A 57671-nucleotide genomic window follows, 5' to 3' on the forward strand; every position below is an offset into this window, starting at 1 on the left:
TATTGTAGTCCTTAGGAACCCTGTCGACAAAAACCAACGGAATATTATTGTTTGAAAATTGCTGAAAATGCGAAGTGTCTCTGGTTTCCATAGCAAGCGAACAAATAACACCACTTACACGGTTGCTATACAAGGATTTCGCCATATTAACTTCATCATGATAAGAGTCATGCGATTGCATAATAATTACCGAATAATCCGATTTTTGAGCCGTAATTTCGATACCACTAATTAATGATGACAAAAAGGGCTGAGTAACTGTTGGTATTAATACACCAATTGTTTTTGTCTTGTTTCCACGCAACCCTGCGGCAAGAGTATTAGGTACAAATCCCATTTCTTTTGCAGCCTTTTTAACTTTCTTGATCGTTTTATCACTTATAGAGTGATGATCCTTTAAAGCCCTTGAAATTGTTGAGGTTGCTAAATTTAACTTCTCAGCAATATCATAGATTGTTACGTGTTTATTTTCTTCCATAAAATAGATAATAAGAGATGTAAATATAAGTTATTTTACAACATTAATCTTCCTAAATTCACCTTCCATTTAACGATTATCCAATATCAAAATCCAACATTCAGCATTCCAACATTCCAACATTCTAATTATCTAATTGACTAATTATCTAATTGGCTAATTGTCATTCCTCATACATTTCCATCCACAGACGAGTTTCTTCCAAATCCAGTTCTTTTTCTATTTTCCGAAAAATTTCTTCATTCACAGATCCTTGTTTGTGCATCACTTCCAGTTTTGCGCGCTCGATATTCAATAAATCAATCTGAAGTTTAGTAAACTCATTAAAAATCTGTCCGCCCATTACATTTCCTTTTCCAAAAAAATTAGCCGGAAGTTCAGTTTTCTGCAAGCGATTAAACTTCACTTCATATTTACTTTTTATGTTGTGAAGTAAATCGTCGTTAAGCAATGAAAAGTTGTCTTCGATATGGGCAATTGTTTCAGAAACAATAACATTCCTGATCTCGTATTCTTCGGCTATAATAGAATAAGGCTGAATTTTTAATTTTTTGATAAGCCACGGAAGTGTTAATCCCTGAATGACCAATGTTGAAAGGATGACACAAAAAACCAGATAAATAATAAGATTACGTAAAGGAAAAGCCTCCTTTTCATTCATCATCAAGGGTAAGGCCATAGCTGCTGCCATGGAAACAACGCCGCGCATTCCAGACCAGCCAAAAATAATCATGTTACGGTAATCAAACTCTTCTTTCTGTTTATTTTTACTGCTTAAGTATTTCTGCAATAATGTTGACGGAATTACCCATAGAAAACGGACTAATATAACAACGGCACTAATACTCGCACCCCACAAAAATAAAGAACTGCCAGAATAATTACTGATTCCGATGATAATAAGACGAAGCTGTAAACCAATTAATATAAAGATAAGACCGTTTAAAATATTAGTCAGAATACTCCAGATTGTGACTGCCATAATACGGCTCTCATGGGTAAAAATTCTCCCTGATCGAGCGGAAAGATAAAGTCCGGTTGTTACAACAGCAAGTACACCGGAACATTCAAAATGCTCTGCAATTAAATAGGAAGCAAAAGGCGTCAGGAGGGTTAATGTAGCTTCGATTATATCATCGCACACAAACTTTTTATGTACAATACTCATTACAAAACCTACGACTAAACCAATCGCGATACCAAGCGTCGACATGATAAAGAAATTCAAACCAGCCTCCCAAAGCACAAAATTTCCAGCCAAAATTGCTGCTAACGCATATTTATAAGCTACAAGTCCGCTGGCATCATTGAGCAGACTTTCCCCTTCAAGGATTGCAATTAGACGCGGATGAAGACCAAGACCTTTTGTTATTGAAGTGGCTGAAACGGCATCTGGTGGCGAAATAATAGCACCCAGTAAAAAAGCCAAAGGCCAGGACATATCTTCTATAAGCCAATGTGCTGCAAGAGCAACTGCTATCGTCGTAAATAAAACTAAACCAACAGCTGCAAGCGTAATGGGCCGAATCGTTTTTTTAAATTCAAACCAACTTGTATACCAGGCCGCATGATACAAAAGAGGCGGCAAGAAAATAATAAAAACAACTTCAGGATTCAGCGCAATAACAGGCAGTCCGGGGATAACACTAATCACAACGCCACAAAGTACCAAAACAATTGGTATTGGAAAATTGTATCTTTTACTAATCAGGCTAAGAAAAGCAACGCCAAATAGTAGCATAATAATTACTGTGATATTTTCCATTTATTGCTGTTTATTGGTTTTTGGATTATAGTAAAATTAGGAGACTAATATACTGTTTTATTTAAAAAACAGTAAATAATCGACACAGAAATGAAAGTCTTTTTAAGTGTTTTGTATTAGAATTATTCGATATTTTCTGCTAAAGTGTCTTAAAAACAATTAAATTTGGAAACCCTAAATTCATTACTTGCATTATGTCTCAAAAAAGAAATTCTCTTTGTTTATTAGCCCTAGTTCTTGCATTATTTTATGCGCCACTCTCCTATTCGCAAGCCGACACTGTTAAAAAGGAAAAACGTTCCAAATTATTTGAAGAAGCCACCACAGACAGTGAGTATCTTATGGCTATTGAAAGAGCCAATGAAATGATGGAATCAGCTTACAATGATGCCGATTTTGATAGTGCTTCTCATCATTTATTTGGAGAAATTAAAAGAACACAAAGCAAACTTGACCTGATTCTGGTAAGTTTGAAAGGTGCTAATCCGAATGTGCGTAACCAGCAAATGTATCAAACTGTGCTGGAAGAAATTCAGCAGCAGCTGGAGGAACAAAATAAGGCAATCAATTTGCGTAATGAAAATCTGGAAAAGATAAAAGGCCGATTTATCGAACTGCGCAAAGACAAAGATCTAATGGCGCTTTTAAAAGATACCATCCGTCGCAAGCATTTCAAAAAAGAATTTGCCAACCTAAGGAAAAAATACCGAAGTACAGATAGCCTGATGACGAAAAATCAGGGAATTCTAAACAAGAAAAAAAGAATTACTGTACAACGAAAAATAGCCGTGTCAAACGCATTACTGGTTGTCGAAAGTAAGCTTGAAAAGTCCGGAATTAGCATGCTGCATAAAGAATATCCTTTTTTATGGAGTATTAACGACTCTATCCCCAAAAAAACAGTGGCACAAAACATTGGTGTCAAAATAGTGATTGAGGAAAAAGTTGCCGCTTATTATCTGAGTTACCGTACAGGCGGACTCATTACACTGCTCTTTTTTATGGGACTTCTGGCCTGGTATATTTCACGTAATTTAAAATATCTCAGAACAAATGGACATTCAGAAAACCTTTCCTTATTTAATTTCAAATATTTAAACAGAGGGTTTCTTATTCCGGTTGCTGTAATAGGGCTTAATATTGCTGTTGTAAGCAATTTGTTTGCTCCGGCTTTGTTTATAGAATTACTTCAAATGCTTTTACTCGGAATTTTGACTATTCTTTTCAAAAATCAATGGTCAAAAGTAGCGATGAAAAACTGGCTGTTTCTCTTAGGTTTATTCTTCACGCTTTGTTTCCTTGATCTTTTTATTGAAGTTGGCTTCCTGCAACGCTGCGCTTTCATTGCTATAAATGTTTTAGGAATACGCTATGGTCTGGTGCAAATCAAAACCCTTAAAGAGCAATTGTATATTCAGGGATTTTTCAAATGGGCCAGTATAATTTTCATCGGTTTTAATGGTTTATCGATACTTTATAACCTTTTCGGAAGAGTTTCACTTTCGAATATGCTGAGTCTGACTGCTTTTATTTCGCTTACACAGATAGTGGCACTTAGTGTACTATTAAAAATAATCTTAGAAATCATTCTTCTGCAGATATATACCACCAGAGTTAAACGTGGCATTGAAAAGATTTTTGATCACGAGAGTTTATCCAATACACTCAAAAAGCCTTTTGTTTTAGTAATTGGCTATATGTGGGTTGTGGTAATTGCTTCGAATTTAAACATTTGGCAATCGCTTCGAACTTCTTTAGGAGAATTATTAAGTCGTCCAAACAATATTGGAAGCATTACCTTCACTTTAGGAAATATTGTCTTGTTTTTTATTATTATCTGGATCGCCCATTTATTACAAAAATATGTTGCTTATTTCTTTGGAGAAATTGACGATGAAAACGAAGAAAATGTCAACAAAAGGCAACATTCTAAATTGCTCATTACAAGACTGACTGTTTTGATTGGCGGTTATCTTTTAGCGGTTGCTGCTTCCGGAATGCCTTTGGATAAACTGAGTATTCTTTTAGGAGCCTTAGGTGTCGGTGTTGGACTTGGACTTCAGAATGTGGTTAATAATTTCGTTTCGGGTATTATTTTAATTTTTGACAAACCAATTCAAATTGGGGATGTTATTGAAATTAGTTCTGAATCTGGAAGAGTGAAGTCAATGGGATTGCGTACCACTAAAATCAATGCGCCAAACGGTGCAGAAATCATTATCCCGAATGGAAATTTACTATCGCAAAACATCACCAACTGGACGTATACAGATAATTTTAAATTAGTTGAAGTTTCAATAGACATTAGTGGTGATACCACTCCGGACGATATCAATGCAACGATCATGGAAGCATTGGAAAGCTTGTCTTTAGTAAACACAACCAAAACACCACAAATTTTCTACAATGCTATTTCAGAAGGAAAATATAAAGTATTAGTGAAATTCTGGTGCAGTATTTACCGTACAGAAGAAACTGTTAGTTCTGCCCGTCAGGTTCTTTTTAGTAGTTTTAAAGCTAAAGGATTGACTTTTTCGAGTTAAGAATTGATATTGTAAAGTATAGAAAACGCCTTCAAACATACTATTTGAAGGCGTTTTTATTCCATAATGAATTTAATAATTTAACTCTGTTTTGTGTTTTTCAATAAAGGCATTCCATCTTGTTGGTTCTTTTCCAGTAATGCTTTTAAAATTATCAAAAGTTTCATCGGCTCCAGGAATTGTACCTGCCGCATATCTTTTCCAATGGTCATAAACACAGCCCATATAAGCCATATCTGCTCCAGCGGCTATCATATTTTGCAGAAATACATCGGGAGAAAGCGCTTCATAACGAAAAGGTTTCCCAATAATGGAAGTCATTTTTAAAGCCAGTTCATCAAATGAACAGGCATCATATCCTAATCTGTATGTTTTCCCTGCATGTGCTTCCGGATACTGCAACGCGATTGCTGCCACCTGCGCTACATCGGCAACATCAACCCAACTCAAACGAGCTCCTTCAACATAGGCGTTTATAACGCCGTTTGTAATGGCTTTTTTACCGCCATAGCTGAGTAAATTTTGCATAAAAGTTTCAGGACGCAAATGCGTAAACGTAAAACCATACCATTCAATATAACGTTCTACCAACTGATGCCAGGCCCAATGTCCGATCGTGGTGTTATCAGGTCCGCACGCACCCAAATGCACAATGTGCTTTACTCCTGCTTTCTTTGCATTGTCTAATAAAACCTTACTTTGGCGAAGCATATCAACCGTATAACCTGTAACCATCAAAAGTCGGTCAATACCTTCTAATGCTGCTAAATGTGTGTTTTCGTCATCAAAATCAAGCAAAACCGTTTTAATGCCTAATGCTGCAAAAGGTTTTGCTTTTTCTGGTGTTCGCACTGCAGCAATAATTTCAATTTCAGGATTAGATAAAAGAAAATCAATTGTTTTACTACCTACCTGACCTGTAGCGCCGGTGATTAATATTTTCGGGATTATTTGTGACATTTCTTTTTTGTGTTTAAATTATTTAAAAACACAAAATTAAGCTGCCAAAAATGACTGCCCGTTGATCTGGATCAAGTAATACATTAAATTCAAAAGAATCAATTATTTCCCCAGAGCAATATTTTTTTTGATACGGCTCAGTGTTTCTGGTGCCAAACCCAGATAAGAGGCAATTAAATTTTGAGGAACACGCTGTATCATCTGCGGATTGCTTTCTGCTAATTGAATGTATTTTTCTTTTGCGGTATAAGAATTAGAACTTACCAATCTTCGTTCTTTTGTGGCCAGGCTATTTTGGAAAAGGATCCGGAAATAACGGTCCATCTTAGGAATCTGCAAAGTCATTTCTTCTAAATTTTCTCTGGTAATCAGCAACAATTCAGAATCTTCTAAAGCATCAATATTAAACTGGCCAATTTCATTAAAACTAAAACTGTAAATATCAGAAGACCACCAGCCTTCCCAAGCAAACAAATTCATATGCTCATCGCCTTTTTCATCAATGTGATACGAACGCAGCAAGCCTTTCGAAACAAAGGAAAGAGAGTGGCAGATTTCTCCTTCGCGAAGCAAAAATTCTTTCTTTCGGAGACTTTTAGCAACAAAAAAACTTTTTAAAAGGCTTTTTTCTTCCTCCGTCAGAGAAACTTTTTCGAGAATATGAGAAAAAAGGACATCAAACATTGTATTGATCTTGAAAAGTTAATGCAGCTTAAGAACATAACAAATATAAGTCTTTTTAAAGGCATATCACTGAATACAAAATCAACTCAAAAGAAAACGCCTCAAATAATTGAGACGTTTTTGATTCATTCTATTTTAATTAATGATGATCATCGTGCTTATGATCTTTATTGGAATTCCCTTTAGAATTTTTAGGGTTTTCATGTTTCTCTTTGTGATCAGGTTTGTTTTTCTCTGGTTTACTGCCTCTGCTTTTCTGAGGTTTTCCATGATATCCTTTTGGATAACTTTCTCTGTGTTTCTTGTGATACGAATAAGGAGTATTTCCTTTATAATCGTTTAACACCACTTTATAACCTCCATACAAATCATAATTTCTGTAACGTGAAGGAAGTCTTTTATCACGGGTCCATCTTCCGTTATTGTCATAAATATATTGCCTTTGAGCAACATCATAATAAGTATCAATATCAGGTAAATAATAATATCTGCTGTCGTCGTTTCCTTCCGGTCCCCAGCTTGGAGGAGTTCCAATATTTACATTAATTGAAACTTGTGCCTGAGCAAAAAATACACTCATAAAAAGCACTAAGGCGAATACTAATTTTTTCATCGTTTTTGTTTTAAATTTTAATTTCATTTAATAGTAATCGAAAGTAATGCCAATAATTTCGTTTATCGCATCCATTATACAGAACCAACAAACCAATCGACGGAGAGCACTTTTTAACCGACATAGAGGTATAAAAAAACGCCTCAAAATTTGAGGCGTTTTCATTAGTCATGTTTTAATAAGAGAGATCATGGTGTGGAACTTCAGATCTTTTTCTTTGACTTGTATTTATTATTTTTCAAAAATAACAACAAACTTCAACTTCAGAAGTATTCTTTATACCGATCAGCCAATTTTATCGACCAATAATGCTTTTCGGCATAAAGAATCTATTTCCAGCCTCCGCCTAAAGCGCGGTACAAATCAACCACCGCTTGTAATTTTTGTAAATTATCGTTAACTCCGCTCAATTGTGCAGCTAAAAGATTTTGTTGTGATGTCAATACATCTGTATAGTTTGTAGCCGAACTATATTCTAAAAGCTGTTGTGTGTAATCAACTGCTTTTTCTAAGGCTTCAATTTGTTTTTCTCTTGAATCTTCTTTTTCAGCCGCCATTTGATAAGCGTATAACGCATTCGAAACTTCTTGTCCGGCAACCAAAAGACTTTGTTGGAAATTATTATAAGCCTGCACTTGTTGTGATTGTGCTGTTGTCAACCTCATTTTGTTAATTCCCTGATTAAACAAAGGCTGTGTCAATCCGCCAATTAAAGAATAGAAAACCGAATTGGTAAAAAAGTCAGTCAATTGCAGATTTGAAAATCCACCACTTGCCGTCAATGTCAAACTTGGATAAAAATAAGTTTTGGCCATATTGGTCATTTCGAAAGCCGTTCTCAAATTAAATTCCGCCTGACGAACATCCGGGCGATTTTCTAATAATTGAGAAGGCAAACCAGTTGCCAGATTCTCCGGTATATTTTGAGTTCCTAAAACACCTCTGTCAATTGGCCCCGGAGCTTCTCCTAATAAAATATGAATTGCATTTTCTACTTCACGAATATTACGTTTTAAGTCCGGAATCAATACTTCTGCTGCGTGTTGGTTGGCTTCACTTTGTACAACTGCTGCACCTGTAACGATCGCACCTTCTTTTAAGTCTTTTATGGTTTGCACATTTTTGATTCGGCTTTCTAAGGTTTCCTCTGTGATTTCCAATTGTTTATCATAGGCTAATAATAAAAAATAATTATTAGCAATATCAGCTATAAGTTGGGTTTGAATCGCTTGTCTTGCAGCATCTGTACCTAAATAAGTTGCCAAAGCTGCTCTTTTAGAACTACTCAATTTTCCCCAGATATCCGCTTCCCAAGACGTACTCAAACCTAATTTATAAGTTGTAGTCAACGTGTTGATATTGATTCCGGCGGGAAAATTCAATCCTGCTTGTGACTGTTTATTACGAGTTACATTAGCATCTACATTCAGCGTTGGATAATAAGCTAATTTACTTTGAACTAAAGAAGCATTAGCCTGTACAATATTTTCAATCGCATTTTTCAGATTTAAATTCTGATCTAATCCTTTTTGAATTAGCGCATTCAGTTTTTCATCTTTAAAAACAGTTTGCCATGGCATATTCGCAATAGTCGTCGAATCGGCGGAAGCCTGATCACGATACAGTTTATCTGTCGAAATCGTTTCCGGACGTTCGTACTTTTTGGTGACTGAGCACGCACTTATAAGTGCGGCTGTCAGTACCAGTAGTATATATTTATTTGAACTATGAGTCATTTCTTTTGAATTAAATTATTTACTCTTTATGAGCTTCGATCAATTGTACTTCTTCATCGTCATCTTCATCATCATAACCATCTCTAGCAGGACCGCTTACTTTTTCCTGTAACGTCTGGAAAATGATAAACAATACCGGAATAACAAATACTCCCAAAATAGTCCCGATTAACATACCTCCAACCGCTCCGGTTCCGATCGATTTATTTCCGACAGCTCCCGCTCCGGTAGCAAACATTAAAGGAACAAGACCAAGAATAAAGGCAAACGAAGTCATCAAAATTGGTCGTAAACGCGCCACGGCTCCTTCAATTGCGGCCTGTACAATTGGCAATCCTTTTCGTCTTCGGTCTAATGCGAATTCGACAATCAAAATACCATTCTTCGCCAGTAATCCAATCAACATGATTAAGGAAATCTGCAGGTAAATATTACTGTTCAATTTGAAAATAATCGAGAATAAATAAGCTCCCGCCAATCCAAACGGAATCGAAAATAATACCGCAAATGGCAAAATATAACTTTCATACTGCGCACTCAATAAGAAGTAAACAAACACCAAACAAAGAATAAAGATGAAAATAGTTTCACTTCCTGAAGCCAATTCTTCACGTGTTAGACCTGAGAATTCATAACCATAACCTGCTGGTAAATTTTCAGCAGCCACTTCCTGAATTGCCTTAATAGCATCTCCTGAACTAAAGCCCGGGTTGGGTGCTCCTGTAATCGAAATAGAAGTAAACAAGTTAAATCTTGAAATCGATTCCGGTCCAAAAACTCTGGTCATTTTTACAAACTCTGTAATTGGTGCCATTGTTCCCGCACTGTTACGAACAAATATTTTATTTAAACCTTCTGTATTCGTACGGAATTCCGGAGAAGCCTGTATCATCACACGGTATTGTTTTCCGAATTTATTGAAATTCGAAGCATACAAACCTCCATAATACCCTTGCATCGTCGACAAAATCGAGTTTACCGGTACACCTGCATCTTTGGCTTTAGCCAAATTAATTTCCATCATATATTGTGGAAAACCAGGGTTAAATGGTGTTGTCGCATATTGTATTTCCGGACGTTTGGAAAGTTTTTCTAAAAAGTCAGTATTCACTTTATAGAATTCTGCTGTCGAATGACCTCCTTTATCCTGCAATTGAAATTCGAATCCACCACTTTGTCCAAATCCCTGAATCGTTGGTGGCGAAATAAAGAAAATATTAGCTTCACGAATACCGCTTGTTTTGGCGAAAAGCTGACCAATTACATCATTAACACTTAACTCACGTTCATCCCACGGTACTAATTTTACGATAACCATACTGTACGCACTTCCGGCTCCGGCTGTAAAGTTTTGCCCCACAATACGAAGCGTGTTTTTAACTCCCGGAATTGTTTTGGCAATACTATCTACTTGCTTGGCGATTACATCAGAACGTTCCATAGAGGCCGATGGCGGTAAACTAATATTCGCGAAAACAGTTCCCTGATCTTCCGAAGGAACGAAAGCAGATGGTGTCGTTTTCATCATATAAAACAATCCTGCACTGGCAATAAGAATAGCGGCCAATACAATCCATTTTTTAACAGAAAGGAAACTTACCGAACGTTTGTATCTGTTGGTTACATTATCAAATGCAACGTTAAACGAAGTGTAAAATCTTTGAAGATAACTTTTATGTTTATGGTCGTCAGCATGCGGTTTTAAAAGCAAAGCACACAATGCCGGGCTCAAAGTCAAGGCGTTAACTGCCGAAAGAATAATCGCAACCGCTAATGTAATACCAAATTGTTTGTAAAAAACCCCTGTAGATCCGTTAATGAACGTTACCGGAATAAATACCGCGGCCATTACCAAAGTAATCGAAATAATCGCTCCGGAGATTTCATCCATCGCATCGATTGTCGCTTTTTTAGACGATTTATAACCATGATCCAGTTTGGCGTGTACGGCCTCGACGACGACAATCGCATCATCGACCACAATACCAATGGCCAAAACCATCGCAAATAATGTCAATAAGTTAATCGTAAATCCGAATAAACTTAGGAAGAAAAATGTTCCTACAATGGCAACCGGAACCGCAATCGCCGGAATTAATGTCGATCTAAAATCCTGAAGAAAGATAAATACAACAATAAAAACCAATATAAAAGCTTCAATTAAAGTATGAATTACCTTTTCGATAGAAGCATCCAAGTTTTCATTAACATCAACAAGAATGGTATACTTTACTCCTTTTGGGAAGTTTTTAGCCGCATCTTCTATCAGTTTTTTAGAATTGTTGATTACGTCACGCGCATTTGATCCCGGAGTCTGGCTAATCGCCATTGCCGCAGATTCTACACCGTTTGTTTTAATCGTAGATGCATAACTTAAAGATCCCAATTCTACTTTGGCAACGTCTTTTAATCGTAGCATTTGTCCGTTACCAACAGATTTGATGATGATTTCACCAAATTCCTTTTGGGTTGTTAAACGCCCTTTGTATTTAATTACATATTGAAACGCCTGATCGCCATTCTCACCAAACTTACCTGGTGCCGCTTCGATATTTTGTTCGGCCAAAGCAGCCGAAATATCACTCGGAATCAGTTTATATTGCTGCATGATATCCGGTCTTAACCAGATTCTCATAGAATAATCTTTTGCACCAAAAACCGTTACATCTCCTACTCCAACTACACGCTGAATTTGAGGCACAAGGTTAATCTTAGCATAGTTTTGAAGGAAAGTCTGATCGTACGCTTTATCCTCACTATACAAAGAGAAAATCAATAAGTTACTACTCTGACTCTTTGTTACCGTTACACCAGCCTGAGTTACCTCTACCGGCAATAAACTCGTAGCTCTCGAAACCCTGTTCTGAACGTTTACCGCCGCTAAATCTGGATTTGTTCCTACTTTAAAGAAAATTTTGATTGAGGCATTTCCGTCATTTGTTGCTGAAGAGGTCATGTAGGTCATGTTCTCTACACCATTAATTTGCTCTTCTAACGGAATTACGATACTTTTTAATACCACATCCGCATTGGCGCCCGTATAACTGGCAGAAACGTTTACGGTTGGCGGAGCAATATCCGGATATTGAGAAATAGGCAGCTCAACAAGACCTAAAACACCCAGAATTACGATAATGACCGATATTACTGTAGAAAGTACTGGTCGTTGTATGAATATTTTAAACATTTTTATTTTATTTTAAGTCGGCGTATACCGTTTCTGGATTCTGATTTTGAGGTTTAATTTCGCTTCCGTCTTTTAATGAAGCTACTCCTTCTAATACAATTTGATCTCCTGTTTTTAAACCACTTGTAACAACATAATAATTACCTGCTGTATTTTCTAAAACTGTAATATTGACATTTTTAGTTTTTCCATCTTTTCCAACGATAACCGCGAAAATCTTATCCTGAAGTTCGAAGGTTGCACTTTGCGGAATTATTATTTTTTCTACAACTTCATTTGGAATTCTAACTGTAGTGCTGCTTCCGCTTCTGATAATACTTTTTGGATTTGCGAAACGTGCTCTAAAAGTTACCGAACCCGTTTCTGTATTGATTAATCCGTTTACCGTTTCCACTCTTCCTTTCTCAGGATACGTTGTACCATCTGAAAGAAGTAATGAAACCTCAGGCATATTTTTTATTTTTTGAGCCAGCGTAGTTCCTGGAGATGCTGTACTTTGAGTAAAATCCAAAAGCTTTTTTTCATTTAAAGCAAAATACGCGTAAACGTTACCAATGCTTGAAACTGTTGTTAGCGGATCGGCTGTGTTTGAACTTACCAAACTTCCTAAACGAAACGGAATAGAACCTACAACGCCATTAACCGGACTTGTTACTGTTGTATACCCTAAATTGGTTTTAGCATTTACCAAAGCGGCATTTGCCTGCGCTAAAGTAGCCATAGCCGATTCATAATTATATTGTGCCGATTCTAAATCATATTTGCTAATAATTCCTTTTTCAACCAAAGGTTTTACTTTGTTAACTGCCAACTTTGCAGCACTTACAGAAGCCTGGGCACTTTTAATACTTGCAGAAGCAGTTCTAACTTCCTGCTCATATTCGGGAGCACTGATTTTGAATAAAGGCTGTCCTGTTTTTACAACCGCACCTTCATCAACAAAAATTTTATCGATATAACCTTCAACCCTTGGTCGAATTTCTATATTTTGTTGTCCTTGTATAGTTGCCGGGAAATCAGCATATAATGTCGCTGTTTTAGGCTCTAAAGTTAACGTTTTATATTCCTTAATTTCTGGCGCACCGCCAGCCTGAGCTGATTTATCATTTTTATTTCCGCAAGAAGCGATGATAACTGAAGCAGCAAGAATGCTTAAAAAAGATTGCTTATTCATTTTGATGAAATATGAGATTGTCTATTTACTAAGATACAAAAGAACTAAAACTATTCACACAAAATTTTCCCAATAGACGAAGCGCCAGATACAATCGATAAATATAGAGTGAGAACCGATAAAAGTTGTTTGAGTAAAAAACCGTAATTTTGATAAAGGCTCGTCGGCTGTAAAATGGTTTTTATGGATTGTAATTCCATTTTGAGCGATTGGTTTTCTGTTATATTGCAATAAAAAGTAATATTGTCCTTAAAATCAGAAAGTATAATGACATTTAATTTTTTCAAACCTTATATGTTCCCCGTAATACATATCCTGACCTGGATATTGTTAGGATACATTCAGCTGTTTTACATACCGCTTACCTGGAATATTAATCTTCCTGGCATTTTTTGGTTTTGGCAATCTCTTGTCTTATTTCTCCTGATCGTTATCTTCTATTATAATGCCTTGATTATAGTTCCAAAAACAATCATAAAAGATAACGTAACACCGTTTTTACTGTGGGCGCTCTGGATCGTTTTTGCCCTGCAGCTTGTCTCTTATCTATATAATTACAATACCGATCTGCGTGATCAACTGGCAGCTCTTTTAGGCTTTAAAAAATATAGAAATGATTATTTTGATAATTATGTTTTCAGTTTAACCTTATTGGTTTTAGGAATCAGTACCAGTTTTGCCATGTTGCAGCATTGGCAAAAAGCCGCACAGCACAAACAAAAATTAGAACAGGATAAAACCATGGCCGAACTGGCAATGCTGAAAGCCCAGATTAATCCACACTTTTTTTTCAATTCGCTTAACAGTATTTATTCGCTTACCTACACAGACATTGAAGATTCCAGAAATGCTCTGCACACTTTAAGCCGAATGATGCGCTACTTGCTTTACAGTACAGAAGAAAGAACCACATTACTAAAAGAAGCCGATTTTATGAAGGATTTTATTGCCCTGATGAAACTTCGTGCCAATAGCAAACTAACGATTACCACAAACATTCCTGAAAAAATACACGACTATCCAATTGTTCCCATGTTGTTGTTACCTTTGGTAGAAAATGCTTTTAAACATGGTGTTCACGCCACAGATAAAAGCGAAATACATATTTCACTTGTGCAAAATGGAAGTGATCTTACTTTTGAAGTAGAAAACACTTATTTCGAGAAATCTTCTACAACAAATGAAGGCGGTATCGGGCTAACCAATACAAAACGAAGACTTCATTTAATTTATCCAAACAAACATTCCCTGAAAGCTGGAATTGCCGAAAACGGAATGTATAACGTAAAACTGCAAATAACTTTAGACTAATGACAACATTAAAATGTATAGCAGTTGATGATGAGCCTCTGGCGTTAAAATTGGTCGAAACTTTTATCGAGCAGACGCCTTTTCTGGAATTAATTTCCAGTTGTGACAATGCCGTTGAAGCCATGGGTGTAATCAGGGAAAAACAGCCGGATTTAGTCTTCTTAGATATTAATATGCCCAATTTAACCGGAATGGAATTGGCACGCCTTTTACAGGAACAGCCGGGATCATTGCCAAAAATTGTTTTTACGACGGCTTACAATCATTATGCTATCGAAGGTTATAGAGTGAATGCTGTTGATTATCTTTTAAAACCTTTCAGTTACGAAGAGTTTTTGCGTGCTGCCAATAAAGTTTTGCAATTGGCCGAAGAAACTTCAAATGAAAATCCGCAAGCCAGTGCTGAAGATGATTTCATCTTTTTAAAAGTAGAATACCAATGGGTTAAAGTGAATTTGAAAGACATTTTATACATCGAAAGTTTGAAAGATTACGTAAAAGTACATCTCGAAAATTCAGATAAAGCCTTGATGTCGCTGATTTCATTAAAAGCATTAGAAGAAAAATTACCCTCTTCAAAATTCATGCGAATGAACCGTTCGTTTATTGTTTCTCTTGAAAAAATAAGCGCGATCAGTAAGAATTCAATCTTCATTAATAAAACAGAAATTACGGTTGGCGAACAATATAAAGAGACATTTAAGGTAATCGTGGAAAAATGGATAAAATAATTAAGTTTCTACCGTAAGTCCCAGCGGGACGTCATATTTATAGCATTTTATACGGTGTGAGAATAGAGCCCCAGCGGGGTGAAATATCCCGCAATGCATATCGCTCCACTGGAGCTTTGAATCCGATCACATTTTATTAGCTATAAACATAACGCTCCTATGGAGCTTTGAATCGGAATACATTTATTACATATAAACATAACATTAAAGTAATCGTCGAAAAATGGATAAAATAATTTAGTTTCTACCGTAAGTCCCGGCGGGACGTCATATTTATAGAATTTTACACGGTGTGAGAATAGAGCCCCAGCGGGGCGAAATACCCCGCAATGCATATCGCTCCGCTGGAGCTTTGAATCCGATCACATTTTATTAGCTATAAACATAACGCTCCTATGGAGCTTTGAATCGGAATACATTTATTACCTATAAACATAACGTTAAAGTAATCGTCGAAAAATGGATAAAATAATGTAGTTTCTACCGTAAGTCCCAGCGGAACGTCATAGTTATAGCATTTTATACGGTGTGAGAATAGAGCCACAGCGGGTGAAATATCCCGCAATGCATATCGCTCCGCTGGAGCTTTGAATCCGATCACATTTTATTAGCTATAAACATAACGCTTCTATGGAGCTTTGAATCGGAATACATTTATTACCTATAAACATAACGTTAAAGTAATCGTCGAAAAATGGATAAAATAATGTAGTTTCTACCGTAAGTCCCAGCGGGACGTAATATTTATAGCATTTTATACGGTGTGAGAATAGAGCCCCAGCGGGGCGAAATACCCCGCAATACATATCGCTCCTCTGGAGCTTTAAATCGGAATACATTTATTGCCTATAAACATAACGCTAAAGTAATCGTCGAAAAATGGATAAAATAATTTAGTTACTACCTTAAGTCCCAGCGGGACGTCATATTTATAACATTTTATAAGGTGTGAGAAGAGAGCCCCAGCGGGGTGAAATATCCCGCAACACATATCGCTCCGCTGGAGCTTTGAATCCGATCACATTTTATTAGCTATAAACATAACGCTCCTATGGAGCTTTGAATCGGAATACATTTATTGCCTATAAACATAACGCTAAAGTAATCGTCGGAAAATGGATAAAATAATTTAGTTTCTACCGTAAGTCCCAGCGGGACGTCATATTTATAGCATTTTATACGGTTTGAGAAGAGAGCCCCAGCGGGGTGAAATATCCCGTAATACATATCGCTCCCGCTGGAGCTTTGAATCCGATCACATTTTATTAGCTATAAACATAACGCTCCGATGGAGCACATTTTACAATATTTTACAAACCTACATTTGAAGATAAATACCCCAATCTATTTTTAACTACATAATACATTTTAAATCTCATGGAAAAAAGATCAAACAAATATTACTTAACACTAAGCTTAAAAGAATACGCAAACGGTGAAACAAAACCAGCAAAAGAACTCGGAATAGAATTTGGTAATCACGATGAAATATTTGATATCATCGAAAAAATAAAAGCTAAAAAATTATTCGATAATGAATCTGAAGCGATACAATTTGCATTGGGATTAAAATTATTCGGAGAAATAAAATTGAAGCATCGTAAAAATCCTTTATTTGATGAATTGAATGAGGTGTTTCCTGTGTTTATGAAGAAGTTAAAGAGTTTGTAACGTACTATTGTCATTCCGAGGAACGAGGAATCCCCGCAAGTAGCTCCGCACAGCAAAGCATATAATCTTTGTCGAGCTTCTTGCGGGGATTCCTCCTCCGTCGGAATGACAAACAATACGCAAGAAATGCTATGAAACAAAAAACGCTCCAGAGACATGAAGCGTTTTTGTATAAATGAAGGACCAATTAAGCTTTCGCTTTTCTCTTAACTGTACAGCCAATTTCTTTTGTCTGTGTAATTGTTGGTTTTTGATTGCTTTTTAATGATGCAATTACATCTTCAGCATATTTTGTTTTTTGTGGATTGTTTCCCTCAGGATCATTATCGATTGCGCCTACATACTCTACCACATTTCCTTTAGCCGATTTTGATACGATAAAAAGATGCGGAGTACGTTTTGCACCATATTGATCTGTCACTTTTTGTCCTGCATCAAATAAATAAGGGAAAGGATATTTTTTGTTTTTGGCCAATTCCTGCATTTTTTCGAAAGTATCTGCTTTAGAAGCTTCCGGATCATTTGGATTGATAGCGATTACAGGATAACCCTGTGGTCTGAATTTATTATCCAAATCAATTATTCTTTGCTCATAACCTATGGCATATGGACATTTATTGCAGGTAAAAACGACAATATACCCTTTTGCTTTTGGGAAACTGGTAAACGAAACCTCTTTGCCATCAACATTTTTCAATTTAAAATCTGGTGCAGTATCTCCAGCTTTAAGGGTTGCATTTTGTGCCTGCGAAAGAAAGGCAGAAAACGCCAGCATAATTAAAAGGATTATCTTTTTCATGATTACAGTTTTTTATATTCAGTTAATAATTGCTCATAGGTAAATTCGTTTTCCATAAATTTTCGTTTATTGCCTTTGATAAAAAGCGTTGCCGGAATACTTCCAGACCAGGACGGATCAATACGGTCAATATATTCTTGTGGACTGCTTTCATTCAATAGAAAAACTTCATTTTTTAAATTCTTTCTTTTCACAAACGGTACAACGGCCGAAGTTAATTTCGATTTAAAGTCAACACTTACCAGCAATACTTTCACTTTCTCTGATTTATAATTGGCCTGAAGCTTTTCAAAATGAGGTAATTCCTTAATGCATGGCGCGCACCAAGTTGCCCAAAAATTGACTACGTAAGTACTGTCTTTTCCATTTTTTATCCTTTCGTTGAGCTGGTCTATATTGAGCAGTTTTACATTTTGGCTGTATCCCGAAAATGTAAATGCCATTAATAAAAAGACGGAAAAACTAAATGTTTGAATTTTCATCATACAATTGAATGTTTTGTTTCTGAATTATCCTTACAAATGTAACCGATAAGTTTTTTTGTTGTTGTTAATGAAAGTTTAATATCCCTTTATTCTCCCTAAATTATTTAAAAAAATTAAAACGTTTTCGCTTTTTTAAGGACTTTTTAAGCACCAAAAAATTCCCTCACCAAATTTCTATTCGTAAATTAGCAAAAACAAAATTGATTCGAATGACAGTACTTACGTTTACCCTGATTATGATTCTTGGCGCTTTTCTAGCAGGTTTTATTGGTTCATTATCAGGATTGGGAGGTGGTATCATTATTATTCCGCTTTTAACTGTCGTTTTAGGAGTTGATATTCATTATGCTATTGGTGCCGCTTTGGTTTCTGTAATTGCAACTTCATCTGGTTCTGCAGCAGCTTATGTTCGGGAAGGAATTACCAATATGCGTTTGGGAATTTTTCTTGAAATCGCCACTACAATTGGTGCCGTTTGCGGTGCTTTACTTTCCACTATTGCTCCTACTTCTTTCATCGCCGTTTTATTTGGGATGACTTTAATATTCTCAGCTATTAATTCTCTTCGAAAAAAAGAAGAACATATTGTTTTAGAATCAAGTCCGTTAGCAAAAAAACTAAGATTACAAGGCACTTATCCGTCACATGATGGCGAAGTTATCAGTTACGGAACAAAAAACGTTATTGGCGGTTTCAGTATGATGGGAATTGCCGGAATGATGTCGGGACTACTCGGAATTGGTTCCGGAGCTTTTAAAGTTATTGCTATGGATAATATTATGAAAATTCCATTTAAGGTTTCAACTACAACCAGCAATTTTATGATGGGCGTTACCGCAATGGCAAGTTCTGTGATTTATATTCAGAAAGGTTATATCGAACCCGGAATTTGTATGCCGGTTGTTATTGGTGTTTTGTTTGGTGCTATGGCCGGAGCTAAAGTATTAGTGAAAACAAACCCTAAAAAACTCAGAATATTTTTTGCCTGCCTAATTTTTGTATTGGCAGTAAATATGATTTATAATGGACTAAATGGAAAAATCTAACAATATGCAGCAAGAAAAATTTGGAGAGAAAGATTTTCAAAACATAATAGGTAATTTATTACGTTACGGTGTGTGGATTTCATTAGCAGTCGCTTTTATTGGTGGAATTGTCTATTTGATGGGACACAGCACAGATATTGAGAATTACTCTGTATTTCATGAAAATGACCGAAACATATTTGAAGTAATTGGAGATATTTATAACGGTGTTGTTCAGGGAAAAGGGGAATCATTAATCTTCTTCGGAATCATTTTACTTTTTCTGACGCCTGTATTTCGTGTTTTGCTTTCTTTGTTTTCTTTCCTTCTGGAGAAAGATTATCTTTATGTTGTGATTACACTGATTGTTATCCTGATTATTTTGATCAGTGTTTCATTTGGGTTCTCCCATTAATAATTACTATAGGCTGTAAGCTTTAAGCTATAGGCTTTCCCAAAAAGCTTAAAGCGTATTGCCTTAAAGCTTAGAGCAAAAAAAAAAACTTTGTGACTTCGTGCCTTCGTGGCAAAAACCTAAAATTATGGAAATAGGAATAGACAGTTTTGCTTCGGCAATGTACGGCAGCAACAATTTGAGTAGCGTTGATGCCATGGAACAGCTACTTCAAAGAGTCGAACTGGCCGATCAGGTTGGTCTGGATGTTTTTGGAATTGGGGAACATCATAAAAAAGAGTTTTTAGATTCGGCCACCGTGGTCATATTAAGTGCTGCTGCCGCGAGAACTAAAAACATCCGACTGGCAAGCGCTGTTTCGGTTTTAAGTGCTGCCGATCCGGTAAGAGTGTACCAAAGTTTTGCTACTTTGGATTTGATTTCAAAAGGTCGCGCCGAAATTGTGGTGGGCCGTGGATCTTCTATTGAAGCCTATCCCCTTTTTGGACATGATTTAAATGATTATGATGCCCTTTTTAAAGAGAAATTAGACTTACTGCTCAAAATACGAGATAACGAATTTGTAACCTGGTCGGGAAAATTCCGTCCGGCTTTGAATAATCTTCCCGTTTATCCGAGGGCATTGCAGGAAAAACTGCCTATTTGGTTAGGCGTTGGAGGAACTCCTGAATCTTTTGTCAGAGCAGGATCGTTAGGTTTACCTTTGATGGTTGCTATAATTGGAGGACAGACACATCGTTTTCGCCCTTTAATCGATTTATATCGTGAAGCGGGAAAAGCGGCTGGATATAAACCAGAAGAACTTAAAGTTGGTTTACACTCCCCAGGTTTTGTTGGAAGTACAACAGAAAAAGCCATAGACGAATATTATCCCGGTTATGCCGAACTTTGGACAAAACTAGGTTTAGAACGTGGTTGGCCACCTGTTACAAAAGCCAAATTTGATGGTTTAATTGATGACGATGGTGTTTTAATTGTGGGAAGTCCGGAACGTGTTGTAGAGAAATTATTAAGACACAGCGAATCTTTGGGTGGCGTGGACCGATTTACTTTTCAGATGGACAACGCAGGATTAACGCACAAGCAATTAATGAATGCTATAGAATTGATTGGAACAAAAGTAATTCCTTTAATACATAAGGGTTAATTTTTGCCGAAGATTACACGGATTAAAAAGATTTTATTACGATACTAAACCTTTGAACCTTTGCCACTCTGCCCCTTTGAACCTATTAAATAAAAAAATCCGCCAATTGGCGGATTTTTTTATTTAATCATTCGAAAATTAGAATTTATAAGTTACCCCAACTCTAAAGTTTCTTGGTGCTTCAGTCTGCCAGTAGTAAGCAGAAAGCCACTCATAATAAGAACCACTGTAAAGGTATTTATCCAAAATATTGAAAACATTTGCTGTAACTTTTACTTTTCCTGTTTCATAAGATAAACCTCCGTCTAATTTAAAGTAAGATGGTAATTTTTGAAGTCCTGCACTCCACGTATCTGTTTGGCGACCATCAAGGAAAGTTCCTCCAATAGAAGCTCCAAAACCTTTAATTTTACCACTTTGAACTGTATAGTTCAACCAAGCGTTAGCTGTGTGTTTAGCGTAACCCGGTACCACATCTCCAACACTTATACTTCCAACATTAGATTCTGTTACTACTGATTCTGTAAAGGCATAATTTGCGATCAAATTAAGACCATCTAATAATTTTCCTCTCACATCAAATTCAACACCTTCAGCTCTTTTTTCTCCCAAAACAATTTTAAAAGGATCGTTTGGTCCATTATTAGGATCTGCTGTAAGTTCATTTTGTTTTACAATTCGGTAAGCCGATAATGATGTATTCCATGAACCATCAAACCAATCTTTTTTAATACCAAGTTCAAAGTTATTACCTGTTAATGGTTTGATAGGATCACCATTTTTAATAACGCCTGACTGTGGCGTAAAAGCCTGATCATATAATCCGTAGACCGCTAAACTTTCGTTTATAGAATAACTAACTCCCACACGAGGTGTAATATGACTATCTTCCTGTGTGTCTCCATAGCTAGACTGGCTAATCCATGTATATCTTGCAGCAAGAGTTAATCTTAATTTGTTTTGAAAGAACCCAAGTTCATCCTGAACATATCCGGCTGCATACTCAGAAGTATAAATTCCGCCAGCTCTTTTGCTAAGAGGTGTCTCGTGGTCAAAAGCAGGAAAACCGTTAGATGGTGTACCGTAATTTGGATTATTTACATTGAATGGATTATCAACTGTATCAAGATCATGAGATTGTCCCCAATCTGCCATATAATCTTTACTTCCTAGATCTACTCCACCTAAAATCTTGTGACTTACAGATCCTGTATTGAATTTTCCGTTTACAAATATTTGTCCTAGATACATATTACTTTCTGCATCCCAAATACCTACGTTACGAATAATTTCGCCAGCTTCCAGTGTTCCTTCCGGTACACCGTCATAATTTCTGTCCACAGGACCCGGACCTACAACACCTGGCCAAGAGCTGTACCCTTGTTGCAAATATTTAAAGTAAGACGTTTGTGCAGTTAATTTCCAGTTATCATCAAACTTGTGTTCAAACATCAAATATCCACTGTGATCCTGAATATTAGTATCAGGCAATCCTGGCTGCGTCATTGTGAATCCAACTGGTAAAGTTGCATATCCGCCTGATGCTGGTCCAAATACGTAGTAAGAACCTACCTCAGTCATATTAGCATACTGAAAGTTATATTCAGCAGTAATTTTTGTTCTATCATCTATTTGGTATGAAATTACCGGAGCGATCACATAACGATTATTGTGTTCAAATGCACGGTGAGAACCTTTGTTTTGAGCAGCACCATTGAATCTGTATAATAATTTTCCTTTTTTATCCAATTTACCATCAAGGTCAATACTAACTCTGTAAAAATCGTAGCTTCCACCAAGTACAGATACCTCCCCTTTTGTCATTCCGGTTGGTTTTTTAGTCACCACATTGTAAAGTCCGCTTGGGTCTCCGCTTGAAAGCATGAATCCTGCTGGTCCTTTTACGAATTCGATGTGATCTACAAAACTCATATCTTCTGTTAATGGTCCCCAGAAAGAAGAAACTACATTAAATCCGTTACGGAAAGCCTGAATTTGAGAACCACGCATAGTAATATTCGTATACAAATCTCCCCAGTGCTCTAAACGTACAGCACCACTCACGTTACGAATAACACCATCACTCATACTCGTAATTTGCTGATCTTTTAATGTCTGACCACTAATAATTTGTATGTTTTGAGGAATCTCTAAAACGGGAGTTTGAAGACGCAATGACAAAGAAGGTTTGTCTTGCTTGTATTTATTTTTTGTAATAACAACTTCATCCAGATCTTCCTGGCTTTCAGAAAGTGAGAAGCTTTTATTTGTAGTTTGTTTCGATTTTACCACAATATTGTCTTCAACTGGCTGAATTCCGACAGAATGAATGCTAATTACATAACTACCTGGTTTTACATTCTTAATTTCATATTGTCCATATGAATTGGTAACAGCAGTATATTTAGTGCCTTTAAGAGCAACTGCAATATTTTCTGCAGGAATATTTCCACTTAAGGTAACTTTTCCTGTTACTTTCCCTAATTCTTGACTCATCATACTTAATGAGCTCAAAAACAGCATATAAAAGAAGACTTTTTTGATAGTATTTATATTCATTTTGAATAAGGTGTTAAATTTATGGTGCAAAAGTAAGTGCTAAAGTTGTGTTATCCAAATTATTTTTACTTATTCTAAATAAGAAAAAGATCTCTGTTTTTAAAAAAGAACACAAATAACTGATAACCAATAAAAAAGGCTATTTCAAAAGAAACAGCCTTTCATTAAATATTTTACATTCTAAATAGCAACAGCAATACTGAAACTGATAATTTAAGTTAAATTAACATAAGTGATTTTTATTCATTTTTCAAAAAAATAAAACTACCCGAATCGGCCTTTAATGCTTTTCCATCAAAATCAATTGAAATGATTCCGGTTTTTCTTGGCGAAACTGTGCTTTCATTAAAATGGGTATGCAAAACATAGTGCATTTTATTGTTTTTATCCCAGAAGACATCGCCATGTCCTATACCATTCTGTTTTACATTTTTTCTACTGATTATTGGACTGTCAGCCGACTTTTCCCAAGGTCCGTATGGACTTTTACTTGTCGCATAGCCAACTGCATAATCAGGATTTCTAAAATCATTTGCTGAATAAATCAGATAATACAAACCATCGTGTTTTAAAACCGTAGGGCCTTCTGTAACGGGCCAGTCTGTATTTTGAGTATTTTCCCAGGGCAAAGTGCCGGAAATGCATTCGGTCAAAGTTTCGGGTTTAATGCTTTGAAGATCGTCATTTATTTCGGCTACAAAAATTCGGTTTCCTTTTGTCAATCTTACGTGATACAAATATTTTTTCCCATCTTCATCAATAAAAATAAACGGATCAATTTGATTTCCTGTTTCAATAATTGGCTTTTGAGATTCATTTTTAAAGGGCCCCAACGGACTATTGCTGCTGGCAACGGCAATATTTTCATTGGCCGTGTAAATCATGTAAAACTTGTTGTTATACTTTAAAATCTGCGGTGCCCAAAAACCTTTGTCACCAAAAGCATCACCTTTCTTTAAAGCCAGTCCATTTTGAGAACCAGCCGGGCCTTCCCATTTTTGTAAATCGGATGATTTATAAACCATAAATCCTTGTCCGTTTAATGGCGTTTCTCCTCCGGTGGTTCCGTATAAATAATAAGTTCCGCTATCATAAAATATAGTCGGGTCTGCTAAAAGAATATTCTTTTGCTGAGGCTCTACTTTTTTTGTAGGATTATTTTCCTGAGAACAGCACACGAAAATGCATAACGAACTTACTAGGGTTAATATTTTTTTCATTTTTATTTTTTTAGATGTGTTAATGAGACTTTTAAGAACCTTTGGCAAAGTTTTGAACTTTGCCAAAGGTCTGCGCGCTTAATCTTTGTCAAATTCCTTGCATGTTCCTAAGCTCTTCAGAATGACAGTCGCCCTCACATCTCTCATTTTTCTAATTATCCAATTATCTAATTATCTAATTATAATTACTTCACAGAAAACTGATAATAAGAAACCGTATGGTATTTTTGTCCCGGTTTCAAAACAATTGGCGCAAATTTTGGCTGATTTGGAGCGTCTGGAAAATGTTGTGTTTCTAAGGCAAATGCGGTTCTAAAATCGTCTTTGGCTCCCGATTTAAAAGTGTTTTTAGACTGCATGAAATTCCCGCTATAAAACTGTAAACCAGGTTCTTGGGTATATATATCAAGCGTAATTCCCGACTTATCACCCGAAATTGTAGCTGCATGATTCAGATCCTTTTTCTTTGTACCGTTTAAGACATAATTATGATCATAGCCTTTTCCGAATTTCAATTGTTCATCCTTGGTTTCAATTCTTTCGCCAATAGTATGTTTTGAAGTAAAATCGAAAGCCGTATTTTTAACCGATTTTAATTCGCCTGAAGGAATTAAACCTTCATCAACTGGCGTAAATTCATTAGCATAAATCTGAAGTTCGTGATTTAGAATTGAACCGCTTCCTTCTCCATTCAAATTAAAAAAAGCATGATTCGTTAAATTCACCAAAGTCGTTTTATCCGTCGTTGCTTCATACTCCATCTTAATGGTTTGATCCGCTTCAATTGTGTACGTCACTTTTACCGTTAAATTCCCAGGAAAACCTTGCTCTCCGTCTGGAGAAATATAACTAAAAACCAAAGTGTTTTCATTCGTTTTATTGACATCCCAAACCACATCCTGAAACCCTTTTATACCGCCGTGCAAAGCATTTTTCCCATTGTTTAAAGGTATCTGGTATTGTTTTCCCTCTAAAGTAAACTTCCCTTTTGCAATACGGTTTCCAACACGACCGATAGTTGCTCCAAAATAAGGTTCCGTTGAAGTTTTAAAGCCTTTTGCGCTGTTCATTCCCACTACAACATCGGTTTGTTTTCCGTTTTTATCGGCAACCCAAAGGCCAATTAATCTTCCTCCGTAATTGGTGAAAGCTGCTTTTATTCCTTTGTTTTCAATCCAATATAAATTGACATTTTTTCCATCAATTAGAGTGTCGAAATTTTTAGTTTCTAAAACGGCTTTAACCGAGTCTGTTTTTATTTCAGAAGTTGTTTCAGAAGATGGAACTTCTTTTTTATTTTCTTTACAATTAAATTGAAAAAGTGCCAGCAAAACAACCGCTGCTATTTGAATATTTTTCATTTTGATGATTTTAAAATGTTTTTATTTTGATGGAATAGCCAATTGCGTTTCTTCGCTTACCGGTTCGCCCAAAACTGGAAATCCGTTTGCATCCCAGTTGATTTTTTGCATTCTTGGTGATCTTTTATCACCGCATCCTTCACCCGGATTTGAATTAGCGTGATACAAAATCCAGTCTTCTTTTCCATCTGGAGATTTAAAAAACGAATTATGCCCCGGTGCGTACACTTTGTTTTCTTCTGATTGCTTGAAAATAGGCTCCTCAGCTTTTTTCCAGGCATTTGCATCTAATAAATTATCGCCGCCATTGAAGCTTAATAACCCCAATGCATAGAAATCTGTCCAACAGCCGCTGGCCGAAAACACTATGAAAATTTTATCCCTATTTTGTAAAAACTGCGGGCCTTCGTTAACATTTACCTGAGGCGGATTTACAGGGTCATTCAGTGCTCCGTGCGTTTCCCACCCATGTGTTGGGGAAGAAATTAAAACACGATCCCCTTCAATTTCAAGTGGATTTTTCATCTTGGCGATGTAAATATTCTGCTGTCCGTTTGTGTCGCCTTCCCAGCCTGCCCAAATCATGTACAGCTGTTTTTTGTATTCAAATACATTTCCGTCAATGGCCCATTTATCCGTTTTTGCGGCAATTTTTCCTTTAAATTCCCATTTTCCTTTAAACGGATCTGATGCTTTATTTTCTAAAACATACATACGATGGTTGTTGTTATCGCCATTATCTGCGGCGAAATAAGCGTACCATTTTCCGTTAATAATATGAAATTCCGGCGCCCATATTTCTGCCGAATAATCGGTTCCTTTTGGAGCTTCCCAAATCGTTTTGCTTTGAGCATTTTTTAAATCAGACAAATCTTTGGTTTTCCATAAAACCAATCTGTTTCCCAGTGTATTAGTATAGTAATAATAGCCTTTGTAGTATGTACTGTAAGGGTCTGCGCCCGAAGGCAAAAGCGGATTCGAGAATGTTTTTTGCTGCGAATATCCAGCAGAAACAATCATTAGCAAAAAGAGAATTAAGTACTTTTTCATTTTTATTTTTTTATTGTTTGGCGTGTTTTAAACACATAGGGACATAGTTTTTCTTTGTCCGAAAAAGGCGTTTCACTTGTTTTAAAAAACATAGCTTTACGGGAAGCTTTGTCAAAGTTTTAAACTTTGACAAAGCTGTCTTACGCAGGAATACGTAATGCTATGTGTAGAAACTAGTTTCTTCTACCTTATTTTTCAACACTAAAATCCTATGTTCCTATGTGTTTAAAAAAATCCTATTTTTGATTTAAGGCATTAATCACCTCCGTATTTATTTTATTGACCTTTTTAAAGTCCATTTTATCAACTTTTCTGTCATATGTCATAAATCCGTTTACTTCTCCTTCAACATCGGTTGTTTGTGTATAAACTGCCGCAGAAAATCCTGATTTCACAAAGTTCTTTAAGACTTGCGCATATTTAATATATTCAGTAGTAACCTCATTTTCATTTTTAAATTTTACATATCCCCAATTGTCATTGGCTCTCCATAAATGGCCTTCAATTGGCAAACCAATTCCACCATATTCGCCTAAAACAGTTACTCTTCTGGCATCATATAAATACATTTCTGGTCCAGGATAATGGTGTAAATCTAAGATATCTCCGGTCTGAAAATGATTTCCTCCACTAGAGGAGTTTGTCAATCGGCTTGGATCCTGTTTTTTTGTCCATTCTGTAATTTCGACCGTTTTAAATTGACCCCAGGCTTCGTTGAACGGAACCCAAACTACAATACTCGGATAAGAATATAAGTGTTCCATAATCTCTCTCCATTCTTTTCTGTAGATGTCTTCTGATTTTGCAGAACGCTGTAATTCAGTCCCATCAAAATACTTTCTGTCTTGCCAAATCGGCTGATCGTCTCCGCTCGGCATATCCTGCCAAACCAAAATTCCCAATTGGTCACAATGTGTATACCAGCGATCTGGCTCTACTTTTACGTGTTTGCGAATCATATTAAAACCTAATTCTTTTGTTTTAATAATATCGTATTTCAAAGCTTCATCTGTTGGCGCAGTATATAATCCGTCAGGCCACCAGCCTTGATCTAATGGACCAAATTGAAAATAGTCTTTGTTATTCAACTGCATTCTTACAATACCGTTTTCATCTCTTTTTGATGAAATTTTTCGCATAGCAAAATAGCTCTTTACTTCATCAGCCACTTTATCTTTGCTGATTAAACTAATTTTTGTCTGATATAGAAACGGACTTTCCGGTGACCATAATTTTGGATTATTCAAAACAATATCCAAACTTTCTCCAACAACCGCTTTCTCCTTAGCGATTTCCTTTGTTCCTTCAAAAACAGCAATTTCAACAATATCACCTATTTCTGCTCCGGCAACTTCTGCTTTGATGCTGATGCTGTTTTGATCAATATTTGGAGTCGATCTTAAATTGGTAATATTTTTAGCATTTACCGGCTCAATCCAAACGGTTTGCCAAATTCCGGTAACCGGTGTGTACCAAATTCCTTCCGGATTTTTGACTTGTTTTCCTCTTGGCTGTGGCCCATCGTTTGAAGGATCCCAAACTTTTACCACCAATTTTTGTGCACTTCCTTTTTTGATAAAAGGCGTAATATCAAATGAAAACGGAGTGTAACCGCCAGTATGCGAACCTACTTTTATATCGTTAATGAAGATTTCTGTTTTCCAGTCGACAGCACCAAAATGCAAAAGAATGTTCTGGCCTTCCCAATTTGATTCAACAGAAAAATTGGTTTCATACCAAAGTTCCTTCTCTGCTCCCACTTGTTTCATCACACCAGACAAGCTAGATTCTACCGCAAACGGAACCAAAATTTGCCCATCATATTTTGAAGGTGCTGTTTTTCCAAAATCCTGAATGGCGTACTTCCATAAACCATTCAGATTTTTCCATTGGCTGCGCTCCATAATCGGACGGGGATATTCAGGTAACGTTTTATTCGGATCAACCTGCGATGCCCATTTTGTTTTGATTTTATCTCCTTGTGGTTTCCATTGTGCATTTGCTGCAAATCCTAAAAACAGGGCAACCAGCATTATCGTTTTATTTCTCATTACAATTTTCCTTTTTTTAGACATTAAATAAATTACCAGGCTATTTCCACAAAAGCCTGGTAATTCCAAACACTAACTTAACTAACCAATTTTTAGGTGAATTTTATTTCACTATTCTTTATTCTTAATTATTCAATTTCAGGCTTGACCAAGAATACGGTTTTTCAGCTATATTGCTCGAAATACTTTCTAAATAACTTGTGCCGCCTTTTGTTCTTAGTTCTACATTACAGCCCATTCTTGTTTGTTTTGACGGTATGCCACCTAATAAACTCCATGGAATTTTTGCTTCTATCTGATATCCCGTAGCTGTTTTTACAGTTGTTGAAACAATTCCCTGAATCTTATCTGATTTCTTCCACTGACTATTTTCGCCCTCATATATTGAAAATGCAGCTGTCTGTCCAAATTCTAATTTAAAAATTGAATTTCCTGGTGCTACTAAATTCTGATTCTTTGGATCTAAATACAGATTAAAACCATCGCTTTCGCCAATACTGTTTGCGTTCACAACCTCGCTGTCTTTCACTTTTGCAAAAACATACAAAAACGAGGCATCATAACTAAAATTTGCTTCCAGTTGTGTTGGTCCATTTTGACCAATAAAAACAGGACTTGTTTTCTTCCATTCGACTTCGTTGCTTTGTCCGTCAATTACTGCTGTTGCATTTGCTGCATTAATTTCGGGTAAAACACGGCCTTTAATCATCCATACCTGAGATGAATTGCCAAATTGATTTGTAGTAGTGAGCGCAATAACGGTATCGTCATCTAAAACTGCAATGCTATTCCATAAAGCAGATTTTTCGGCAGAAATTAAAAACGGAACCGATTTCCTGTCAAAATTTCTGGCCTGATTCGTTCCGATTACGACTTTCATTTCAGCATTATTAATATCATTCGTGGCTCTGTTTTCTGTTCCCTGATAAGACATTAAAACCTCACCTGTACTTAACTGAGCCAAATAAGGTGCACCTGCGTAGGCAGCAACATTTATTTCTTCTGCTAAAGCATAATTTCTGTTATTGCTGGAGGCATCAACCGTTTGTTTCCAGTTTTCTGAAAGTGTATTTCGAATGATATAAGGTTTAAACTGATTGTTTGTACCGTTATCTTCTATTGAAAATACAATTTCATTTTGATTTTTCAACAGAATCGGCGATGGCATTCCGTCTCTTTTCCCAGATCTAAAACTCACAATTTCAGGTGTTGTCGACCAGGTAGAACCATTATCAGCAGAACGAAGCAATGATATATTTTGTTCATTCGAACTTCTATATACATTTTCATTAGAAAAGAATAATTGAACTTCTCCGCTCGGAAGTTGTAATGCTGAAGGTTCCCAACAGCCGTTTTCAAATTCTGCTGCCGCTTCATAAACAATTTTATTATCCGTCCAGGTCAATCCTCCGTCAATACTTTTAATGGTGTTTATAGAAAAATTTGCACCACTATTATTTGCAATTGGTCTCGGATTATAACAAATCAGAATCGAGCCATCTTTTAATTGCAAAATATCAGGCGTTGTCATATTTACGGAAGCTGTTCCTGAAATCACCTTAATGGGTGCACTCCACGTTGTACCCAAATCATTGCTGGTTTTGACCAAAATGGCACCTCCAGCTTCATACGTACAAATCATTTTTTTGCTGTCTAATTGAATTAATCTGGCGTAACCATTGTAATCAGAACTGTTTTTATCTGAAATTTGAGTCAGCGTTGTATAATCCCAAGCTATTCTGATGCCTTCTGTTGCAGGTTTGGAACCAATTGGCGTTACGACAACCGGTTCTTCGGCAATTGGATCATTTGAAGAATCACTGCAGGAAAGCAGCGGAATAAAAATGAATCCCAGCAAAAAACTATTTATATTTTTCATTTATTTCTTGGGTTTTGATTCGGTTTTGGTCAAGCCAAATTTTTTCACCAAACTGTCATATTCATTTCTTGAGATAGGTACCATACAACCGTGACGCACTTTTTCAGGAAAACTGTATTTGTCCCAATCGGCAAAAAAAGTGTAACCTGAAGCCTGAAACCAAGGTCCGTTTAGGTTATCTGCAATTGATAATCCGTAGGAAACTCCCGGATATTGCTCGTAATACATATACCAGGCTTTATCATCCGGTGAAGGAATCAACATTGGAGCTTCTCTAAAATTTGGACTGATAGATTGCTGAGGCAAAGAATAAGGCCCTAAAAGTGATTTTGATTTTGCAATTCGGATCGTTTTTCCGGTTGTCCAATACAAAGTTGGGTAGGTTTCATCTTTGATAACGGCATAGTAAGAATCGCCTACTTTACGGATGAAAACATCAATCGTTCCCATATCCCAGTCGAATAAACGTTTTGGTGTTCCTTCAAAAGTTTTTAAATCTTTAGACAAAACATATAAGGTTCGCTGACTTGCCCAATAACGCTCGGGATCTTCTTTTGTTCCGTCAAGATGCGGTGTATGCCAAGTCATAATGAACTTTTCTGAAGGTGCATCGTAGTACAGTTTTGGTGCCCCAATGCGTTGTAAAGCATTCGCATAATCGGGCGTACTTTTTAAATCGGGTGTATAATCGGAATGTTTTTTCCAGGTAATTAAATCATCCGAAACCCAAATATTGATGCTTTTGGCATCATCACCCGTATTTCCTGCGATGTAATATTTCCCATCAGGCCCTTTACAGATATCCGGATGGCCTTTATAGTCTTCAAAAACTCTTTTTCCATCATTTAAATTATCCCAATGCAAACCATCCAAACTAACCGAATAATACAATCTGCCATAATCCTTATGCGTCATGTGTGCAAAAAGATAGGCTTCGTTTTTAGGTTTTTCAGTTCCCTTCACCTGTCCCGGCGGATCTGGCTGTTGCGCTTTCGCAGAAATTCCAACCCACAAAATTCCTAGAAAAATAAGTTGTCTTATCATGTTTATTACTTTTAATTGAATGTGAAAATGTGCCAATTAGATAATTAGAATTTTTAAATGTGCCAATTAGAAAATTTCTTAAATGTGCCAATTAGAAAATTTGATAATTAGATAATTATTACAAGGATTGTGCTGCATTATCTAATTATCTAATTGACTGATTATCTAATTCTTCTTATTAGCCTCCGAAGTCATCTTTTTAATCAAATCTGTTTCGGCTTTAATGTATGGCGTTCCGTCTGTATGAAATACTTCGTGAAACCAAACTTCTGGTTCTGCAGTGTATGTTTTCGTCCAACTGTCCCATGCATATTTTGTTTGGGTTTTTCCGTCGACTAATCCCCAGTTGATCATTCCAACGTTGTATTTTCGGGCAACTGGTAAGAAACCTTCAAAAGTGCTTCCGTTTGGTCTTGCCATGTATTCTGTACATAACAAAGGTTTTCCGTAGCGTTGCAATTGTTTGATTACTTTTTCGAAATCTGCAGGAGTATTGTAATTATGAAAAGAAACTACATCAGATTGTTCGATCTGCATTTTGTGCATTGGTTGCATTTTAGCTTCATCGCTCCAGTCTCCAACCCAAACTCCGGAAGTCAATGGCTGTGACGGATTGCTTTCTCTCGCCCACACAAAAACATCCTTTAAAAGTGGCAGAATCAAATCGGCTTTATTTTTAATTTCAACTTTTTCATACGATGGTCCCGTCATATTATCCGGTTCATTCCAAACATCCCAACCCAAAATACGGTTGTCGTCTTTAAATTTAGAAACTGTTTCTTTTACATATTTCTCTAAGCGAGGATATTCTTTTGAATTCTGTAATACCTTTTGTCCCGGACTTTGAACCCATCCTGAATTATGCGTATGCGGTTTTGGAGCACGTTGTTTGCCTAAAACCGGAAACGGATCCCAGCACGAATCAAACAAAACAAATAATATTTTGATATGATGTTTATCTGCTATTCCCAGAAATGTATCCATGCGTTTGTAAAGTCCTTCGGCATCTTGTTTGTGCAGTAAATCATGAAGATAAACACGCATTACATTCATTCCGATTCCCTCGGCCCAGCCTAATTCCTGATCAATTCTTTTAGCATCAAAAGTATCGGCCTGCCACATTTCTAACTGATTTATGGCTGTACTTGGGTAATAATTGGCACCTACCAGCCAGGGCTGTTCTGTATACCATTTATTAGCCTGTTCTTTGGTCCAGATTTCTCTTTTTTCGACTGTGGCTGTTTCGTTTTTATTTTCTTCAGAATTGCTTTTTGTTTTGTTGCAGCTAAGCAATAAAAGCCCTGCTAACGTAAGCGTTAGGTACAATTTTATTTTTCTCATTATCACTTTTCGTATTATGAACAATCGTTCTTTATGATAAGGGAATCAGCTTTGAGTAAACTGATTCCCTTAAAAATAGTTTAATATTCTGGGTGTTGATCCAGATTTGGGTTATTATCTACATCAACCTGCGGAATTGGCAATCTTTGGTTTTTACCAACTGTAAAGTTTTTGAAATCAGGATCACGAAGTGCTATTTTATCAACAGAAGCCTGCGTATCTAAATCGCCCCAACGTTTTAAATCTTCCCAGCGAACACTTTCACCGGCTAATTCTAAAACTCTTTCCATTTTTAATCTTTCTAAAAACTTATCGTGATCATTTCCTATTTCAGGATGAGCTGCGGCAAGAGTATTCATGTTTACACGTGCTCTAACTAAATCAACATATTGATAAGCACCAGCAGTATTTCCTAATTCGTTCAAAACTTCAGCATAACGTAATAAAACATCTGCATAACGAATTAGTCTGTAATTCACCTGGCTATAATAATCTTCATTATTTCTATAATAATCACGGCTACCTTTTCTAAACCATGCCTCGTTATTATTCCATTCCCAATCTTTACCATAGGTTTTGTCTCCAAAATCAGCTAATAAATCTGGATAATATAAAGTCCATCTTAAACGAATATCAAGATCACCATCTTTATTTTGCTCCTCTTTAAAAGCATTGATCAACCAAAAACGAGCCTGTCCGTCAGACCATCCAATACTTCTTGGTGCAAAAAACTGAGCACGATTGCTTGAAACTGCAGCATTTGGATCTTCACCAGTTCCTCCTTTTCTCTGATCTCCAAACTGGATTTCAAAAACAGATTCATTGTTGTTTTCATTAATATCTGTAAAGTTGTCTCTGTAGTTAGAAACCAGGCTGTATTTAGCTCCATCACCAGAAATTAAATATTCTAAAGCCGCTTTTGCTTCAGTCCATTTGTGTTGTTGCATATACGCTTTTGCAAGAAAAGCTTTTGCCGCTCCCTTATCTGGTCGTCCTGTTTGATCTCCTGCCCAATCTCTTGGTAAATCTGCGTAAGCTTCATTCAAATCTTTTTCGATCTGAGCCCAAACCTCAGTTACATTTCTTTGCTCCGGTAAATCAGCTGGCGTAGAAGGTTCTAAAACCAATGGAATATTTTCCCAAAGAATAGCTGCATAGTAATAATGTAATGCTCTAAAAAATTTAGCCTGAGCTATAATTTTCTTTTTATCATCTTCATTTTGAAAAGTGATATTCGGAACATTGGCTAATACCTGATTACATCTAAAAACAGCTTTGTAAGTATCTCTCCAGGTTACATTGTTCCCTTCCCAAAAATTATAATTGATGTAATTGAATCTGGTCCAGTCTGCCAATTCTGTCCATGGGCTTACACTATACCCCTCATCAGAAGTTAAATCTAAACGGAAATACATCCATCGTGCCCACAATCCATCTTTATAAAACATGGCATAAATAGAGTTGACTCCGGCTTGTGCATCACTTTCAGTTTTCCAATATTGTTCTGTTTCAATATCAGTCTGACTGTTCAGGTCTAATTCATTTTCACAAGATGATGCGAAAAAGAGACCTAAAAAAACTACGGTTGTTATTATTATTTTTTTCATTATGCTGTTTTTTTAAAATTAAAAGCTAAACTCAACTCCAAAAGAATAAGTCTGAAGGTTTGGGAAAGCACCATTATCTACACCTCTCTCAAAAATATTACTGTTGCTGAACTCAGGATCCAATCCTTTGTACTTAGAAATTGTAATTACGTTTTGTGCTGATACTGTTAGTCTTGCTCTGGTAATTCCTGATTTTTGTAAAACACTATCAGGCAAGTTGTATCCAAACCCAACGTATTTTAATCTGATAAAATCACCGCTTTCTAAGAAACGATCACTATCTCCTCTTGAATTTAAGGTTGAACCTTTTGTAATTCTAGGAAAATCAGTATTTGGATTTTCAGGTGTCCATGGCTGTATTCCTGTTCTGTAATTACTATTGTCGTCAAAACGATCTACGACGCTTCTAAATCCGTTGTAAACAGTAGCTCCGTGTGAAGCGATCCAGTTCATAGAGAAATCAAAAGATTTATACTCCGCTCCGGCATTTAAACCCATTTCAAATTCTGGCCACGGACTTCCAACAATGTCTTTGTCTTCGGTTGTGATTTCTCCATCACCGTTAACATCCTTAAAACGAATGTCTCCAGGTACAGCATTTGGCATAATAACTTTTCCGTCTGCATTTTTATAATTCTGAATTTCTTCTGCAGATTGAAATAATCCATCTGTTTGCAGTACATACCACATTCCAACAGGGTTTCCGCTACGCGTCATAGTATTTCCAACAATGTTTTCATTTTGACCGTTCCCTAAAGCAACCAGTTTGTTATTTACTTTTGTGAAGTTTACAGAAGCATTAAAAGAGAAGTCATTGATTTTTTTGCTGTACGCTAATTCCAGCTCAAGACCTTTATTTTCAACAGTCGCAGCATTAGAAATTGGGTTTCCTCCATCATTTCCTGTAGTTAATAAAATTGGAAAACCAAATAAAACATCTTCTGTACGGGCAATAAAATAATCTGCTGTAAAACGCAAATCATTATTTAAAACCGCTAGATCTAACCCCACATTGGTTTGTTTTAATTTTTCCCAACGCAATTCAGAATTGGCAAGTTTTACCTGAGTTGCAGAAGGATATAAAGTTTGTCCGTCTCCTAAAACAACCTGTCCGAAATTATTAATGAAGCTTTTAGATTCATATTCTCTAATATTTCCAGAACCTAATTCTCCGTAACTTGCTCTTAATTTTAAGTCTTTTATGAATTCTGATTTAAAAAAAGATTCATTGCTGATTCTCCATCCCGCTGAAACCGATGGGAAATTACCCCATTTATTACCATCACTGAATCTTGATGATCCGTCACGTCTGATCACAGCATTGAATAAATAACGATTATCATAATTGTATTCTAATCTTCCTAAATAAGATGTCAAAGCAGCTTCATTTATGAAACCTCCTACTACAGGCGAATCTCCCTGATTTAAAACCGTATAATATTGACCTGTTGCTGAATTTATTGGAAGATTTCTCTTTGTCCCGTAAATTTGGTCATAAGTATCTTTTTGAAAAGTCTGACCTGCTAAAATAGTAATATCATGTTTTCCAAATTCTTTCTTGAAAGTTAATGTGTTTTCATACAACATTGTTTGCGATCTTCCTCTATTTTGATCTGTGTACGATTGATCTGGCGGTTGGTTTAGTGACCAGTTCCCTACTTTTCTTAAAAACTCATAAGAATCAACACTAGTTTCATATCCAAAATTGAAACGGTATTTCAACCACGATGCAAATTTTATTTCTGACCAGATGTTTCCTCTAATTCTGAAATTTTCATTTGTAGTATTAGCAAAATCTGCAATCGCCAACGGATTTGTTCCAAAGGTATCGGCAACACCTTGTTTTCCGTAGCCGTATCCTCCGGGATTAGAAGGATCGTAAACCGGAATTGTTGGTGTTAATCTGTATACATCAATAATTGGGTTTCCAGACATTTCATCTGTTTTTGAATTACTGATGGCTAAGTTTTCTCCAATACTGAAAATTCCTTTTGAACCGCTTGAGTTTACACGGAAAGAGATTCTGTCAAAATCAGTCCCTACCACTGTTCCTTCATTTCCAAAATAATTTGCCGACATGAAAAAAGTAGAATTTTCTCCTCCGCCTGCAAAACTGGCATTGTAATCCTGAATCATACCTGTTTCAAAAACTTCATCCTGCCAGTCTGTGTTCACTGCCATATTTAGATTTTGTCTTGTAAACCCAGCATTATCGTACGCCATATTATTATATTTTGCAAACTCTTCAGTTCCCATTAAATCATATCTTGGCATAGTGGTAAAACTTGTTTTTGCCGAAACTTCAACCTTAAGTGGTCCTTTTTTACCTTTTTTGGTTGTAATAATGATCACACCATTTGCTGCTCTGGAACCATAAATGGCAGCCGCCGATGCATCTTTTAAAACCTGAATAGTTTCGATATCGTTAGGGTTAAAATCTCTGTTAGCGGAAGTAATTAAACCATCAATTACATATAATGGATTCGTGTTTTGAAGATTTTTTAAACCACGAATTTCAATATTGGCTTCCTGTCCCGGGCGTCCGCCACCACGAACTTTTACACCGGTAACTAAACCTTGTAATCCGTCAGCAACAGTTGTAACCTGTCTTTTTGTGATTTCGTCTGCTTTTACTAGTGAAACCGCTCCTGTAAGATCTTTTTTCTGTTGTGAACCATAACCTACAACAACAATCTCATCAAGTTTCATTGCATCTTCGCTTAAAGTAGCATTTACAGTAGTTTGATTGTTAATAGCAATTTCTGTGGTTTTGTATCCTTGGGAGCTAAAAATCAAAGTCTGATTTGATTTGGCTACAATAGAATATTTTCCGTCAAAGTCGGTAGAAGCACCGTTTGTTGTATTTTTTATTAAAACATTCGCAAAAGGAATTGGTTCTCCAGTTTCTGAAGTAACTGTTCCCGTAACCGTAATTTGTTGTTGGGCGTAAGTTTGCTGTAATAATAAACTAAAGAAAAACAAGAGGTAATATCTCTGCTTTAAAATTTGAGTGAACTTTGTTTTCATTGATTTTTCATTTTAGATAGTTTTTCATTTTTTTGGTTGGTTTTGTAAAGTCATATTAAAAAATTTTAATCGTCCGGGATGCGAACAAAAAAATAATTAATATTGTTCTTTAATAAGAATGGGTTCATTTTTCTGTTAAATTATTAATGATGTATTTTTTCAAACTTTATTTTATTGATAGCGTATTTTTTTTGCTTAAATTTTATCAATATGATTTATTTGAAAATTCAAAGTAGATGATTTTAATTCAAAATAAAATGATTCATTTGTGTCAATATCTCTCTCAAATGATTCAAATTGTATCAATTTTGACTAAAAATAAAATTCTTGCAACATTTGGAATAAGATTGAGACGATTTGCTGAAGCCTGTTTTTTAAATAAAAATTATAACAATGCGTAAATTCTTTCTTTTACTATTTTTTTCATTTTTTTTGACAAATTTTATTCACGCACAGGAATATTATTTTAAACATTTTCAGGTTGAAGAAGGGCTTTCTAACAACACCGTTATTACCTCTATTCAGGATGAAGACGGCTTTATGTGGTTTGGAACCAAAGATGGTTTAAACAGGTTCGACGGCTATCATTTTAAAACGTATAGAAGTCAAAATGATCCCATACATAGTCTTGGAAGCAATTATGTTCAGTCGTTGCATGCCTTTCAGGGAGCTATTTGGGTGGGAACTGATAAAGGTTTGTATCAGTACGATAAAAAAACAGATCATTTTACAGTTCTGAATGAGGCCATAAATGACCGAATCAACGATATTAATCATGATCAAAAGGGAAATATTTGGTTTATTTCAGGCAATATATTGTACAAATACGCGCCATCCAAAAAAGAAACCAAAACTTTTAGTCCTAACAAATATTTTGTGGCAACCTCAATCGCAAGAGATTCAAAAGGCGAAATTTGGGCTTCTTCCCTGAACAAAATATATCATTATTCTGAGGAAAGTTTGTCGTTTGAAAATATCGTTTTAACGCCACCATCTAATAAGGCTAATTTTAGAATCACCACAATTTACGCCTTAGATCCCGAAAATATTCTAATTGGAACACAAGATCACGGTGTACTACTATATAATAGAAAAAACAAAACGACTTCTGATTTAAAATTCAGTACCAAAGAGCCTGTTTTTGTGCGTCAGTTCAGAAGAAAAGGAAACGAAGAACTTTGGATAGCCAGTGAATCTGGTGTGTACGTTTATAATCTTAAAACAAAAACAAGCGTCAATCTCAAAAAAAACTACAACGATCCGTATGCGATTTCAGACAATGCAGCCTACTCAATTACGATCGATAAAGAAAACGGAATCTGGATTGGTACTTATTTTGGCGGAATCAACTATCATCAAAAACAATACACGCAGTTCAAGAAATATTTCCCCCAGAAAAATCAAAATTCCATCACAGGAAGCGCTGTTAGGGAAATTCACAAAGATGACGCCGGCGATTTTTGGATTGGTACTGAAGATGCCGGTTTAAATCGTTTTAATCCTAGAACAGGAAAATTTACTTCGTATTTGCCCAACGGAAGCAAAAGCAGCGTTTCTTATTATAATATTCATGCTTTATTGCCTAGAAAAGATAAAATCTGGGTTGGAACTTTTGAGCACGGATTAGATGTTTTAGACCGAAAATCAGGTTTAGTTATCAAACATTACAGTGCCAATGATCCGTCAACAGGTTTGAGAAGTAACTTTATTTTTTCTTTTGGCGAAACAAAAAACAAAGATTTAATGGTCGTTACCACCATGGGAATATACCGTTATAACGAACAAAACGACAATTTTGACATCTTAAAAATGTTTCCCGAGACTACTCATTATACTATTTTTAAAGAAGATAGTGATGGAAATTACTGGGCAGGAAGTTATAGGGATGGTTTGTTTTTCTACAATTCCAAAACACATAAAAAAGAGGTTTTTATCTATGATTATAAAAATCCGGACGGTATCAGCAACAATTCTATCAATTCGATTTTTGAAGACAGTCATAAAAACTTATGGTTTGCTACCGAAAATGGTTTGAATTTATCTAATAAGAAAACAAGAACTTTCAAAAAATTCACTACAAAAAATGGACTTCCGAGCAGTGTGGTTTATTCTATTTTAGAAGATGGAGAAAAGAATTTATGGTTAACCACTTCGAAAGGTTTAGTAAAATTTAATCCGAATCACAAAAAAATAAAAATCTACACTACCGCAAATGGTTTATTGAGTGATCAGTTTAATTATAGTTCGGCTTTTAGAGATACCAATGGCGATATGTATTTTGGAAATCTAAACGGAATGATCAGTTTCAATCCGAAGAATTTTACTAAAAACAAGTATACACCTTCGATGTTCATCACGAATCTTCAGATCCACAATAAAGATATTGACGCCAATGAAAATGATTCACCTATAAAACAATCTATTTCGCATCTTGATGAACTCGAACTGAACAACGATCAATCTTCGTTTAATCTTGAATTCGCTTCTTTAAATTTTACTGCCCCTGAACTTACAGAATACTGGTATAAACTTGAAACAGTCAACAATGACTGGGTATATCTCGAAAGAAACAACAAAGTCTTCTTCACGGAACTGGCTCCGGGCGATTATGTTTTTAAAGTAAAATCACTAAACAGTTTTGGTGTCTGGAGTAAAGAAGTGAAACTGAAAATTGTAATTCTGCCACCATTTTGGGCGAGTTCCTACGCTTATTTTTTCTATTTTCTGCTGATTTGCGGCTCGTTTTATTATATCATCCGTTATTCTCAAAATTTAACACAGATTAAAAATAATCGCAAAATAAAACATCTGAATGACGAAAAAGAAAAAGAAATCTATCAGGCTAAAATTGACTTTTTCACCAATGTAGCGCACGAAATTAGAACGCCTTTGACGCTTATAAAAGGACCACTCGAAAAACTTTTAGTGATGGAACATCAGTCGCCTGAAGTGCCTCAGAATCTTTCTATAATGAAGAAAAATACTTCGCGATTATTGAAATTGGTAAATGAATTATTAGACTTTAGAAAATCAGAAATTGGCGGATTGAAACTTACTTTCGTGGAAGCCAATATCTCATCTCAGGTTCGCAATTTACATTTGAGATTCAGTCCGCTAATTGAGGAAAAAGGAATTGATTTTGAACTTAATTTAGGAGAAAAGGACATTTTTGCTTTTGTGGATAAAGAAGCCTTCAAAAAAATCCTGAGCAATTTGATTAGTAACGCCATAAAATATTCTAAAGACAAGGTTTCTATCTCTTTATTCAGAGATGACAAAAAATTGACTTTGGTAGTTAAAAACGACGGAAATTTGATTCCGTTTCAGCTAAAGGACAAGATTTTCGAACCCTTTTTCAGAGTGGATAATATGGATTCGACTTCCGGAACCGGAATTGGGCTTTCCCTGGCACATTCGCTGACACAATTACACAATGGAAACCTACAATTGATTCCGGATTCAGAACTCAATGTTTTTGAACTGATTGTGCCGCTCCATCAAAAAGAAGAATTTATGTTGTATACCGATTCTGAAAAAGAAGAAGTTCAGACTAAAATTGAAAAAATCGAAACAGAATCCAAAAATGAAAAAGCACAAATTTTAGTGGTGGAAGACAATGAAGATTTATTAAATTTTATCACTTCTGAATTATCCTCAACGTACACTATTTTGAAAGCAGATAATGGCGAAAACGCATTGAAAATCATTCATAATCAAAATATACAACTGGTTATCAGCGATGTCTCCATGCCGGTTATGGACGGAATTACCATGTGTAAAGAGATTAAAACGAATCTGGAAACCAGTCATATTCCAGTAATTTTATTGACGGCTAAAAACTCCCTGAAATCACAAATTGATGGTCTAGAAGTGGGCGCCGATGCTTACATCGCAAAACCATTCTCAATGGATTATTTAAAAGTTCAGGTAAATAATCTGATTGAAAACAGAAAACAGATTATGAACTATTATGCAAGTTCTCCGCTTTCGCACATCAAAAGTATTGCGCACAATAAAACAGATGAAAAATTCCTGAAAAAACTCGACGATGAAATCCTGAAAAACATCACAGATCCGGATTTGAGTGTTGAATCATTAGCAGAAATCATGAACATGAGCCGTTCGACCTTATACCGAAAAATTAAGGATATTTCGAATTTAAGTCCGAATGAACTAATCAATATTGTACGTTTAAAAAGAGCCGCAGAGTTACTATTAAATGAAAACTACAAAATGTATGAAATCGCCGAAATGGTCGGTTATAAATCGCAAACAAGCTTTGGTAGAAATTTTCAAAAGCATTTTTCGATGTCACCTTCAGATTATATTGCGATGAATAAGTAAAAAATTAAATCCCAAATTTGAAATTCCAAATTCCAAAACTTCGAACTTAAATTTCTTTTTTATTATGGAATTTGGAATTTTAAAAAATTGGAATTTATCTAAATTAAAAAACTCTGCTTATCTTTAATCTTCAAAACAAATCCAGTTCTAAGATGAATAATAGCAATACAATTAGAAAAGTCGCCATTGTGGGGTATAACCGAATTCCGTTTGCACGAGCCAATACCGCTTATGCTAATGTTGGAAACCAGGAAATGATGACGGCAGCCTTAAACGGCCTTATTGATAAATACAATTTAAAAGGGCAATTATTAGGCGAAGTAGTTGGTGGTGCTGTCATCAAACATGTATATGACAGCAATTTGATCAGAGAATGTGTGATGAAAACGTCTCTTGATCCTGCAACTCCAGCCTGTGATTTACAGCAAGCCTGCGATACCGGAATTGAAAGTGCTATTTATGTTGCCAATAAAATTGCATTAGGACAAATTGAATCCGGAATTGCCGGTGGAGTTGATTCCATCAGCGATATGCCGATTGCCGTTAGTGAAAAACTTCGAAAAATCTTATTGAACGCCCGACAAGCGAAATCATTGGGAGAAAAAATCAAAACGTTTTTGAAACTTCGTCCAGCCGATTTAACGCCTTTAGTTCCCCGAAATGAAGAATCACAAACTGGACTTTCTATGGGAGGTCATACCGAAATCACGGCTAAACATTATAAAATAGCAAGAGAAGATCAGGATAACTTGGCGCTTAAAAGTCATTTGAATATGGCTAAAGCGTATGAAGAAGGCTTTTTTGATGATATGATCACGCCTTTCAACGGATTAGACACAGACAATAATCTGAGAAAAGACAGCACAATTGAAAAATTAGCGTCTTTAAAACCTGCATTTGATAAAGTAAACGGAACTTTAACAGCCGGAAATTCAACACCCCTTACTGATGGTGCTTCGTGCATACTTTTAGCCAGCGAAGAATGGGCAAAAGAACGTGGACTGCCAATTTTAGCTTACATTACTTTCGCTGAAGTTGCCGCTATTGAATATGTCAAAAATCAACAGAATCTTTTATTGGCGCCCTTATTTGCTGCAAGCAGAATGTTGGAAAAAGCCGGATTAAAGCTGCAGGATTTCGATTATTATGAAATTCACGAAGCTTTTGCAGCACAGGTTTTAGCCACTTTAAAAATTTGGGAAAGTCCGGAATTAAGTGCACAAATAGGTTTAAAGAAACCACTTGGTGCAATTGATAGAGAAAAACTGAATGTAAAAGGAAGCAGTTTGGCAGCCGCTCATCCGTTCGCGGCAACAGGTGGCAGAATCATTGGTGTTATGGCAAAATTATTAAACGAAAAAGGTTCCGGAAGAGGATTGATTTCAATTTGCGCCGCTGGTGGACAGGGAATTACAATGATTATTGAAAAATAATATTTTCAAATACTTTTAACACCACAATTATCTTTGTCAAAGTTTAAAACTTTGACAAAGATTTTAAGATCTAAATTCTGTCATCAAAAATTAAAAGGCAAACTCCTCAACATTCGCCAATGCCTTCGGCAAAGCATTCTCAGCAAAATCAGGAATCGCAGTTCCCTCTACACGAAAAGTAGTAATATCTGTAATTCCTAAAAAGCCTAATACTGTGCGTAAATACGATTCTGAGAAATCATAACTTTTATAAGGTCCTTCTGAAAATATAGCTCCGGAAGCAATAGATAAAAACACTTTTTTGTCAGTTAATAGCCCTTTTGGACCATTCTCATCGTAACTAAAAGTTTTCCCTGCCCTTGCCACCTGATCAATCCAGCCTTTTAAGACTGCCGGAATTCCAAAATTATAAAGCGGTACACCAATTACAATAATATCCGCTTCTAAAAGATCTTTTACTGCTGCATCTGAATATTTAAGAGCGTCTTTTTGCGGTTCTGTATGAAGTTCTGCAGGGACATAAATTGCACTTATATGCAGATCAGTCAAATAAGGCAAAGGCGTTTTTGAAAGGTCAAGTGTTTGTACCTGAATTTCATTGTGTTCTGCTTTCAGTTTCTCCAGAATAGCATTGGATAATTTATTACTAAACGAAGCATCTCCTTTGATGCTCGTTACTATATTCAGAATTCTTTTACTCATGATTGTATTTATTTTGTTTATGATACAAACTTATCTACATTTGCTATCTCTTTTATAGTACTATCCTCAAGGATAGCGCTATCCTTGAGGATAGTAACAGGATAAATATGAAAACAAGCAGCGAAATAAAAAAAGAAAAGTGCGGAGAACCAGAAGAGTGCCTTGCAGCATTATTACCGGTAAGAGATGCACTAGAAGTTTTAAGCGGCCGATGGAAATTGCCCATTTTGATTGCATTATCAAACCGACCTAAACGATTTAAGGAGATTTCTAAAGATATAAACGGAATTACAGATAAAATGCTTTCGAAAGAACTTAAAGATCTTGAGGTAAACAAATTGGTCACCAGAACCGTTTATGATACTTTTCCGCCAACTGTTGAATACGCAAGAACGCCACACAGCCACACTTTATATGATGTTATTGGAGCATTAAATGAATGGGGCACCTTACATCGTAAGGAAATTATTGGAAAATAATTCTTTTGAAAATAAAATTAATTAGCACTCTTCTTTAATAAAAAATTCAAGAACCGATTCATAAAGAATCGGTTTTTATTTATATGTAAATCAATATTTTATACTAAATTAGTGTACCCAAAAACTGACACAGTTTTTAGAGCTTTTGTATGAATTCATTTTAAATCCAATATAAATGATTGACTCAAAAATACCCGAAGGTCCACTAGCTGAAAAATGGAGCCATTATAAGGCAAAAGCAAAACTTGTAAATCCGGCCAACCGAAAAAAACTAAATATTATTGTCGTTGGAACCGGACTTGCCGGAGCTTCCTGTGCGGCATCTTTGGCTGAACAAGGTTATAATATCAAATCATTTTGTTTTCAGGATTCTGCCAGAAGAGCCCATTCTGTAGCTGCACAAGGTGGCGTTAATGCCGCCAAAAACTACAAAAATGACGGCGACAGCACTTTCCGAATGTTTTATGACACCATAAAAGGTGGCGATTTTAGATCGAGAGAAGCAAATGTCTACCGTTTGGCAGAATGTTCCGCACATCTTATTGATCATGCTGTGGCCCAAGGCGTACCCTTTGCCAGAGAATATGCCGGATATTTGAATAACAGGTCTTTTGGTGGTGTTCAGGTTTCGAGAACCTTTTATGCCCGTGGGCAAACGGGACAACAACTTTTGCTTGGTGCTTATCAGGCATTATTACGTCAGGTTTCATTAGGAAAAGTTGATTTGAATACCCGTCACGAAATGCTTGAATTAGTTGTTATTGACGGAAAAGCAAAAGGAATAATTGCCAGAAATCTGGAAACCGGAGCGATTGAACGCCATGCAGCAGACGCCGTTGTTTTGGCTTCCGGAGGTTATGGCAAGGTTTATTATCTTTCTACATTGGCAATGGGTTGCAATAGTTCGGCGATCTGGCGCGCTCATAAAAAAGGCGCTTTTATGGCTGGTGTTAGCTGGATTCAGTTCCACCCTACTTCACTTCCTCAACATGGAGAAAATCAGTCGAAATTGACTTTAATGTCGGAATCTTTGCGAAATGACGGCCGAATCTGGGTACCAAAAACAGTCGCTGACGACCGAAATCCGAATATAATTCCGGAAGAAGAGCGTGATTATTATCTCGAACGCAAATATCCTTCTTTTGGAAATCTGGCACCAAGAGACATTTCGTCAAGAGCTGCAAAAGAGCAAATAGATGCCGGACATGGCGTCGGACCAATGAAAAATGCCATTTATCTTGATTTTTCAGATGCCATAAAAGCGCAGGGAAAAGATAAAATCGAAGCCAAATACAGCAATCTTTTTGCGATGTATGAGAAAATTACCGGAATCAACGCTTACAAAGAACCGATGCTGATTTCCCCTTCAGCACATTTTACGATGGGTGGACTTTGGGTTGACTATGAGTTGATGACTACTATTCCAGGTTTATTTGCCTTGGGAGAAGCCAATTTTGCTGATCACGGCGCTAATCGTCTTGGGGCAAATTCACTTCTTCAGGCTTGTGTTGATGGTTATTTTATTGCACCCTACACCATTCCGAATTATTTATCAGGGGAATTAAACGCCCCAAAAATTGATACGTCTCATCCCGCTTTTGAAGAAGCTGAAAAAACAGTACAATCACAATTAAACCGCTTTTTGAGTAGTAAAGGAACACTTTCAACCGATTATTTTCATAAAAAAATTGGCCGCTTATTATATGAAAAATGCGGACTCTCAAGAAGTAAAGAAAAACTCGAAGAAGCACTTGAAGAAATTAAAATACTGAAGGCTTCTTTTGAAAAAGACTTGCTCATTACCGGTGACGATAAACTCAACAGCGAATTAGAAAAAGCCGGAAGAATTGCCGATTATATTGAATTAGCCGAATTAATGTGTCATGATGCACTACAGCGCGAAGAATCCTGTGGTGCTCATTTTAGAGAAGAATATCAAACGGCTGATGGTGAAGCCGTTCGAAATGATGCCGATTTCTGTTATGTATCGGCTTGGGAATGGAAAGGAAAAGAACAGCTTCCAGAACTACATAAAGAGCCTCTTATCTTTGAATCTGTTGAACTTGCAATACGAAGCTATAAGTAATTGTGAATTGTGAATTGTTAATTGTAGATTATTAGTTAACAATCCATAAGCTCTATTTTACAACTTACAAGCAATTCATAATTAACAATTCATAATTAACAATTTACAATTAATAATCAGCTATGAAATTATATCTTAAAATATGGCGTCAATTTGATACTTCTTCCAAAGGAGAAATGGTAGATTATGAAATAGACAACGTTTCAGAGCATATGTCTTTCCTTGAAATGCTGGATCTTTTGAACGAATCCCTGATTCACAAAAAAGAACGGGTCATCGAATTTGATCATGACTGCAGAGAAGGAATTTGTGGGCAATGCGGCATTATGATTGACGGAAGAGCGCACGGACCTTTAAAAAACACCACAACCTGCCAACTTCATATGCGAAGTTTTAAAGATGGCGACACGATCTATATTGAACCTTTTCGTGCAAAAGCCTTCCCCGTTTTAAGAGATTTAAAAATCGACAGAAGTGCTTTTGATAAAATCATCACCGCTGGTGGATTTATAGGCGCTTCAACCGGTCAGGCGCCGGAAGCCAACAGTATTCCGATCTCTTACGAAACTGCCGAAGCTTCTTTTGATGCTGCTGCTTGTATTGGTTGCGGAGCCTGTGTCGCAACTTGTAAAAATGCCAGCGCAGCTTTGTTTACAGGTGCCAAAATCACGCATTTAGCTTTGCTTCCACAGGGAAAAATTGAAGCTTCAAAAAGGGTTTTAACTATGGTACAGCAAATGGATGCAGAAGGTTTTGGAAATTGTTCTGACACCAGAGCCTGCGAAATCGAATGTCCGCAGGGAGTTTCTATTCTCTCAATTGCAAAAATGAATGCTGAATATACTAAAGCTTTGATTTTTAGAAAGTGAGGTGTGCTAAGGTTCTAAGATTCTAAGATTCTAAGATTCTAAGATTCTAAGATTCTAAGATTCTAAGATTCTAAGATGAAAATTAGTAAACTTTGCGACTCTGCGCCTTTGCGCGATTATTTCAGCAGTTTTTTTATTCACTTATAAAATTTCACGCAAAGGCGCAAAGGCGCTAAAGTCTAAAACTAAAAAAACTTTGTTTTCTAATTGCGTAAACTGTCTATTTCACTCTTTTTTATAAAGCCTTTCCTGACCATCTGGATAAATTCTTTTAATAGCAGTGATTTCGTTTTTTTCTGAAACAATTTTAATGCGGAAATCATTATCACCATCAAACATAAATAAGTCTTGCTCTAAAGGAATCATTAAAAGAGTAACAATATTGTTCCACCTGTAATACAACTTACTGTCTTCGTATACAAGCTCAGATTTTCCAAATTTACCCTGATACGACTTTAAAATTTCAGGATCAACATTTAAAGGTTTTTGTCTGTTTTTAACAACTGGAATAAACCAATCAAGATCGTTGCCGACTGAATCTTTATTTTTTAATGACAAATTTTGCAAAGCCAGCAAATGAGAACTGTTTACAGCTTCTTCACTTTTGCATAAAACATCTGGCATAACTCCTTTTCCTTCAAAATCCTGATTAGTAATAGGATCTTTAACCTCTCCAAAAGGTATATTTACAGAAAAACCGTTTGGTAAAACTTTTCGATCAATAGGATGAGCTCCTCCGGCTGTTTTTTCACCTACAATAGTAACACGTTTTAAATTTTGGAGCGAATAACTCATCCATTCTGCCGCAGAAAAAGTAGAATTGCTTGTTAAAATATAAATATCTATATCAGCAAGGCGTTTACCCGGAACAGAGGGTAATAGCCACATTTCGCGCTCTATTTTTTTTCTGCCTTTTTCATAGTAATAATATTTGTATAGAGGTAATTCCTTACCAGAGTAAAAATAGCTGCTTATAAATTGGCCCATTTCCATAGCACCCCCATTATTTTTACGCAAATCTATTATTAAAGCATCTGTATTCTCAAAAAAATGCATAGCAGCGGCAGCGGTTTCACTTGCTATTGCAGGATCTTCAAAATAATCAAACTCTAAATAGCCAATGTTTCCTTCAAGAATTCGTGTTTGCTGAAAGCCAAAATTTCTCTTTTTTGCCTCAGTTAATTCTTGAGCCTTAATTTTTTGTTGTATCTCTTTATTTCCTTTTTTTTGTTGATCTGCCACCCATTCCGGATCATACATTACTCTAAAGTGTAAATCTTTACTAAATTCTAAAAGGTCAGTTGAAAGTTTAGAAGCAAATTCATTCGGACTTATGATATTTTTATAGATTCCCTTTTTATAATTCTCATTAAGTTTTTTCTTTATATCCGCAATAGCGTTTGGTCTTATATAAAATTCTTCAAGCTCTTGGGTTAGCGAATCAATAATTTGCTTTTTTTGCATCTCATTTAAAGTAACATCCTTTGTAATGAGGTCTTTTTGCGAGTAGGTACAAATTGATAATAGCAGTAGTGCTAAAGTTAAAATGTTTTTCATTTTATGAAGTTTTACAGTTTGAAATTATTTTATGAAGTAGTTTGTCAAGCAATTCGATTTCGTCGAGAGTTAATCCACTAAGTGCTGTTTTTCGATTAAGTTTAAAAATAGGAGTCAATAAAACAATCGTCTTTTGACCTTTCTCAGTTAATAAAAGCTTAGATTTTCTTTTGTCTGATTCATCTACTTCTCTAGTCAAATAATCTTTTTGCACCATAAGCTCTATTATTCTTGTAATAGAAGCATTGTCTTTGAAAATTAATTTTGCAATTTCTATTTGAGGTATTCCTGCATTATCATTTAAGATAATTAACACCAAGCATTGATCAACTGTAATATCGCCTACAACCTTTTGTATGTTCTTTTGGCAAATTTTCCTGTATTCTTTTATGGTCTGCTCTATAGTATAAAGTACAGTTCCGGTTGGAGTTTTCTTTTGCATATTAAATCAGTTAACCTTGAATTTGTTTGATATATCAAATATAATTATTTATTTGATATATCAAACAAATTTGAGTCAATTATTTTTCTCATCGAAATAGCGCATACATAAAAACCCGACATGTTTTTATAAACGTGTCGGGTTTTAGCATCGCAGAAAATAAACTTTGCGACTCTGCGCCTTTGCGAGATTTAAAAAAAATAACTTATAAAACTTCCTGTCTTAGCGCTTACGCAACAAATCACACAGCAAAATAAGGCGATAAAATATCTTCAAAATTATACAATCCTTTTTGTTTGTCTTTTAGATTTTCGGCAACAAAAACAACGCCGCTTCCAAAGGCTTCTCTTGAAATGGACTCGTGAATTAGTCTAACCGTTTGATAAGGAAATCCGAAGATCACTTCATGTTTGCCCACGATTCCTCCTGCCCTAACTGAATTAATATTTTCTTTCTCAACGTCTAATGCTTCTGCAATTTTTATTGCTGTTCCTGAAGTCCCTTCTTTCTTTTTAAAATGTTCTTCATTCACTTCAATATCCACCCAAGGTGCTATTTTCTTCAAAAACTTAGCAGCAAAAAGCAAATAATTTACTCCAAGTGTAATATTCGGTGACCAAAAAACAGTGGTTTTAAGGGATAATTTCTTTAATAACTGAAGTTCTTTTTCTTTATAATGAGAAATGGCCGAAATGATTTTAATATTCCTTGTAGCTGCCAATTCTCCATAATCGTAAATTCCTTCATTCGAAGAAAAATCGATAATGACATCAACCGGATGTTTGTCTAAAAGCTCTTCTATTGATGTTTTGGAACTGGAATAAATTAATCCGGGTTCATCTGACTGAATTCCGAAAAATTCCGGAACCGATCTGTGTTCTAAAACAGTACTTTGTCTTAAAACCCACTCTAAGCAGAATTTTTTATTTTCCAGCAGTATTGATGCTACTGATTTTCCCGTCTTTCCGAATCCGATTAGTCCTATTTTCATAATTTATTTTTTTATTGGGCGAAATACCCGTTAACAGAAATTGACATTTTTTGAAGTTTTTGTCAAGTCTAAAATTTAATTATTATCCAAGCTGATAATTATCCTCTCTCGCTAAAATAGAGATATTATCACGGGAATACTAGTAAAAAGTTGCATTTGTAACAATTAAAAGTGGAGTTAATCAGAATAATTGTGCTAAATGTTTTCGGTTCCAGATTTTAGAATTAATTGCCCGTCTATTATTTTCTTTCTTTAAATAAAGAATTCGCAATTTTAGCAGAGTAAAAAGTGCTTAATTTTTCATTATCCTATTTTTAGAAAAACCACGGTAAAAAAAAGATTTCATAATGTCCAACTAAACAAATTTTAATTAGTTTTATGGCCTGATTGCCCCAAACAAAATCAGTACATAATGGCCTACAATAACAACGAATTAATGCGTTTTTTAGACGCGCAGAATAAATTGTACCTTTCTGCACTTGCTGAAATTAAAAAAGGTAAAAAAGAATCTCCATGGATGTGGTTTGTTTTTCCGCAGATAAAAGGAATGGCCTCATGTGACACCTCAAAATTCTACGAAATTAAAAATGCCGATGAAGCGATAGCCTTTCTGGAACATCCCATTCTTGGAAAACATTTGATTGAAATCACAGAAGAATTAATCAAAAACGAGGAAAAAACAGCAGCAGATATATTCGGTAATCCTGATGATGAAAAATTACAATCATGTTTGACTTTATTCGCCAGCATTCAAAACTCGGAACCCATATTTCAGGAGGCGCTACATAAATATTTTGACGGATCATCTGACTTTCATACCCTGCAATTATTGTACAGCAATCTGTAAAAGTATTGGTAGCTTATCTTAAAAATTCCAAAAAGATAAAGTGATTTTCTTTCGTTTCTAATTAAGATAACTATATTTGCAACACTGTTGCGTTTGCTGTAATTCGCATAGTTCTCCCAAAAAGAATGAAAAAGAAAGTTATTATTATTAATTTTTTGATGTCTCTAATAGTATTGTTCGCAATGCTGTTTCAGACGGTCCATTCTTACGAACATCTTTTAACACAATTAACAGAAAAGCACTGTGAACATCAAACCAGTGCTAATCAAAAGGAAATAACGCACAGCCATTCTGTTGATACAAAATGCCCTATTTGTCATTTTACATTCAGTACTTTTATTCCGAATTCTTTTCAGTCTTTAACTTTTGAAAAAGTACAAATTGAAACTTCTAGCGTATTTCTATATACAAAATCAGTTTCAACTTTCTTCAAAGGCAGTCTTTTTGCATTAAGAGCACCTCCTGCCCTTTAAGCATTACTTCAACATTTTATTAAAGTCAACTTCTTTGTTCATTTTCTACATCTGAATGAAAGAGAACTGTATTTATAGCTCTTATCAAAATTATCGATAAGGTGTAAAACGGCATTTTTTTAATGTTGAAATAAAGCTATTGCCTTAACTGCAATACATCATCTTTTTTTTTCGCAAAACAAACACTAAAGTACTGTTAACTAACAGAATACTCCTGTCATTTTGCGATTAATTTTAAATTAAACCCAAAATTAAAATCCATAATACTATGCTTACAGCTGAGAATCTGACAAAAAAATATGGCGAGCAAATCGCTCTTAACAAACTCAATCTAACGATCAAAGAAGGAGAAATATTCGCTCTTTTAGGTCAAAATGGAGCAGGAAAAACCACTACCATCAATCTGTTTCTGGGTTTCATAGAGCCTACTAGTGGAGAACTGGAAATTAATGGTGTTTCAGTAGCTGAAAATGCTCAGGAAACAAAAAAATTCGTTGCCTATATTCCTGAAACAGTAATGCTTTATCCGAATCTTACAGGCATGGAAAATCTGAAATTTTTCTCGTCTTTGGCCGGATTTAAATATTCAAATGGAGAATTAACTTATTTCCTGAGCAAAGCCGGACTGCAAGCAACGGCTCATCAACAGCCTCTTGGCGGTTATTCAAAAGGAATGCGTCAGAAAGTGGGTATTGCTATTGCTATTGCCAAAAAAGCAAAGGTTCTTTTACTTGATGAACCTACCAGTGGTTTAGACCCAAAAGCTTCTAACGAATTCTCCCAAATCTTAAAAGAACTTTCAGCTGACGGAACTGCTATTTTAATGGCTACACATGACATTTTCAGGGCGCGTGAGGTTGCCACGCATATTGGAATTATGAAACAAGGTAATCTCGTTACCATTATTGAGGCTGAGAAAATATCAGCAAATGAATTGGAAGCTCTTTATTTACAAACTGTTTAAAAGGAAAAGTAATTTCCATCAACCTAAAATGAAAAATTTACTTTCCTTTTTATTCGTATTCATAAGTGCACAATACCTGCATTCTCAAAATATCAGCAAAAAAGTCAAAGACAGCATTGCTCAGGATTCCATTAAAATGGAAAAAAATGAATTACAAACTGTTGAGATCGTGGGTCGTTCAACACGAAAATACAACAGTGACTATTCTTTTTCTGCGACAAAAACGGCAGCATTAAATAAAGATATTCCACAGTCTATTTCTACAATTACCAAAGAATTAATTGCAGATAAAGGTGCCTTTTATTTGGCAGATGCCGTAAAAATGGCTAGTGGCGTTATTCCTGCCAGTTATTACAATCAGTATACGATTCGCGGTATAAGTCAAAATGAAGAAGGCCAAATTATTAATGGAATGCGAACCAGACAATATTATTTTCTACAACCTTTGACCAGTAATATCGAACGTATAGAAGTTATAAAAGGACCTTCGAGTGCTACCTTTTCTTCTGTAGATCCGGGCGGAAGCATTAATATGGTTACCAAAAAACCTTTGACAACAGACCGAAAAGAAGTAAGTCTGAGCGTTGGAAGTTTCAGTACACTTCGCGGAACATTAGATTTTACAGGACCATTAAATGAATCTAAAACACTTTTATATCGTGTAAATGGTGCTTATCAGGAAGCCAAATCGTTTCGTGACCTAGTCAACAACAAATCGTTTTTACTATCGCCGTCTTTCAGTTACATCCCGAATGAAAAAACGGCTATTAATACCGAGTTGATTTTAAGCAGTATGAACGGAAATCTGGATCGTGGGCAGCCCATTTTTGGTGCCGTTGCCGGAAAGACCGATTTAAACAAAACGCCAATCAGTTTAAATTTAGGTGCTGCGAGTGATTTTTTTAAATCAAAAGAAATGATTTTGATGACCAACTTTGCTCATAAATTCAATTCTAAGATTGGTTTTAATGCTTCCTACATGAAACAAACCTGGACAGAGGATCTTCAGGAACACAGAACCACAAATGCTTTTGCAGTTGATATGAATAATAAGCCGGTAACAAGTCTGGCCATGATGCAGTTTGTACAGCGCGAACAAAATTGGGATGTTGACAATTTAAGCGCCTATTTTAACTTTGATTTCAAAACAGGAAAACTGAATCATAAACTCCTTACCGGATATGATTTAAGCAGTTGGAACAAAAATAAGGGCGGCGGGCAAAATGCGGCCCGTGGTTATTTACTAAAAGACGGAACTGTAGCCGGTTCATTTGTTTTGGCAAACGCCAATAATTATCAAACTACCACTATCGATGGCATTATAATGCCCAAACCCAATGTAGATTATTTTAATTTAAACAATCCGTCTTATAAAATTACAAGTCCTGACGATTATACTTTAAATGTTCGAACTGCTTTGCCATCGGCTTTAACCACCACAAATGCCCTTTATATTCAGGACCAGATTCAATGGGAAAGAATTACTTTTTTACTAGGCCTGCGACAGGAATGGTTTGAAGATATTACCAATTACGAATCAAATAATGAATTGACCGTAAAGAAATCGGCTTTACTGCCGAGAGTTGGTATCACTTATGCCATAAACAAAGCCATAAACGTTTATACTACTTATCTTGAAGGTTATCAGCCACAATCGAATACGGTTACTTTGATGCCTCAAACAGGCAGTCTACCAGCTGGAAGTTTATTTGATCCATTGGAAAGCAATTTAAAAGAAGTAGGCTTAAAAGCGGTATTTCTTAATAATACCATGAGTTTCAATGCAGCAGTATACGAAATCAATCAACGTAATATTTTGATGAATGCTAATGATCCAGCTAATCCTGATTTACTGGTTACAAGAGGCGCTGAACGCAGCCGTGGCTTTGAATGTGATTTGGCCGGTTATATTACACCGCAATGGCAAATAAATGCTTCGTACAGTTTTATCGACGCTGAAATAATCAATGATCAGAATCCGGCCTTAATTGGCGCACGAAAACAAAATACACCAAAAAATAGCGCCAATTTATGGACACGCTACAACTTTGCTTCAGACACTGCTTTAAAAGGTCTGGGCGTGGGTTTTGGTATGCAATATCAAAGCAGCAAAGTGCCTTGGTTTACAAGAGATTTCACACTTCCTGATTTTACGATTTTTGACGCCGCTTTGTATTATAAACCAAATAATAGCAATATTCAGATTGCGGTAAATGCGGGCAATTTGCTCAATAAAACGTACTGGTTAGGTGCTCAAAACTATTTGAGATTGTTTCCAGGAAGTCCACGAAACGCAAGTCTGACCGTAACTTATAAATTTTAATTGGCATGAAATCCATACATATAGAACTTTTAATAGCAAAACATTTAAGGAATACGGTTTTTAAAAATTCGGCCGTATTTATAATCTCATTATTTATTGGTGCTCTGTTATTTTTTGCTGCGATATCGGGTTGGGAAAACTACAACAGCCAAAACGAAACCAGTGAAAAATACCAGCATCAGTCGCGGGAAGACTGGTTGAACAATCCGGATAAAAACCCCCATCGCATGGCACATTATGGAAATTTTGCCTTTCGCAAAAGCACCTCTTTAAGTGTTTTTGAATTTGGAATGGAGCCTTTTTTCGGGAATGCCATATTTCTGGAAGCTCACAAACAAAATACAGCCAATTTCTCTGAAGCCGGATTCTCCAACAGTATTATGCGTTTTGGAGAAATTAGTATTGCAATGGTTTTTCAGGTTTTATTGCCATTGTTGATTTTTTTCCTTGGATTTAATTCGGTCGCAGCCGAAAGAGAAAACGGAACACTCAAACTTCTTTTAAGCCAGGGAATCAGTTGGAAACAGCTTTTATTTGGAAAAATATTGGGAGTTGCGAGCGTTATTATGATGCTTTTTATACCGGCAGTTTTAGTACTTATTTTTGTTTGGATGCTCCTTCAAAACTTTACCCTTTCAACGGATGAAACTATAAAAATGCTATTGTTTATACTCTTCCATTTTATTTATCTATTGTTTTTCTGCGTCATTGCCGTTCTGATTTCTGCTTTAAGCAAAACATCAAAAAAAGCACTGATTTCCTTAATTGGAATTTGGCTGCTCTTTACTATTATTTTGCCGAGAACCACACAGGCCGTTGGCGCTTACATATTTGAGGCACCTTCGAAAGTGCAATTTAACAGCAATATTGAGAAAGATATTCTGAAACAAGGCGACAGCCATAATCCAAATGATCCGCATTATAAAGCAATCAAAGATTCCTTATTGCGCGCTTACAAAGTAGATTCGGTGCAGAAACTTCCATTTAATTATTCCGGTTTTATTATGACCGAAGGGGAAAAAATCAGTTCAAAAATTTACAATCAGCACCTGGAAGATTTACTTCAAATTTATGAAAGGCAAAATAGTTTTTCGAAAGCCGTTTCGTTCCTAAACCCTTATATCGCCATGAAAAATTTATCCATGGGATTATCCAACACCGATTATGATTCGTATATCGATTTTCAAAAACAAGCCGAAAATTACCGTTATAATATGGCGCAAAAAATGAATGCGTTACAAATCAAATACATCAGTAATAAAAAGCCGGCAGCAACAGATAAACCACTGACTATTGACAAAGACCATTGGGCGGATATTGATTCTTTTCATTATGAGCCAAAAGGAATTCTGACCGTTTTAAAAACCGAAATCCTTTCTATTATATCCCTAATTATGTGGATTATCCTGCTTTTTGTCTTCATCAAAATCGCAGCTAAAAACCTAAAAGCCATTTAATATGTTAGTATTACTATTTAAAAATTTCATCCGTTCGAAAGGAACCAAAATTGGTTTGCTTTTTTTACTGCTCATCGGTTTCATAAGCCTTTTAATTGGTCGTCAATTTCAGCAAAAACAACAGCAAAATATAGTAGAAACTGCCCTATATCAAAAAGAACATATTGCAAGAAATGCGGCTTTTCATAAAGACGAAATGGGACTTTTGCTGTATTACATAAAATTTTCTCTGGTCAATAAAACATTACCCATAAACAGTCTGGCCATCGGTCAACGTGACGTAAATCCGTCGATACAAAGTGTGACGATTCGTGGTTTAGAAGCGCAGAAATACGATTCGGAGTTAAATAATCCAAATAATCTGTTGGCTGGAAATCTCGATTTTGGATTTGTGCTTATTTATCTTTTTCCGCTTTTGATTATCGCTTTTTCGTATAATATCATTTCCGAAGAAAAAGAAAGCGGTACGTGGAAAATTGTTGCCACACAGAGTTCTAATATAAATTTCTATATTCTGAAATTGTTTTACATCCGAATTTTAAGCTTAATTGCGGTGCTTACCATTGTACTTATAATTGCGGCGTTTTTTCTGAATATTCCGTTAGATCAGCCCTTACTCACCTTTTACGGACTCGGTATTTTATATATTCTTTTTTGGTTTTCGGTCAATTTCTTTATTGTATCACTTCAGAAAAATTCAAACTTTAATGCTGTAATTTTATTGACTATCTGGCTGTTTATGATCATCATATTACCTGCTGTCATTAACTCTTACATTGTCAATAAATATCCTGTTCCGGAGGCTTTAGAATTAACTTTAAAACAGCGAAACGCCTATCAT

42 protein-coding genes (2 of these 42 running past the window's edge) are annotated in these 57671 nt (G+C 35.8%); 18 read left to right on the forward strand and 24 right to left on the reverse strand.

The window, feature by feature from the left end; all coding sequences use genetic code 11:
- Positions 1–478, reverse strand: partial view of a LacI family DNA-binding transcriptional regulator gene (locus BUA98_RS07490; protein WP_072970989.1) — the 5' portion only. 560 nt of this gene lie to the left of the window's left edge; the window shows 478 of its 1038 coding nt (coding positions 1–478); its start codon is at positions 476–478; its stop codon lies beyond the left edge, outside the window.
- A 163-nt stretch (positions 479–641) separates the two neighbouring features.
- Complete coding sequence (locus BUA98_RS07495; protein WP_072970990.1) at positions 642–2243, reverse strand: Na+/H+ antiporter; 1602 nt, start codon at positions 2241–2243, stop codon at positions 642–644.
- Positions 2244–2437: 194 nt separating this feature from the next.
- On the opposite strand from BUA98_RS07495, the gene BUA98_RS07500 reads away from it, so the two are divergent.
- The gene (locus tag BUA98_RS07500; protein WP_072970991.1) at positions 2438–4786 is read left to right on the forward strand and encodes a mechanosensitive ion channel family protein; all 2349 of its coding nucleotides are present in this window, start codon (positions 2438–2440) and stop codon (positions 4784–4786) included.
- 72 nt (positions 4787–4858) lie between these two features.
- On the opposite strand, the gene BUA98_RS07505 is transcribed toward BUA98_RS07500, so the two are convergent.
- From BUA98_RS07505 to BUA98_RS07530, 6 genes are all read right to left on the reverse strand, one after another.
- Positions 4859–5746 carry an SDR family oxidoreductase gene (locus tag BUA98_RS07505; protein WP_072970992.1) on the reverse strand — a complete coding sequence of 296 codons (888 nt, stop codon included), beginning with the start codon at positions 5744–5746 and terminating at the stop codon, positions 4859–4861.
- Positions 5747–5848: 102 nt separating this feature from the next.
- Positions 5849–6430, reverse strand: coding sequence for a Crp/Fnr family transcriptional regulator (locus BUA98_RS07510; protein WP_072970993.1), 582 nt, complete (start codon positions 6428–6430; stop codon positions 5849–5851).
- Positions 6431–6569: 139 nt separating this feature from the next.
- Complete coding sequence (locus tag BUA98_RS07515; RefSeq protein WP_072971836.1) at positions 6570–7043, reverse strand: hypothetical protein; 474 nt, start codon at positions 7041–7043, stop codon at positions 6570–6572.
- 329 nt (positions 7044–7372) lie between these two features.
- A complete protein-coding gene (locus BUA98_RS07520) occupies positions 7373–8779 on the reverse strand; it encodes an efflux transporter outer membrane subunit (RefSeq protein WP_072970994.1) in 1407 nt (468 codons plus the stop codon).
- 19 nt (positions 8780–8798) lie between these two features.
- Complete coding sequence (locus tag BUA98_RS07525) at positions 8799–11966, reverse strand: efflux RND transporter permease subunit (protein WP_072970995.1); 3168 nt, start codon at positions 11964–11966, stop codon at positions 8799–8801.
- Between the two features lie 7 nt (positions 11967–11973).
- Positions 11974–13140 (reverse strand): efflux RND transporter periplasmic adaptor subunit, encoded by a 1167-nt coding sequence (locus BUA98_RS07530; RefSeq protein WP_072970996.1) that lies wholly within the window; start codon positions 13138–13140, stop codon positions 11974–11976.
- A gap of 267 nt (positions 13141–13407) precedes the next feature.
- On the opposite strand from BUA98_RS07530, the gene BUA98_RS07535 reads away from it, so the two are divergent.
- The 3 genes from BUA98_RS07535 to BUA98_RS07545 all read left to right on the forward strand — a co-directional run bounded on the left by BUA98_RS07535 (position 13408) and on the right by BUA98_RS07545 (position 16853).
- On the forward strand, positions 13408–14451 hold the full coding sequence (locus tag BUA98_RS07535; protein WP_072970997.1) for a sensor histidine kinase: 1044 nt from the start codon (positions 13408–13410) through the stop codon (positions 14449–14451).
- A complete protein-coding gene (locus BUA98_RS07540; RefSeq protein WP_072970998.1) occupies positions 14451–15182 on the forward strand; it encodes a LytR/AlgR family response regulator transcription factor in 732 nt (243 codons plus the stop codon). The genes BUA98_RS07535 and BUA98_RS07540 overlap by 1 nt, the downstream gene beginning before the upstream one ends.
- A gap of 1377 nt (positions 15183–16559) precedes the next feature.
- Positions 16560–16853 carry a DUF3861 domain-containing protein gene (locus BUA98_RS07545; RefSeq protein ID WP_072970999.1) on the forward strand — a complete coding sequence of 98 codons (294 nt, stop codon included), beginning with the start codon at positions 16560–16562 and terminating at the stop codon, positions 16851–16853.
- A gap of 187 nt (positions 16854–17040) precedes the next feature.
- Here BUA98_RS07545 and BUA98_RS07550 read toward each other — a convergent pair whose 3' ends face one another.
- Both BUA98_RS07550 and BUA98_RS07555 read right to left on the reverse strand, forming a co-directional pair.
- Entirely contained in the window at positions 17041–17652 is a 612-nt protein-coding gene (locus BUA98_RS07550; RefSeq protein ID WP_072971000.1) for a thioredoxin family protein, read from the reverse strand.
- 2 nt (positions 17653–17654) lie between these two features.
- Positions 17655–18137 carry a TlpA disulfide reductase family protein gene (locus BUA98_RS07555; RefSeq protein WP_244279180.1) on the reverse strand — a complete coding sequence of 161 codons (483 nt, stop codon included), beginning with the start codon at positions 18135–18137 and terminating at the stop codon, positions 17655–17657.
- A 209-nt stretch (positions 18138–18346) separates the two neighbouring features.
- Between BUA98_RS07555 and BUA98_RS07560 the strand changes: the two genes are divergently transcribed.
- The 3 genes from BUA98_RS07560 to BUA98_RS07570 all read left to right on the forward strand — a co-directional run bounded on the left by BUA98_RS07560 (position 18347) and on the right by BUA98_RS07570 (position 20724).
- Positions 18347–19183, forward strand: a complete 837-nt coding sequence (locus BUA98_RS07560) for a sulfite exporter TauE/SafE family protein (protein ID WP_072971001.1) — start codon at positions 18347–18349, stop codon at positions 19181–19183.
- Complete coding sequence (locus BUA98_RS07565; protein WP_086065201.1) at positions 19170–19577, forward strand: DUF1634 domain-containing protein; 408 nt, start codon at positions 19170–19172, stop codon at positions 19575–19577. The genes BUA98_RS07560 and BUA98_RS07565 overlap by 14 nt, the downstream gene beginning before the upstream one ends.
- Before the next feature lie 127 nt (positions 19578–19704).
- Entirely contained in the window at positions 19705–20724 is a 1020-nt protein-coding gene (locus BUA98_RS07570; RefSeq protein WP_072971002.1) for an LLM class flavin-dependent oxidoreductase, read from the forward strand.
- 138 nt (positions 20725–20862) lie between these two features.
- On the opposite strand, the gene BUA98_RS07575 is transcribed toward BUA98_RS07570, so the two are convergent.
- From BUA98_RS07575 to BUA98_RS07620, 10 genes are all read right to left on the reverse strand, one after another.
- A complete protein-coding gene (locus BUA98_RS07575) occupies positions 20863–23283 on the reverse strand; it encodes a TonB-dependent receptor (protein ID WP_072971003.1) in 2421 nt (806 codons plus the stop codon).
- A gap of 239 nt (positions 23284–23522) precedes the next feature.
- Positions 23523–24503 (reverse strand): glycoside hydrolase family 43 protein, encoded by a 981-nt coding sequence (locus tag BUA98_RS07580; RefSeq protein WP_072971845.1) that lies wholly within the window; start codon positions 24501–24503, stop codon positions 23523–23525.
- Positions 24504–24688: 185 nt separating this feature from the next.
- Positions 24689–25864 carry an aldose epimerase family protein gene (locus BUA98_RS07585; RefSeq protein WP_072971004.1) on the reverse strand — a complete coding sequence of 392 codons (1176 nt, stop codon included), beginning with the start codon at positions 25862–25864 and terminating at the stop codon, positions 24689–24691.
- Between the two features lie 21 nt (positions 25865–25885).
- A complete protein-coding gene (locus tag BUA98_RS07590) occupies positions 25886–26914 on the reverse strand; it encodes a glycoside hydrolase family 43 protein (protein ID WP_072971005.1) in 1029 nt (342 codons plus the stop codon).
- A gap of 236 nt (positions 26915–27150) precedes the next feature.
- Positions 27151–28965, reverse strand: a complete 1815-nt coding sequence (locus tag BUA98_RS07595; protein ID WP_072971848.1) for a glycoside hydrolase family 2 protein — start codon at positions 28963–28965, stop codon at positions 27151–27153.
- Positions 28966–29089: 124 nt separating this feature from the next.
- Positions 29090–30844, reverse strand: a complete 1755-nt coding sequence (locus tag BUA98_RS07600; RefSeq protein WP_072971006.1) for an exo-alpha-sialidase — start codon at positions 30842–30844, stop codon at positions 29090–29092.
- Positions 30845–31888, reverse strand: a complete 1044-nt coding sequence (locus BUA98_RS07605; RefSeq protein ID WP_072971007.1) for a glycoside hydrolase family 43 protein — start codon at positions 31886–31888, stop codon at positions 30845–30847. It abuts the gene before it with no gap.
- Between the two features lie 165 nt (positions 31889–32053).
- Positions 32054–33229 carry a glycoside hydrolase 5 family protein gene (locus BUA98_RS07610; RefSeq protein WP_072971008.1) on the reverse strand — a complete coding sequence of 392 codons (1176 nt, stop codon included), beginning with the start codon at positions 33227–33229 and terminating at the stop codon, positions 32054–32056.
- Between the two features lie 80 nt (positions 33230–33309).
- The gene (locus tag BUA98_RS07615) at positions 33310–34836 is read right to left on the reverse strand and encodes a RagB/SusD family nutrient uptake outer membrane protein (RefSeq protein ID WP_072971009.1); all 1527 of its coding nucleotides are present in this window, start codon (positions 34834–34836) and stop codon (positions 33310–33312) included.
- An 18-nt stretch (positions 34837–34854) separates the two neighbouring features.
- Positions 34855–37863, reverse strand: a complete 3009-nt coding sequence (locus BUA98_RS07620) for a SusC/RagA family TonB-linked outer membrane protein (RefSeq protein ID WP_072971010.1) — start codon at positions 37861–37863, stop codon at positions 34855–34857.
- Between the two features lie 393 nt (positions 37864–38256).
- Between BUA98_RS07620 and BUA98_RS07625 the strand changes: the two genes are divergently transcribed.
- Positions 38257–42207: a hybrid sensor histidine kinase/response regulator transcription factor gene (locus tag BUA98_RS07625; protein ID WP_072971011.1), complete on the forward strand. Its 3951-nt coding sequence runs from the start codon at positions 38257–38259 to the stop codon at positions 42205–42207.
- 152 nt (positions 42208–42359) lie between these two features.
- Positions 42360–43640, forward strand: coding sequence for an acetyl-CoA C-acetyltransferase (locus BUA98_RS07630; RefSeq protein WP_072971012.1), 1281 nt, complete (start codon positions 42360–42362; stop codon positions 43638–43640).
- Between the two features lie 90 nt (positions 43641–43730).
- Here the strand turns inward: BUA98_RS07630 and BUA98_RS07635 are convergent, their stop codons facing one another.
- Positions 43731–44342 (reverse strand): FMN-dependent NADH-azoreductase, encoded by a 612-nt coding sequence (locus BUA98_RS07635; protein WP_072971013.1) that lies wholly within the window; start codon positions 44340–44342, stop codon positions 43731–43733.
- Between the two features lie 107 nt (positions 44343–44449).
- Here BUA98_RS07635 and BUA98_RS07640 point away from each other — a divergent pair, with 107 nt between their 5' ends.
- The 3 genes from BUA98_RS07640 (at position 44450) to BUA98_RS07650 (ending at position 47776) form a co-directional block, all read left to right on the forward strand.
- Positions 44450–44821, forward strand: a complete 372-nt coding sequence (locus tag BUA98_RS07640) for a winged helix-turn-helix transcriptional regulator (protein WP_072971014.1) — start codon at positions 44450–44452, stop codon at positions 44819–44821.
- A gap of 175 nt (positions 44822–44996) precedes the next feature.
- Positions 44997–46907 carry a fumarate reductase/succinate dehydrogenase flavoprotein subunit gene (locus tag BUA98_RS07645; RefSeq protein ID WP_072971015.1) on the forward strand — a complete coding sequence of 637 codons (1911 nt, stop codon included), beginning with the start codon at positions 44997–44999 and terminating at the stop codon, positions 46905–46907.
- Between the two features lie 122 nt (positions 46908–47029).
- Entirely contained in the window at positions 47030–47776 is a 747-nt protein-coding gene (locus BUA98_RS07650) for a succinate dehydrogenase/fumarate reductase iron-sulfur subunit (RefSeq protein WP_072971016.1), read from the forward strand.
- Between the two features lie 225 nt (positions 47777–48001).
- On the opposite strand, the gene BUA98_RS07655 is transcribed toward BUA98_RS07650, so the two are convergent.
- From BUA98_RS07655 to BUA98_RS07665, 3 genes are all read right to left on the reverse strand, one after another.
- Positions 48002–49333 carry a S41 family peptidase gene (locus BUA98_RS07655; protein WP_072971017.1) on the reverse strand — a complete coding sequence of 444 codons (1332 nt, stop codon included), beginning with the start codon at positions 49331–49333 and terminating at the stop codon, positions 48002–48004.
- Between the two features lies 1 nt (position 49334).
- Positions 49335–49775 carry a MarR family winged helix-turn-helix transcriptional regulator gene (locus tag BUA98_RS07660; RefSeq protein WP_072971018.1) on the reverse strand — a complete coding sequence of 147 codons (441 nt, stop codon included), beginning with the start codon at positions 49773–49775 and terminating at the stop codon, positions 49335–49337.
- A gap of 241 nt (positions 49776–50016) precedes the next feature.
- Complete coding sequence (locus BUA98_RS07665; RefSeq protein ID WP_072971019.1) at positions 50017–50766, reverse strand: 4-hydroxy-tetrahydrodipicolinate reductase; 750 nt, start codon at positions 50764–50766, stop codon at positions 50017–50019.
- Positions 50767–51178: 412 nt separating this feature from the next.
- Between BUA98_RS07665 and BUA98_RS07670 the strand changes: the two genes are divergently transcribed.
- The 6 genes from BUA98_RS07670 to BUA98_RS07695 all read left to right on the forward strand — a co-directional run.
- Positions 51179–51613, forward strand: a complete 435-nt coding sequence (locus tag BUA98_RS07670; protein ID WP_072971020.1) for a DUF1810 domain-containing protein — start codon at positions 51179–51181, stop codon at positions 51611–51613.
- A gap of 125 nt (positions 51614–51738) precedes the next feature.
- Entirely contained in the window at positions 51739–52086 is a 348-nt protein-coding gene (locus tag BUA98_RS07675) for a hypothetical protein (protein WP_072971021.1), read from the forward strand.
- A gap of 268 nt (positions 52087–52354) precedes the next feature.
- Positions 52355–53050, forward strand: a complete 696-nt coding sequence (locus BUA98_RS07680) for an ABC transporter ATP-binding protein (RefSeq protein ID WP_072971022.1) — start codon at positions 52355–52357, stop codon at positions 53048–53050.
- A gap of 28 nt (positions 53051–53078) precedes the next feature.
- Positions 53079–55373, forward strand: a complete 2295-nt coding sequence (locus tag BUA98_RS07685; protein WP_072971023.1) for a TonB-dependent siderophore receptor — start codon at positions 53079–53081, stop codon at positions 55371–55373.
- A 5-nt stretch (positions 55374–55378) separates the two neighbouring features.
- Positions 55379–56830, forward strand: coding sequence for an ABC transporter permease (locus tag BUA98_RS07690; protein ID WP_072971024.1), 1452 nt, complete (start codon positions 55379–55381; stop codon positions 56828–56830).
- A gap of 1 nt (position 56831) precedes the next feature.
- Positions 56832–57671: the 5' portion of a DUF3526 domain-containing protein gene (locus BUA98_RS07695; protein ID WP_072971025.1), read on the forward strand. 513 nt of this gene lie beyond the right edge of the window; 840 of the gene's 1353 nt are visible here — the first part of the coding sequence; it begins with the start codon at positions 56832–56834; its stop codon lies off the right edge, out of view.

Origin of the sequence: Flavobacterium saccharophilum (genome assembly GCF_900142735.1) — a bacterium.
Taxonomy (GTDB): Bacteria; Bacteroidota; Bacteroidia; order Flavobacteriales; family Flavobacteriaceae; genus Flavobacterium; species Flavobacterium saccharophilum.

Coding starts and splice junctions, on each gene's coding strand:
- BUA98_RS07660 (WP_072971018.1), bottom strand. CDS start 49,775: ATGCAAAAGAAAACTCCAACCGGAACTGTACTTTATACTATAGAGCAG.
- BUA98_RS07525 (WP_072970995.1), bottom strand. CDS start 11,966: ATGTTTAAAATATTCATACAACGACCAGTACTTTCTACAGTAATATCG.
- BUA98_RS07535 (WP_072970997.1), top strand. CDS start 13,408: ATGACATTTAATTTTTTCAAACCTTATATGTTCCCCGTAATACATATC.
- BUA98_RS07575 (WP_072971003.1), bottom strand. CDS start 23,283: ATGAATATAAATACTATCAAAAAAGTCTTCTTTTATATGCTGTTTTTG.
- BUA98_RS07565 (WP_086065201.1), top strand. CDS start 19,170: ATGGAAAAATCTAACAATATGCAGCAAGAAAAATTTGGAGAGAAAGAT.
- BUA98_RS07495 (WP_072970990.1), bottom strand. CDS start 2,243: ATGGAAAATATCACAGTAATTATTATGCTACTATTTGGCGTTGCTTTT.
- BUA98_RS07560 (WP_072971001.1), top strand. CDS start 18,347: ATGACAGTACTTACGTTTACCCTGATTATGATTCTTGGCGCTTTTCTA.
- BUA98_RS07505 (WP_072970992.1), bottom strand. CDS start 5,746: ATGTCACAAATAATCCCGAAAATATTAATCACCGGCGCTACAGGTCAG.
- BUA98_RS07500 (WP_072970991.1), top strand. CDS start 2,438: ATGTCTCAAAAAAGAAATTCTCTTTGTTTATTAGCCCTAGTTCTTGCA.
- BUA98_RS07555 (WP_244279180.1), bottom strand. CDS start 18,137: ATGATGAAAATTCAAACATTTAGTTTTTCCGTCTTTTTATTAATGGCA.
- BUA98_RS07640 (WP_072971014.1), top strand. CDS start 44,450: ATGAAAACAAGCAGCGAAATAAAAAAAGAAAAGTGCGGAGAACCAGAA.
- BUA98_RS07670 (WP_072971020.1), top strand. CDS start 51,179: ATGGCCTACAATAACAACGAATTAATGCGTTTTTTAGACGCGCAGAAT.
- BUA98_RS07685 (WP_072971023.1), top strand. CDS start 53,079: ATGAAAAATTTACTTTCCTTTTTATTCGTATTCATAAGTGCACAATAC.
- BUA98_RS07540 (WP_072970998.1), top strand. CDS start 14,451: ATGACAACATTAAAATGTATAGCAGTTGATGATGAGCCTCTGGCGTTA.
- BUA98_RS07550 (WP_072971000.1), bottom strand. CDS start 17,652: ATGAAAAAGATAATCCTTTTAATTATGCTGGCGTTTTCTGCCTTTCTT.
- BUA98_RS07620 (WP_072971010.1), bottom strand. CDS start 37,863: ATGAAAACAAAGTTCACTCAAATTTTAAAGCAGAGATATTACCTCTTG.
- BUA98_RS07635 (WP_072971013.1), bottom strand. CDS start 44,342: ATGAGTAAAAGAATTCTGAATATAGTAACGAGCATCAAAGGAGATGCT.
- BUA98_RS07530 (WP_072970996.1), bottom strand. CDS start 13,140: ATGAATAAGCAATCTTTTTTAAGCATTCTTGCTGCTTCAGTTATCATC.
- BUA98_RS07665 (WP_072971019.1), bottom strand. CDS start 50,766: ATGAAAATAGGACTAATCGGATTCGGAAAGACGGGAAAATCAGTAGCA.
- BUA98_RS07580 (WP_072971845.1), bottom strand. CDS start 24,503: ATGAAAAAAATATTAACCCTAGTAAGTTCGTTATGCATTTTCGTGTGC.
- BUA98_RS07645 (WP_072971015.1), top strand. CDS start 44,997: ATGATTGACTCAAAAATACCCGAAGGTCCACTAGCTGAAAAATGGAGC.
- BUA98_RS07605 (WP_072971007.1), bottom strand. CDS start 31,888: ATGATAAGACAACTTATTTTTCTAGGAATTTTGTGGGTTGGAATTTCT.
- BUA98_RS07690 (WP_072971024.1), top strand. CDS start 55,379: ATGAAATCCATACATATAGAACTTTTAATAGCAAAACATTTAAGGAAT.
- BUA98_RS07595 (WP_072971848.1), bottom strand. CDS start 28,965: ATGAGAAATAAAACGATAATGCTGGTTGCCCTGTTTTTAGGATTTGCA.
- BUA98_RS07650 (WP_072971016.1), top strand. CDS start 47,030: ATGAAATTATATCTTAAAATATGGCGTCAATTTGATACTTCTTCCAAA.
- BUA98_RS07600 (WP_072971006.1), bottom strand. CDS start 30,844: ATGAAAAATATAAATAGTTTTTTGCTGGGATTCATTTTTATTCCGCTG.
- BUA98_RS07585 (WP_072971004.1), bottom strand. CDS start 25,864: ATGAAAAATATTCAAATAGCAGCGGTTGTTTTGCTGGCACTTTTTCAA.
- BUA98_RS07520 (WP_072970994.1), bottom strand. CDS start 8,779: ATGACTCATAGTTCAAATAAATATATACTACTGGTACTGACAGCCGCA.
- BUA98_RS07545 (WP_072970999.1), top strand. CDS start 16,560: ATGGAAAAAAGATCAAACAAATATTACTTAACACTAAGCTTAAAAGAA.
- BUA98_RS07625 (WP_072971011.1), top strand. CDS start 38,257: ATGCGTAAATTCTTTCTTTTACTATTTTTTTCATTTTTTTTGACAAAT.
- BUA98_RS07590 (WP_072971005.1), bottom strand. CDS start 26,914: ATGAAAAAGTACTTAATTCTCTTTTTGCTAATGATTGTTTCTGCTGGA.
- BUA98_RS07510 (WP_072970993.1), bottom strand. CDS start 6,430: ATGTTTGATGTCCTTTTTTCTCATATTCTCGAAAAAGTTTCTCTGACG.
- BUA98_RS07655 (WP_072971017.1), bottom strand. CDS start 49,333: ATGAAAAACATTTTAACTTTAGCACTACTGCTATTATCAATTTGTACC.
- BUA98_RS07630 (WP_072971012.1), top strand. CDS start 42,360: ATGAATAATAGCAATACAATTAGAAAAGTCGCCATTGTGGGGTATAAC.
- BUA98_RS07570 (WP_072971002.1), top strand. CDS start 19,705: ATGGAAATAGGAATAGACAGTTTTGCTTCGGCAATGTACGGCAGCAAC.
- BUA98_RS07515 (WP_072971836.1), bottom strand. CDS start 7,043: ATGAAAAAATTAGTATTCGCCTTAGTGCTTTTTATGAGTGTATTTTTT.
- BUA98_RS07675 (WP_072971021.1), top strand. CDS start 51,739: ATGAAAAAGAAAGTTATTATTATTAATTTTTTGATGTCTCTAATAGTA.
- BUA98_RS07610 (WP_072971008.1), bottom strand. CDS start 33,229: ATGAGAAAAATAAAATTGTACCTAACGCTTACGTTAGCAGGGCTTTTA.
- BUA98_RS07615 (WP_072971009.1), bottom strand. CDS start 34,836: ATGAAAAAAATAATAATAACAACCGTAGTTTTTTTAGGTCTCTTTTTC.
- BUA98_RS07680 (WP_072971022.1), top strand. CDS start 52,355: ATGCTTACAGCTGAGAATCTGACAAAAAAATATGGCGAGCAAATCGCT.